The sequence below is a fragment of the Nonomuraea wenchangensis genome, assembly GCF_900111685.1.
In the GTDB taxonomy this organism is placed as follows: Bacteria; Actinomycetota; Actinomycetes; order Streptosporangiales; family Streptosporangiaceae; genus Nonomuraea; species Nonomuraea wenchangensis.
In genome coordinates, this window is record NZ_FOHX01000004.1 from 221,586 (window position 1) to 276,662 (window position 55,077).

At 68.1% G+C, this 55,077-nt stretch carries 59 protein-coding genes and 2 tRNA genes (2 of these 61 running past the window's edge); 35 read left to right on the top strand and 26 right to left on the bottom strand.

Annotated features, from left to right (window positions below; all coding sequences use genetic code 11):
* Positions 1-136, top strand: partial view of a recombinase zinc ribbon domain-containing protein gene (locus tag BMW85_RS52535; protein ID WP_425434330.1) — the end only. 287 nt of this gene lie to the left of the window's left edge; the window shows 136 of its 423 coding nt (coding positions 288-423); the start codon falls outside the window, past its left edge; its stop codon occupies positions 134-136.
* Positions 137-243: 107 nt separating this feature from the next.
* On the opposite strand, the gene BMW85_RS13470 is transcribed toward BMW85_RS52535, so the two are convergent.
* A tRNA-Leu gene (locus BMW85_RS13470) sits at positions 244-329 on the bottom strand.
* A gap of 451 nt (positions 330-780) precedes the next feature.
* Between BMW85_RS13470 and BMW85_RS13475 the strand changes: the two genes are divergently transcribed.
* Together BMW85_RS13475 and BMW85_RS13480 are read left to right on the top strand one after the other, a co-directional pair.
* Positions 781-1,299, top strand: a complete 519-nt coding sequence (locus tag BMW85_RS13475) for a hypothetical protein (RefSeq protein ID WP_091081885.1) — start codon at positions 781-783, stop codon at positions 1,297-1,299.
* Positions 1,300-1,544: 245 nt separating this feature from the next.
* On the top strand, positions 1,545-3,854 hold the full coding sequence (locus BMW85_RS13480; RefSeq protein ID WP_091081211.1) for a chaplin family protein: 2,310 nt from the start codon (positions 1,545-1,547) through the stop codon (positions 3,852-3,854).
* Between the two features lie 155 nt (positions 3,855-4,009).
* Here the strand turns inward: BMW85_RS13480 and BMW85_RS13485 are convergent, their stop codons facing one another.
* The gene (locus BMW85_RS13485; protein WP_020540893.1) at positions 4,010-4,195 is read right to left on the bottom strand and encodes a DUF5703 family protein; all 186 of its coding nucleotides are present in this window, start codon (positions 4,193-4,195) and stop codon (positions 4,010-4,012) included.
* Positions 4,196-4,384: 189 nt separating this feature from the next.
* Here BMW85_RS13485 and topA point away from each other — a divergent pair, with 189 nt between their 5' ends.
* The 10 genes from topA (at position 4,385) to BMW85_RS13535 (ending at position 16,070) form a co-directional block, all read left to right on the top strand.
* Positions 4,385-7,180 carry a type I DNA topoisomerase gene (gene topA, locus BMW85_RS13490; RefSeq protein ID WP_091081213.1) on the top strand — a complete coding sequence of 932 codons (2,796 nt, stop codon included), beginning with the start codon at positions 4,385-4,387 and terminating at the stop codon, positions 7,178-7,180.
* A 14-nt stretch (positions 7,181-7,194) separates the two neighbouring features.
* Positions 7,195-8,436, top strand: coding sequence for a metallophosphoesterase (locus tag BMW85_RS13495; RefSeq protein WP_177240662.1), 1,242 nt, complete (start codon positions 7,195-7,197; stop codon positions 8,434-8,436).
* Between the two features lie 73 nt (positions 8,437-8,509).
* A complete protein-coding gene (locus BMW85_RS13500; RefSeq protein WP_245774812.1) occupies positions 8,510-9,067 on the top strand; it encodes a helix-turn-helix transcriptional regulator in 558 nt (185 codons plus the stop codon).
* A 138-nt stretch (positions 9,068-9,205) separates the two neighbouring features.
* The gene (gene tmk / locus BMW85_RS13505) at positions 9,206-11,242 is read left to right on the top strand and encodes a dTMP kinase (RefSeq protein WP_091081218.1); all 2,037 of its coding nucleotides are present in this window, start codon (positions 9,206-9,208) and stop codon (positions 11,240-11,242) included.
* A 9-nt stretch (positions 11,243-11,251) separates the two neighbouring features.
* Positions 11,252-12,421, top strand: coding sequence for a DNA polymerase III subunit delta' (locus tag BMW85_RS13510; RefSeq protein WP_020540888.1), 1,170 nt, complete (start codon positions 11,252-11,254; stop codon positions 12,419-12,421).
* Positions 12,422-12,453: 32 nt separating this feature from the next.
* Positions 12,454-13,356, top strand: coding sequence for a permease-like cell division protein FtsX (locus BMW85_RS13515; RefSeq protein WP_091081220.1), 903 nt, complete (start codon positions 12,454-12,456; stop codon positions 13,354-13,356).
* A 95-nt stretch (positions 13,357-13,451) separates the two neighbouring features.
* Positions 13,452-13,925: a sigma-70 family RNA polymerase sigma factor gene (locus BMW85_RS13520; RefSeq protein ID WP_245774777.1), complete on the top strand. Its 474-nt coding sequence runs from the start codon at positions 13,452-13,454 to the stop codon at positions 13,923-13,925.
* Positions 13,922-14,974 (top strand): permease-like cell division protein FtsX, encoded by a 1,053-nt coding sequence (locus BMW85_RS13525; RefSeq protein WP_143082262.1) that lies wholly within the window; start codon positions 13,922-13,924, stop codon positions 14,972-14,974. The genes BMW85_RS13520 and BMW85_RS13525 overlap by 4 nt, the downstream gene beginning before the upstream one ends.
* A gap of 93 nt (positions 14,975-15,067) precedes the next feature.
* Positions 15,068-15,907 (top strand): PSP1 domain-containing protein, encoded by an 840-nt coding sequence (locus tag BMW85_RS13530; RefSeq protein ID WP_425434331.1) that lies wholly within the window; start codon positions 15,068-15,070, stop codon positions 15,905-15,907.
* An 89-nt stretch (positions 15,908-15,996) separates the two neighbouring features.
* Positions 15,997-16,070, top strand: a tRNA-Thr gene (locus tag BMW85_RS13535).
* 78 nt (positions 16,071-16,148) lie between these two features.
* On the opposite strand, the gene BMW85_RS48380 is transcribed toward BMW85_RS13535, so the two are convergent.
* The 9 genes from BMW85_RS48380 to BMW85_RS13575 form a co-directional block, all read right to left on the bottom strand.
* On the bottom strand, positions 16,149-16,697 hold the full coding sequence (locus BMW85_RS48380) for a hypothetical protein (protein ID WP_143082263.1): 549 nt from the start codon (positions 16,695-16,697) through the stop codon (positions 16,149-16,151).
* A gap of 543 nt (positions 16,698-17,240) precedes the next feature.
* A complete protein-coding gene (locus BMW85_RS13545) occupies positions 17,241-18,452 on the bottom strand; it encodes a site-specific integrase (protein WP_245774778.1) in 1,212 nt (403 codons plus the stop codon).
* A complete protein-coding gene (locus tag BMW85_RS13550) occupies positions 18,449-18,634 on the bottom strand; it encodes a helix-turn-helix domain-containing protein (RefSeq protein ID WP_091081229.1) in 186 nt (61 codons plus the stop codon). The genes BMW85_RS13545 and BMW85_RS13550 overlap by 4 nt, the downstream gene beginning before the upstream one ends.
* Positions 18,631-19,983 (bottom strand): replication initiator, encoded by a 1,353-nt coding sequence (locus tag BMW85_RS13555; protein ID WP_091081890.1) that lies wholly within the window; start codon positions 19,981-19,983, stop codon positions 18,631-18,633. Before BMW85_RS13555 ends, BMW85_RS13550 begins: the two co-directional genes overlap by 4 nt.
* A 248-nt stretch (positions 19,984-20,231) precedes the next feature.
* Positions 20,232-20,393, bottom strand: a complete 162-nt coding sequence (locus BMW85_RS49535) for a hypothetical protein (RefSeq protein WP_177240663.1) — start codon at positions 20,391-20,393, stop codon at positions 20,232-20,234.
* A 15-nt stretch (positions 20,394-20,408) separates the two neighbouring features.
* On the bottom strand, positions 20,409-20,750 hold the full coding sequence (locus tag BMW85_RS13560; protein WP_091081231.1) for a hypothetical protein: 342 nt from the start codon (positions 20,748-20,750) through the stop codon (positions 20,409-20,411).
* Positions 20,751-20,765: 15 nt separating this feature from the next.
* Positions 20,766-21,371 carry a DUF2637 domain-containing protein gene (locus tag BMW85_RS13565; RefSeq protein WP_091081233.1) on the bottom strand — a complete coding sequence of 202 codons (606 nt, stop codon included), beginning with the start codon at positions 21,369-21,371 and terminating at the stop codon, positions 20,766-20,768.
* Positions 21,372-21,386: 15 nt separating this feature from the next.
* Complete coding sequence (locus tag BMW85_RS13570; protein ID WP_091081234.1) at positions 21,387-22,706, bottom strand: FtsK/SpoIIIE domain-containing protein; 1,320 nt, start codon at positions 22,704-22,706, stop codon at positions 21,387-21,389.
* Positions 22,699-23,028 carry an SCO3933 family regulatory protein gene (locus BMW85_RS13575; RefSeq protein ID WP_043627586.1) on the bottom strand — a complete coding sequence of 110 codons (330 nt, stop codon included), beginning with the start codon at positions 23,026-23,028 and terminating at the stop codon, positions 22,699-22,701. Before BMW85_RS13575 ends, BMW85_RS13570 begins: the two co-directional genes overlap by 8 nt.
* 110 nt (positions 23,029-23,138) lie before the next feature.
* On the opposite strand from BMW85_RS13575, the gene BMW85_RS13580 reads away from it, so the two are divergent.
* Positions 23,139-23,498 carry a winged helix-turn-helix domain-containing protein gene (locus BMW85_RS13580; protein ID WP_091081236.1) on the top strand — a complete coding sequence of 120 codons (360 nt, stop codon included), beginning with the start codon at positions 23,139-23,141 and terminating at the stop codon, positions 23,496-23,498.
* On the opposite strand, the gene BMW85_RS13585 is transcribed toward BMW85_RS13580, so the two are convergent.
* Positions 23,458-23,649, bottom strand: coding sequence for a hypothetical protein (locus BMW85_RS13585; RefSeq protein ID WP_091081238.1), 192 nt, complete (start codon positions 23,647-23,649; stop codon positions 23,458-23,460). The two genes, BMW85_RS13580 and BMW85_RS13585, sit on opposite strands and share 41 nt — an antisense overlap.
* A complete protein-coding gene (locus BMW85_RS13590; RefSeq protein WP_091081239.1) occupies positions 23,646-23,849 on the bottom strand; it encodes a hypothetical protein in 204 nt (67 codons plus the stop codon). The genes BMW85_RS13585 and BMW85_RS13590 overlap by 4 nt, the downstream gene beginning before the upstream one ends.
* 153 nt (positions 23,850-24,002) lie before the next feature.
* On the opposite strand from BMW85_RS13590, the gene BMW85_RS13595 reads away from it, so the two are divergent.
* Together BMW85_RS13595 and BMW85_RS13600 are read left to right on the top strand one after the other, a co-directional pair.
* Positions 24,003-24,743: a DUF5919 domain-containing protein gene (locus tag BMW85_RS13595; RefSeq protein WP_091081241.1), complete on the top strand. Its 741-nt coding sequence runs from the start codon at positions 24,003-24,005 to the stop codon at positions 24,741-24,743.
* A 2-nt stretch (positions 24,744-24,745) separates the two neighbouring features.
* Positions 24,746-25,222 carry an NUDIX hydrolase gene (locus tag BMW85_RS13600; RefSeq protein WP_091081242.1) on the top strand — a complete coding sequence of 159 codons (477 nt, stop codon included), beginning with the start codon at positions 24,746-24,748 and terminating at the stop codon, positions 25,220-25,222.
* Here BMW85_RS13600 and BMW85_RS13605 read toward each other — a convergent pair.
* The 3 genes from BMW85_RS13605 to BMW85_RS13615 are packed head-to-tail and all read right to left on the bottom strand — an operon-like array spanning position 25,190 to position 26,641.
* A complete protein-coding gene (locus tag BMW85_RS13605; protein WP_245774779.1) occupies positions 25,190-25,756 on the bottom strand; it encodes an HD domain-containing protein in 567 nt (188 codons plus the stop codon). The genes BMW85_RS13600 and BMW85_RS13605 overlap by 33 nt on opposite strands.
* Before the next feature lie 47 nt (positions 25,757-25,803).
* Complete coding sequence (locus BMW85_RS13610) at positions 25,804-26,304, bottom strand: GntR family transcriptional regulator (protein ID WP_342743405.1); 501 nt, start codon at positions 26,302-26,304, stop codon at positions 25,804-25,806.
* Entirely contained in the window at positions 26,288-26,641 is a 354-nt protein-coding gene (locus BMW85_RS13615) for a hypothetical protein (RefSeq protein ID WP_091081244.1), read from the bottom strand. Before BMW85_RS13615 ends, BMW85_RS13610 begins: the two co-directional genes overlap by 17 nt.
* Positions 26,642-26,789: 148 nt before the next feature.
* On the opposite strand from BMW85_RS13615, the gene BMW85_RS48385 reads away from it, so the two are divergent.
* From BMW85_RS48385 to BMW85_RS13630, 3 genes are all read left to right on the top strand, one after another.
* Positions 26,790-27,518: an XRE family transcriptional regulator gene (locus BMW85_RS48385; protein WP_143082264.1), complete on the top strand. Its 729-nt coding sequence runs from the start codon at positions 26,790-26,792 to the stop codon at positions 27,516-27,518.
* Positions 27,519-27,959: 441 nt separating this feature from the next.
* Positions 27,960-30,362, top strand: a complete 2,403-nt coding sequence (locus BMW85_RS48390; protein WP_143082265.1) for a hypothetical protein — start codon at positions 27,960-27,962, stop codon at positions 30,360-30,362.
* 970 nt (positions 30,363-31,332) lie between these two features.
* Positions 31,333-31,896: a hypothetical protein gene (locus BMW85_RS13630; RefSeq protein WP_143082266.1), complete on the top strand. Its 564-nt coding sequence runs from the start codon at positions 31,333-31,335 to the stop codon at positions 31,894-31,896.
* 479 nt (positions 31,897-32,375) lie between these two features.
* On the opposite strand, the gene BMW85_RS49540 is transcribed toward BMW85_RS13630, so the two are convergent.
* Complete coding sequence (locus BMW85_RS49540; RefSeq protein WP_177240664.1) at positions 32,376-32,540, bottom strand: hypothetical protein; 165 nt, start codon at positions 32,538-32,540, stop codon at positions 32,376-32,378.
* A gap of 139 nt (positions 32,541-32,679) precedes the next feature.
* Here BMW85_RS49540 and BMW85_RS48395 point away from each other — a divergent pair, with 139 nt between their 5' ends.
* Positions 32,680-32,880, top strand: coding sequence for a hypothetical protein (locus tag BMW85_RS48395; protein WP_143082267.1), 201 nt, complete (start codon positions 32,680-32,682; stop codon positions 32,878-32,880).
* 105 nt (positions 32,881-32,985) lie between these two features.
* Here BMW85_RS48395 and BMW85_RS13635 read toward each other — a convergent pair whose 3' ends face one another.
* Complete coding sequence (locus BMW85_RS13635) at positions 32,986-33,174, bottom strand: hypothetical protein (RefSeq protein WP_091081250.1); 189 nt, start codon at positions 33,172-33,174, stop codon at positions 32,986-32,988.
* A gap of 573 nt (positions 33,175-33,747) precedes the next feature.
* Here BMW85_RS13635 and BMW85_RS13640 point away from each other — a divergent pair.
* Positions 33,748-35,817, top strand: coding sequence for a CHAT domain-containing protein (locus BMW85_RS13640; RefSeq protein WP_177240665.1), 2,070 nt, complete (start codon positions 33,748-33,750; stop codon positions 35,815-35,817).
* Positions 35,814-36,512, top strand: a complete 699-nt coding sequence (locus BMW85_RS48400; RefSeq protein ID WP_143082269.1) for a hypothetical protein — start codon at positions 35,814-35,816, stop codon at positions 36,510-36,512. Before BMW85_RS13640 ends, BMW85_RS48400 begins: the two co-directional genes overlap by 4 nt.
* 834 nt (positions 36,513-37,346) lie before the next feature.
* Here the strand turns inward: BMW85_RS48400 and BMW85_RS13645 are convergent.
* Both BMW85_RS13645 and BMW85_RS13650 read right to left on the bottom strand, forming a co-directional pair.
* Complete coding sequence (locus BMW85_RS13645) at positions 37,347-37,589, bottom strand: hypothetical protein (protein ID WP_091081253.1); 243 nt, start codon at positions 37,587-37,589, stop codon at positions 37,347-37,349.
* 155 nt (positions 37,590-37,744) lie between these two features.
* Positions 37,745-38,527: a GntR family transcriptional regulator gene (locus BMW85_RS13650; RefSeq protein ID WP_091081255.1), complete on the bottom strand. Its 783-nt coding sequence runs from the start codon at positions 38,525-38,527 to the stop codon at positions 37,745-37,747.
* A 75-nt stretch (positions 38,528-38,602) separates the two neighbouring features.
* On the opposite strand from BMW85_RS13650, the gene BMW85_RS13655 reads away from it, so the two are divergent.
* The gene (locus BMW85_RS13655; protein ID WP_091081257.1) at positions 38,603-39,043 is read left to right on the top strand and encodes an NUDIX domain-containing protein; all 441 of its coding nucleotides are present in this window, start codon (positions 38,603-38,605) and stop codon (positions 39,041-39,043) included.
* 85 nt (positions 39,044-39,128) lie between these two features.
* Here BMW85_RS13655 and BMW85_RS48405 read toward each other — a convergent pair whose 3' ends face one another.
* Entirely contained in the window at positions 39,129-39,353 is a 225-nt protein-coding gene (locus BMW85_RS48405) for a hypothetical protein (protein WP_143082270.1), read from the bottom strand.
* 179 nt (positions 39,354-39,532) lie between these two features.
* Here BMW85_RS48405 and BMW85_RS13660 point away from each other — a divergent pair, with 179 nt between their 5' ends.
* Positions 39,533-39,919 carry a PepSY domain-containing protein gene (locus BMW85_RS13660; protein ID WP_177240666.1) on the top strand — a complete coding sequence of 129 codons (387 nt, stop codon included), beginning with the start codon at positions 39,533-39,535 and terminating at the stop codon, positions 39,917-39,919.
* Here the strand turns inward: BMW85_RS13660 and BMW85_RS13665 are convergent.
* Positions 39,916-40,965, bottom strand: a complete 1,050-nt coding sequence (locus BMW85_RS13665; protein WP_091081261.1) for a helix-turn-helix transcriptional regulator — start codon at positions 40,963-40,965, stop codon at positions 39,916-39,918. The genes BMW85_RS13660 and BMW85_RS13665 overlap by 4 nt on opposite strands.
* A gap of 63 nt (positions 40,966-41,028) precedes the next feature.
* On the opposite strand from BMW85_RS13665, the gene BMW85_RS13670 reads away from it, so the two are divergent.
* From BMW85_RS13670 to BMW85_RS13680, 3 genes are all read left to right on the top strand, one after another.
* The gene (locus BMW85_RS13670; protein WP_218155770.1) at positions 41,029-41,622 is read left to right on the top strand and encodes a DinB family protein; all 594 of its coding nucleotides are present in this window, start codon (positions 41,029-41,031) and stop codon (positions 41,620-41,622) included.
* The gene (locus tag BMW85_RS13675; protein WP_091081262.1) at positions 41,612-42,049 is read left to right on the top strand and encodes a VOC family protein; all 438 of its coding nucleotides are present in this window, start codon (positions 41,612-41,614) and stop codon (positions 42,047-42,049) included. The genes BMW85_RS13670 and BMW85_RS13675 overlap by 11 nt, the downstream gene beginning before the upstream one ends.
* Positions 42,050-42,135: 86 nt before the next feature.
* Complete coding sequence (locus tag BMW85_RS13680; protein WP_091081264.1) at positions 42,136-42,498, top strand: hypothetical protein; 363 nt, start codon at positions 42,136-42,138, stop codon at positions 42,496-42,498.
* On the opposite strand, the gene BMW85_RS13685 is transcribed toward BMW85_RS13680, so the two are convergent.
* Positions 42,495-43,385, bottom strand: coding sequence for an LLM class flavin-dependent oxidoreductase (locus BMW85_RS13685; protein ID WP_091081265.1), 891 nt, complete (start codon positions 43,383-43,385; stop codon positions 42,495-42,497). The two genes, BMW85_RS13680 and BMW85_RS13685, sit on opposite strands and share 4 nt — an antisense overlap.
* A gap of 110 nt (positions 43,386-43,495) precedes the next feature.
* Between BMW85_RS13685 and BMW85_RS13690 the strand changes: the two genes are divergently transcribed.
* The 8 genes from BMW85_RS13690 to BMW85_RS13725 all read left to right on the top strand — a co-directional run bounded on the left by BMW85_RS13690 (position 43,496) and on the right by BMW85_RS13725 (position 53,332).
* Entirely contained in the window at positions 43,496-44,035 is a 540-nt protein-coding gene (locus BMW85_RS13690; RefSeq protein ID WP_177240667.1) for a DUF305 domain-containing protein, read from the top strand.
* A gap of 83 nt (positions 44,036-44,118) precedes the next feature.
* Positions 44,119-44,835, top strand: coding sequence for a FadR/GntR family transcriptional regulator (locus tag BMW85_RS13695; RefSeq protein ID WP_091081268.1), 717 nt, complete (start codon positions 44,119-44,121; stop codon positions 44,833-44,835).
* Between the two features lie 29 nt (positions 44,836-44,864).
* Positions 44,865-46,115 (top strand): ABC transporter substrate-binding protein, encoded by a 1,251-nt coding sequence (locus tag BMW85_RS13700; RefSeq protein WP_091081270.1) that lies wholly within the window; start codon positions 44,865-44,867, stop codon positions 46,113-46,115.
* Positions 46,112-46,954 carry a carbohydrate ABC transporter permease gene (locus BMW85_RS13705; RefSeq protein WP_245774782.1) on the top strand — a complete coding sequence of 281 codons (843 nt, stop codon included), beginning with the start codon at positions 46,112-46,114 and terminating at the stop codon, positions 46,952-46,954. The genes BMW85_RS13700 and BMW85_RS13705 overlap by 4 nt, the downstream gene beginning before the upstream one ends.
* Positions 46,951-47,763, top strand: coding sequence for a carbohydrate ABC transporter permease (locus BMW85_RS13710; RefSeq protein ID WP_091081271.1), 813 nt, complete (start codon positions 46,951-46,953; stop codon positions 47,761-47,763). The genes BMW85_RS13705 and BMW85_RS13710 overlap by 4 nt, the downstream gene beginning before the upstream one ends.
* Positions 47,760-50,666 (top strand): glycoside hydrolase family 38 N-terminal domain-containing protein, encoded by a 2,907-nt coding sequence (locus BMW85_RS13715; RefSeq protein WP_091081273.1) that lies wholly within the window; start codon positions 47,760-47,762, stop codon positions 50,664-50,666. Before BMW85_RS13710 ends, BMW85_RS13715 begins: the two co-directional genes overlap by 4 nt.
* The gene (locus BMW85_RS13720; protein WP_091081275.1) at positions 50,663-51,886 is read left to right on the top strand and encodes an enolase C-terminal domain-like protein; all 1,224 of its coding nucleotides are present in this window, start codon (positions 50,663-50,665) and stop codon (positions 51,884-51,886) included. The genes BMW85_RS13715 and BMW85_RS13720 overlap by 4 nt, the downstream gene beginning before the upstream one ends.
* 9 nt (positions 51,887-51,895) lie before the next feature.
* Positions 51,896-53,332, top strand: a complete 1,437-nt coding sequence (locus BMW85_RS13725; protein WP_091081276.1) for a S10 family peptidase — start codon at positions 51,896-51,898, stop codon at positions 53,330-53,332.
* On the opposite strand, the gene BMW85_RS13730 is transcribed toward BMW85_RS13725, so the two are convergent.
* The 3 genes from BMW85_RS13730 to BMW85_RS13740 form a co-directional block, all read right to left on the bottom strand.
* Positions 53,291-54,178 carry a hypothetical protein gene (locus tag BMW85_RS13730; RefSeq protein ID WP_143082272.1) on the bottom strand — a complete coding sequence of 296 codons (888 nt, stop codon included), beginning with the start codon at positions 54,176-54,178 and terminating at the stop codon, positions 53,291-53,293. The two genes, BMW85_RS13725 and BMW85_RS13730, sit on opposite strands and share 42 nt — an antisense overlap.
* 2 nt (positions 54,179-54,180) lie before the next feature.
* Positions 54,181-54,603 carry a peptidase inhibitor family I36 protein gene (locus BMW85_RS13735; protein WP_177240668.1) on the bottom strand — a complete coding sequence of 141 codons (423 nt, stop codon included), beginning with the start codon at positions 54,601-54,603 and terminating at the stop codon, positions 54,181-54,183.
* A 105-nt stretch (positions 54,604-54,708) separates the two neighbouring features.
* On the bottom strand, positions 54,709-55,077 hold the 3' portion of the coding sequence (locus tag BMW85_RS13740; RefSeq protein ID WP_091081281.1) for an SDR family NAD(P)-dependent oxidoreductase. It continues 402 nt past the right edge of the window; only the last 369 of its 771 coding nucleotides appear in the window; its start codon lies beyond the right edge, outside the window; it ends in the stop codon at positions 54,709-54,711.

Consider the following 55,077-nt stretch of genomic DNA (forward strand, 5'->3'; position numbering starts at 1 on the left):
CTGCACCAGCGCCAGACCTCGCGAGGCGTCCGGCCCGGAGTTCCTGTACATACGTGAGGACCGGCTGCTGGCAGAGCTGTTAGCGCATGTCGGCGGCAGAGGGCGGGAAGGGCCGATGGAGATCGTCTCTGCATGACGAGCCAATGGCCTGGCCATCGTCTACCGCGCGGCGACCCGTGTCGTAACTGAGCTCCATGCAGAAGAGCCCGCCCCTCAGGGCAGGCTCTTCGTGGGGTAATCCTGTGTCCGAGGGGGGACTTGAACCCCCATGCCCATCACTGGGCACTAGCACCTCAAGCTAGCGCGTCTGCCTATTCCGCCACCCGGACTTGGTGCCTGCACGTGGGACCGTCATCCCGCGTCGGCTCCGTAAGGTTAGCAAACTCTGAGGAGTGCGTCATACCAAGTATCGGGCCAGTCTTCCGAGACCCTCCGTATGGGGCCAGGGATGGGGTGGGCTGGAACTCCTGATGGGGGTCTCGTGACGCGGGGGTGGCGGGATTGGGAGGATCCGTCGGAGTACGTCCGGTGGCGGGCTTGGCCGATTCCTGGGTTCCCGTGGAAAAGTGCTTGCGGCGACTTTGCGTGCTGCTACGGTTACGGATCGTTGAGGGGTGAGTCCACGACCGGCCTCACGATCTGTGGGGCCGGTTCTGGAGTTCGGGAGGTCTTGTGGCAGGCACGGCGGCTGAGCGGTCGAGGGAGATGTCCCTCGCTGCGTGCCGTGCGCGCGTGTCCGCTTCCCCCGGGCAGAACACGGACGTCGACCGGAGTCGCCGGATGGCGCGGTTCGCGGCCGGTGCCCGTCGGCTCGTCGTGCGAGCGGCCTCGATCGGCGTCCTGGTGGCCGCCGGCTGGCTGCTCGCTGTTCTGTTCGGCATGCTCACCGCCGCTCCGGCGGCCGCGGATTCCGCCGCGGCGACAGGGGCGAAGGCGGCGACAAGGACCTCCGCCGTGGCGGAGGCCGAGGCAGGGTCCACCCAGCTTCCCGCTTTCGTGAGCTCCGGCGGCTTCACGGCGTCTGACAACGCCGAGGCCATGGCCGGGCGCACCGTGGCCGGGCTCAACAGCCAGCAGGATCCTGGCCTGCCCTCACCGTCCACCGCCGGTTCGATCCTCGACGGCACCAACGGCTTGGTGCCCAACGGCGGTGGCAGCGGCCCTTACGGGCCCGTTGCCGGGGATGTCGCGCGGTCGCCTCTCGACCCGCGGCTGCAGGCGCGGCGCGTTCCCATCGCGTACGTGCTGCCCCCCGTCGTCCGCACAGCGGCGGACGACCCTTCCTTCTCTCCTGACTGATCCCCGCCCGGACCCCGGTCGGCAGATTCAGCGGCGCGACCGCGCCCGGCCGGTCCTGTCCGGCACCCATCACCGGTACGTCATGGCGGAGCGTGGCCTGATCCCCTCCGCCGGCGGGTGACACGTCAGTTCTTCCGGTTCGCGAATCCCGAGGTCCCGCTGTGCGTGACCTTCGTCACCACGGCCTCAGGACGCCCGCGACCCGTTCAGGTATCCCCCCGGAAAAACCACTAGGAGCATTCATCATGCGTACGTGGGCCAAGGCAACGACACCTGCCGCCCTTCTGGCCGTGGCGGTCATGTCGTTCGCCGGCAGCGGCACCGCCCTCGCCGACACCTCCGGCGACGCCTCCGTTCTCGGCGGCAACCAGGTCGATCTGCCCATCTCCGTGCCGATCGACATCAGCGGCAACTCGGTCGCGGCGATCGGCGCCGCCGAGGCGGCCTCGCAGGGCGGCGCGACCGCCGTCACCGGCCGCGGTAACGGCATCCCCAACCGCACCTCCGGCAACGCCTCGGTGGGCGGCGGCAACCAGATCAACGTGCCGATCACCGCCCCGATCAACGCCTGCGGCAACGCGATCTCGCTGATCGGCGTGTCCGACGCCGGCTGCAAGGGCGGCGCGACCGCCCGTACGCAGGGGCGTGGCGGCGCGGGCGGCAACCGCACCTCCGGCGACGCCTCCGTGCTCGGCGGCAACCAGATCACCGCGCCCATCTCCGCCCCGCTCAACGTCTGCGGCAACGCGATCGCGATCTTCGGCGCCGCCACGGCGGGCTGCAAGGGCGGTGCCGAGGTGCACAACACCGGCCGAGGCGCGGGCGGCAACCGCACCTCAGGCAACGCCTCGGTGCTCGGCGGCAACCAGGTCGTGGCGCCGATCTCCGTTCCGATCGACGTCTGCGGCAACGCGGTCGCCGCGGTCGGCCGGGCGTTCGCCGGCTGCCGGGGCGGCTCCTCGGTGCACAACGGCGGCGGGGGTGGCGGATCGGCCTACCAGACCTCCGGTCACGTGCCCGCGCCCGGTTCGTCGGGCAACGACACCGACGGGCGGTTCGGCGTCGGCAGCGGCAACCAGGTGGTCGCGCCGATCACCGCGCCGGTCGACGTCTGCGGCAACGCCGTCGGCAACGCGACCGCGGGCTGCGTCGGCGGGACGACGGTCCGCGGGGGCGGCAGCGGCGCGGGCGGCAACCGCACCTCCGGGCGGGCCGGTGTGCTGGCCGGCAACCAGGTCGTGGCGCCCATCGCGGCGCCGGTCAACGTCTGCGGCAACGCGGTGGCGGTGCTCGGGCACGCGTTCGCCGGCTGCAAGGGCGGGGCGACGGTCCACAAGGGCGGTCGTGGCGCGGGCGGCAACCGTACGTCCGGGCAGGCGGGTGTCGGCAGCGGCAACCAGGTGGTCGCGCCGATCGCGGCTCCGGTCAATGTCTGCGGCAACGCTGCCGCGCTGCTCGGCGCGGCTGCGGCGGCGTGCAAGGGCGGCGCGAGCGTCTCTCCGCAGCACGGCGCGGGTGGCAACGTCACCTCCGGCCGGGCCGGTGTGCTGGCCGGCAACCAGGTCGTGGCGCCGATCGCCGCCCCGGTCAACGTCTGCGGCAACGCCGTCGCCGTGCTGGGCGACGCCGCGGCCGGCTGCCTCGGCGGCGCCCACGTCGGCCGCGGGCCCTACCGGATGGCCGGGAGCTTCGACCGGTTCGGGCGGGCCACCGACAAGTTCAGGACGGCCAACGGCGCGCTGCCGGGGGTCAAGGGGGCTTCGGTCCCAGGTGGCACGGGTGGTCTGCCGGTGCTGGGCGGGCTGCAGGGCGTGCCCGCGCTGAGCGGGCTGGGCGGGCTGCAGGGCATCCCGGCTCTGGGCGCCCTCCAGGAGGCCGCGGGCGGCGCGGGCGGGCTCGCCGGTCCGGGTGCGCAGACCGGTCCGGGCGTGCACGCCGGCCCGGGTGCGCAGGCCGTTCCCAGCGCGCACAAGGCGCGGGGCAGCGCGGTCGACGGGCTGAGCGTCGCGCAACCGGTGCAGGACCTCGCGACCGGTCAGGCCGCCCCCGCGCTCGCCGGCGAGGTCCAGAGGGGCGCCGATGTCGCCACCTCGCTCCCGGTGGTCGAGGACGCCTCCCGTACGTTCGGCCTGCCGCAGCTCCCCGAGCTGCCCGGCCTGCCCGCCGAGGCGCAGACCCCGGCCGTGCCGGTCGCGGTCACCCCTGCCAAGCACGGCAAGCCGGCCAAGTCCGCGATGTCGGGCAACGGTGACCGCCGCGGCCGTGGCGCCACCGGCGTTCCCGGCAACGGCCGCGTCGCGACCAGCCCGGCCCGCCCGTCCGCGCCGCTGAGCCCCGCGACCGACCTGGTCGGCTCCACCCCGATCGGCGGCGCTGTGGGCTCGGTCACCCGTGGCCTGCCCGTCGGCGACATCGGTCTGATGAGCGCCGCGCAGCCCGCCGGCGTCACCGGGATGAACTCCAGCTCGTTGCTGGCCCTGGCGCTCGGCGCCATGTTCGCCGCTTCGGCGACGATGTTCGCCACGGCTCGTCGGTTCCGGTTCGGCCGCAAGTAAGGAATCGAGTCAGGCCGTAAGTAACGCATTCGCAGGGATCTTCGGCAGGATGGCCCTCGCTCACGATCCGTGAGCGAACGGCAGAAGACGCTTTGCCCGTTCCGGGGATGTGGCCCGGAGCGGGCAAAGCCATGCCCGCGATCGGGCGGGCGTGGTCAGAGCGTGCTGCGTACTCGGATGATCTTACGGCGGAGCCGTACGTGGCGGCTGCCGTCGGGGTGGACGCGGACGCGCGCGAGCTCCCACTGACCGTACTCTGCGTGTTCGGTCAGCAGCTGACGTGCTGCTTCGCGAGTGAGGTCGCGCGGAATGAAGATATCCATGTAGGAGTAGTCGAGCACAACGATTAGTCTCCAGGGTGAGTCAGGGCGCCATGCCGCTCGATGGGCCTTATTCTGCGTGCTTGCGGGTGGACCCGGAAGCTAGTGGGTAGCCCGGGGGAAGGAAATTTCCGCGAGTCGGGTTACCTTTCAGTCTGTGCCGACTCCCGGCAGGGGGATTTGCAAGCGAACAGTGAGGTAGGAAGCAGCGTGCCAGCCAACAACGGCAGCACCGGCGGAACACGCCTGGTGATCGTCGAGTCGCCCGCCAAGGCGAAGACGATCAAGGATTACCTCGGTGCTGGCTACATGGTCGAGTCCAGCATCGGACACATCCGCGATCTGCCGGAGAAGGCCGATGACATCCCCGAGAAGTTCAAAGGCGCGCCGTGGGCGCGGCTGGGGGTCAACGTCGAGCACGACTTCGAGCCTCTCTATGTAGTCAATCCTGACAAGAAGGCGCAGGTCAACAAGCTACGTCAGCTTCTGAAGGACGCCGACGAGCTCTACCTCGCCACTGACGAGGACCGCGAGGGCGAGGCCATCGCCTGGCACCTGCGCGAGGTGCTGAAGCCCAAGGTCCCCGTGCACCGCATGGTCTTCCACGAGATCACCCCGCAGGCCATCCGCGACGCCGTGGCCAACCCCCGCGACCTCAACCTGCGCCTGGTCGACGCCCAGGAGACCCGCCGCATCCTCGACCGGCTCTACGGCTACGAGGTCAGCCCCGTGCTGTGGAAGAAGGTCAAGCCGCGGCTGTCCGCCGGCCGGGTGCAGTCGGTCGCGACGCGGCTGGTGGTCGAGCGCGAGCGCGAGCGCATGGCGTTCACCTCCGCCCACTACTGGGACCTGCAGGCGCTGTTCGACACCGGCAAGGCCGAGGAGCGGCCGCGTGACTTCACCGCCACGCTGACCGGCGTCGACGGCCGGCGGGTGGCGCAGGGCCGCGACTTCGCCAGCACCGGTCGGCTCAAGACGGCCGACGTGCTGCACCTGTCGGAGCAGGCCGCGGGCGAGCTGGCCGGACGGCTGCGCGGGTCGTCGTTCGCGGTCAGGTCCGTCGAGCGCAAGCCGTACACCCGCAAGCCGTACGCGCCGTTCCGGACCACCACGCTGCAGCAGGAGGCCAGCAGGAAGCTGGGCTTCTCCGCCAAGTACACGATGCAGGTGGCGCAGCGGCTCTACGAGAACGGCTTCATCACCTACATGCGCACCGACAGCATCACGCTGTCGGAGACGGCGGTCGCGGCGGCGCGCGCGCAGGCCATCCGCCTGTACGGCGCCCAATACGTCCCGGACAAGCCCCGCGTCTACAGCAGCAAGGTCAAGAACGCGCAGGAGGCCCACGAGGCCATCCGCCCGTCCGGCGAGGAGTTCCGCACGCCGGGCGAGACGGGGCTGAGCGGCGACATGTTCCGCCTGTACGAGCTGATCTGGCAGCGTACGGTCTCGTCGCAGATGAAGGACGCGGTCGGCGAGTCGATCAGCGTCAAGGTGGGCGGCACGTCGGCGAGCGGCGAGGACGTCGAGTTCAGCGCCTCCGGCCGGACGATCACCTTCTACGGCTTCCTCAAAGCCTACGTCGAGGGCCACGACGACCCGTCGAGCGACCGCGACGACGCCGAGAAGCGCCTGCCCAACCTGGCCGAGGGCGACGCGGTCAGCGTGAGCAGGCTCGACGTGGCCGGCCACTCGACCAAGCCGCCGGCCCGCTACACCGAGGCGTCGCTGGTCAAAGAGCTGGAGGACCGCGAGATCGGGCGGCCTTCGACGTACGCCTCGATCATCGGCACCATCCTCGACCGCGGCTACGTGTTCAAGAAGGGGACGGCGCTGGTGCCGTCGTTCCTGGCGTTCGCCGTGGTCAACCTGCTGGAGCAGCATTTCGGCAACCTCGTCGACTACGACTTCACCGCCGAGATGGAGAAGGTCCTCGACGACATCGCCAACGACCGGGCCGAGCGGGTGCCGGAGCTGCAGCGCTTCTACTACGGGGCCGACGGCGACGAGGGACTGAAGGAGATGGTCTCCGACCTCGGCGAGATCGACGCCAAGGAGATCAGCTCCTTCCCGATCAAGGGCACGGACATCGTCCTGCGGGTCGGCCGTTACGGCCCCTACCTCGACCGGGACGGCGCCCGGGTCAACGTCCCCGAGGACATGACGCCCGACGAGCTGACCGCCGAGAAGGCCGAGGAGCTGTTCTCGCGGCCCACGGGTGATCGCGAGCTGGGGCGCGACCCGGTGACCGGGCACGTCGTCGTGGCCAAGGACGGGCGTTACGGGCCTTATGTGACCGAGATCCTGCCGGAGCCGGCCGAGGACGAGACGCCGAAGAGGCGTACGAAGAAGGCCGACGCCCCGAAGCCGCGCACAAGCTCGCTGTTCAAGAGCATGTCGCTGGACACCATCACGCTCGACGACGCGCTCAGGCTCCTGTCCATCCCCCGGGTGGTCGGCGAGCTGGAGGGCGAGGAGGTCGTGGCGCACAACGGCAAGTTCGGCCCCTATCTGAAGAAGGGCGCCGACTCGCGTTCGCTGACGGCCGAGGAGGACCTGCTCACCGTCACGATCGACCAGGCCAAGGAGCTGTTCGCACAGCCCAAGCAGCGCGGGCGGCGGGCCGCGGCGGCGGCGCCGCTGCGCGAGCTGGGCGACGACCCCACCTCGAAGAAGCCGGTGGTGGTCAAGGAAGGGCGGTTCGGGCCGTACGTGACCGACGGCGAGACCAACGCCTCCCTGCGCAAGGGCGACACGGTCGAGGACATCACGATCGAGCGGGCCGCCGAGCTGCTGGCCGAGCGGCGTGAGCGGGCGCCCGCGCCGAAGAAGACCACGCGGAAGGCGCCGGCGAAGAAGGCCACGACGACGAAGTCGGCCACCACGAAGTCCACGACGGCGAAGTCCACGACGGCCAAGTCGACCACCGCGAAGTCGACCACGGCGAAGGCGGCGACGACGAAGAAGGCGCCGGCGGCGGCGAAGAAGTCCGCCTCCAAATCGTAAGTAGCATCACTTATGTGATTGTCCTGATCTTCGTCGGCCTGATCCTGCTGGCGCACTATTACCTGTGGCACCGGCTGGTGCGCTCGACGACGGCCCCGGGGCGGCTGCGCAAGGCGCTGACCTGGGGTGTCGTGGCGCTGATGCTGCTGGTCGTGGCGACGTTCGCCGGGACGCGGGCGGACTTCGGGACGTGGCTGGCCTGGCCGGGCTATCTGTGGCTGGCCCTGCTGTTCTATCTGTTCGTGTTCCTCGCGGTGCTGGAGATCCCGCGGGCGGTGGCGGCGGTGCTGCTGCGCCGGGCCGAGCGGCGGCGCGCGCCGGTGCCTGAGCCGGTCGCGGTGCTCGCGGGCACCCCGGCGCCGGACGACGTGGCGGCGGGGCTGCCCGACGTGACCCCTGACCCTGTGGAGCCGCCCGCCGGCTTGAGCAGGCGACTGTTCCTGGGGCGCGCCACCGCGGCCGTCGCCGGGGTGGGCGCGGCGGCGACGGTGGGCTATGGCGTGTCGAGCGCGCTCGGCGACCCCGTCATCGAGCCGGTACGGGTCACGCTGCCGAAGCTGGACCCGCGGCTGAGCGGGCTGCGCTTCGCCGTGGTGAGCGACATCCACCTCGGGCCGCTCACCGGCCGGTCCCACACCGAGCGCATCGTCCGCATGATCAATGGGCTGGAGGCCGACGTCGTCGCGATCGTCGGCGACCTGGTGGACGGCTCGGTCGCCCGGCTCGGCCCGCTGGCCAGGCCGCTGAAGGACCTGGAGTCGCGGTACGGGGCCTATTTCGTGACGGGCAACCACGAGTATTTCTCCCCCGGCGGCTACATCGAGTGGCTGGACGAGCTCGGCGAGCTGGGCGTGCGCCCGCTGCGCAACGAGCGGGTGGAGATCGCCCACCAGGGGGCGGTGCTCGACCTCGCGGGGGTCAACGACCTCGGCGGCGCCTCGCAGGGCGACGGCCCGGACTTCGCCAAGGCCCTCGGCGGCCGGACCTCGGGCAGGTCGACCGTGCTGCTGGCCCATCAGCCCGTGCAGGTGACCGAGGCCGCCAGGCACGGCGTGGACCTGCAGCTCTCCGGGCACACGCACGGCGGGCAGATCGTGCCGTTCAACCTCGTGGTGGGCCTGCAGCAGCCGGTGGTGTCGGGTCTGGCCACGGTGGACGGGGTGCAGGTCTACACGACCAGGGGCGCAGGCTTCTGGGGGCCGCCGGTGCGGGTCGGCGCGCCGCCGGAGATCACGATCCTGGAGCTCCGCTCCTGACGTAAGGTAATCGAGTGGTCACGAGAGGCCATCATGCCGTAGTATCCGTCCGGATACAAGAAGTGGGGTGAGCATGGTGTCCTCGGCGATGGAGGCGGCGCTGGCCGCCGGTGTCGCGGCCTGGGCCGAGCGCGGCGGGCTGCTGTTCCGGCAGGCCAGGCAGGCGGCGAGCATGAACCAGTCGGCGCTCGCCGGCCTGAGCGGCACGTCCAGGACCACGTTGTCGGCCTACGAGCACGGCAGGAAGTCGCCGACGCTGGAGACCGCGGGTCGCATCCTCGACGCGGCGGGGTTCCGGCTGGTGCTGGAGCCGAAGGTGGAGTTCGCCGCGAGGGAGACGGGCGACGGGCGCAGCTTCCACGTGCCCAGCAGGCTGGGGCGGCTGCCGGTCGCGGCGGCGCTCGGCGTGGCCCGGCTGCGCGGGCGCGACTACGACCTGGCCGACCGGGGGGAGCGGCGGGCCGCCTACGCGCTGCTGCTGCGCGAGGGCACCGCGCAGGAGGTGCGCGACCACGTCGACGGCGTGCTGCTGGCCGAGCTGTGGAACGAATTGGATCTACCATCCGATATCCACGCGGAGTGGTTGCCAGTGGTGGAGGAAGCTCGACATGGGGCCGGAGTCGTCCAGTGACGTCGTTCTCGCAGACCTGTTCGCGACGGGTGACCTGCGCGCCGGGGCGCCGACGTAATACTCTCGGCGAGCCGCCGGTCGCAGCCGGCCCGTCGCTTGACCATCCGCCCCTGGCCCACACCTGGATACGCTGAGAAGATGACTGCCCCTGGCCGACGCCCCCGCGCTCACGTGCTGGCCAACGTGCCGTTCCGACGGCTCTGGACGGCCATGTCGGTGTGCAGTCTGGGTGACTGGCTCAACATCCTCGCGCTGACCGCCCTGGCCGCCAACCTCACCCGCGGCTCCGACTACCGCGTGCAGTCGCTGGCCGTCGGCGGTGTCTTCGTCGCCAAGATGCTGCCGGCCGTGCTGCTCGGGCCGCTGGCCGGCGTGTTCGCCGACCGGTTCGACCGGCGGCTGACCATGGTCGCGGCCGACCTCGCCCGCTTCGCTGTGGTGCTGTCGATCCCGCTGGTCGGCACCTACCAGTGGATCATCGTCGCGGCCGTCCTCGTCGAGTGCATCAACCTCTTCTGGGTGCCGGCCAAGGACGCCACCGTGCCCAACCTGGTGCCGAAGACGGAGCTGGAGGCGGCCAACCGGCTCAACCTGCTGGTCACCTACGGCACCGCGCCGATCGCGGCCATGCTGTTCGCGGCGCTGTCGGTGGCGGGCGACCTGATCGCCGGGCTCGCGCCCGCGCTGACCGGGCCCTACCTCGCGCTGATCGTCAACGCCTGTGCCTATCTGGTGTCGGCGTCCCTGATCTTCACGCTGCGCGACATCCCCAAGCGTGACAGCGGGGTCTCCACGCCCTCCGTGCTCAAGCAGGTCGTGGAGGGCTGGCGCTTCGTCGGCCGCGACCGCCTGGTCCGCGGGCTGATCATCGGCATGCTGGGGGCGTTCGCCGCCGGTGGGGCCGTGGTGGGCGTGGCCAAGATCTACGTCGGCACGCTCGGCGGCGGCGACGCGGCCTACGGTGTGGTGTTCGCGGCGGTCTTCGTCGGCATGGCGCTCGGCATGTTCTTCGGGCTGCGGCTGCTGCGCGAGCTGTCGCGGCGGCGGCTGTTCGGGCTCGCCATCACGGTCGCCGGGCTGGTGCTGGTGGCGATCGCGCTGGTGCACAACCTCGTCATCGTGGTCATGCTGACCGTGCTGCTCGGCGGGTGCGCGGGCATCGCCTGGATCATCGGCTACACGCTCATCGGGCTGGAGGTCGAGGACGGGCTGCGCGGCAGGACGTTCGCGTTCCTGCAGTCCACGGCGCGGGTGACGCTGCTGCTCGTGGTGGCCGTGGCTAGCCCGCTCGCGGCGCTGTTCGGCGAGTACAACGTGGCGTTCGGCGCGCTCGGCTACCGCTTCGACGGCACCAACCTCGTGCTGGTGGTCGGCGGCGTGCTCGCCATGACCGTCGGCCTGCTCGCGCTGCGCCACATGGACGACCGCAAGGGTGTCCCGCTGGCGGCCGACCTGATCGCCGCCGTGCGGGGCGACCGGTTCCCTGCCGAGGGGTCCGAGCAGGTGCCGGGGCTCTTCGTGGCCTTCGAGGGCGGCGAGGGCTCGGGCAAGACCACCCAGTCCCGTACGATCGCGATCTGGCTGCGCGACCAGGGTTACGACGTTGTGCAGACGCGCGAGCCCGGCTCCACCAAGGTCGGCATGCGGCTGCGCGCCATCCTGCTCGACGCGGCCGAGAAGGGGCTGTCGGCGCGGGCGGAGGCGCTGCTCTACGCTGCCGACCGGGCCGAGCACGTGGAGAAGGTGATCCGCCCGGCGCTTCACCGGGGCTCGCTGGTGATCACCGATCGCTACGTCGACTCGTCCCTGGCCTACCAGGGGGCGGGGCGCGCCCTCGCTCCCGACGACGTCTCCAAGATCAACGCCTGGGCCACCGGCGGCCTGGTGCCGCACCTGACCGTGCTCATCGACACCCCGCCCGAGGTGGGGCTGACCCGGCTGGGCGGCGCGGTCGACCGCATCGAGGCCGAGCCGCTGGAGTTCCACGAGCGGGTGCGCAAGGAGTTCCGCGCGCTGGCCGCCGCCGCGCCCGAGCGCTACCTCGTGGTCGACGGCACGCTGCCCATGGACGAGATCACCCGTCAGATCCAGGACCGCATCCACGAGCTCCTGCCCGACCCGGTGCCCCGGGAGTCCGAGGACATCACCGGCACGATGCCCGCCATCCGCGACTAACCTTGCCTCGTGACCGTCTTCGATGACCTCGTAGGCCAGGACCAGGCCGTCGCGGTGCTGTCGCGCGCCGCGACGGCGGCCGGGGAGGTCGTCGCGGGCGGGCGCGGCGCGGGCATGACGCACGCCTGGCTGTTCACCGGCCCGCCCGGCGCCGGACGCGAGGACGCCGCCCGCGCCTTCGCCGCCGCGCTGCTCTGCCCCGACGCCGGCTGCGGCCACTGCGACCAGTGCCACCAGGTGCTCATCGGCTCCCACCCCGACCTGGAGGCCGTACGTCCCGAGGGGCTGTCCTACAGCGTCAAGCAGACCCGCGAGCTCATCCTGCGCGCGGCCGGGGCGCCGACGCAGGGCCGGTGGCGGGTCATCCTGTTCGAGGACGCCGACCGGGCCACGGAGTCGGCCGCGAACGCGCTGCTCAAGGCCATCGAGGAGCCGCCGCCCCGTACGGTGTGGCTGCTCTGCTCGCCCGCCCCCGACGACCTGATGATCACCATCCGGTCCCGCTGCCGCCTGGTGACGCTCACGACGCCCGGCACGGAGGCGGTCGCCCGGGTGCTCTCCACCCGTGACGGGGTGCCGTGGGAGACGGCGGCGTTCGCCGCCCGCGCCGCTCAGGGGCACATCAGCCGGGCGCGGGCGCTCGCCCTGGACGACGCCGCCCGGCAGCGCCGTGAGGCCGTGCTGGGCATCCCACGCTCGCTCACGGGGGTGGGTGAGTGCGTCTCGGCGGCCGAGCGCCTGGTGAAGACCGCCGAGGAGGAGGCCGCCGCCGCGACGGCCGCGCTCAACGACAACGAGACCGCCGAGCTGCGCAGGATCTACGGCGAGGGCTCCACGGGCAAGGGCCTCAACCGCGGCCTGGTGCGGGGCGGCGCCGGCGCGCTGAAGGAGCTGGAGGACCGGCAGAAGTCGCGGGCGACCCGGATCAAGCGCGACTCGCTGGACGCCGCGCTGCTGGAGCTGGTGTCGTTCTACCGCGACGTGCTCGCCGTGCAGTTCGGAGCGGGCGTCGAGCTGGCCAACGACGACCTGCGCTTCGATCTCGACCAGCTCGCGAAGAAGTCCACGCCCGAGGAGACATTGCGCCGGATTGATGCGATCATGCAATGCCGTGAGCGGCTGGCGGCGAACGTCAACCCGCAGATCGCGGTCGAGGCGATGATGCTGGCGCTGCGCTGATCGCGTACATCCTTCTGGAGGGCTCAAAGCTCATGCGTGCGGTGTTACGAGGGTTGCTGGGCGTCGCTCTGGTGGCGTCGGCGGTTGTGGCGGTGAGCTCGCCGGCTGGCGCCGTCGGCGACGCCGAGTGGGAGATTCGGGTCTTCATGTGCTCCTCCCCGTCCCTGATCGGCTGCGAGAAGCGCACGGCCACGGGGGCTCAGAAGCGGGCGGTTCGTACGCTGCTGGAGGGCCTGCCGGAGGTGGAGGAGGTGCGTTTCTTCGACCGGGCCGGCATGTATGCGAGCTTCCGGCGCGATTTCGCCACGAACAAGCCTTTGCTCCGGGAGATCACGGCGAAGGACTTTTCCGAGGCGTTCGTCCTGCGGGTGAAGGAGGGCGCCGACCGGGAAAGCTTGGTCCGGACCGTCAATGCCCGACCCGGCGTGGCCTGGGTCAGCGACGCGGCCGCGGGTCAGCGGGATCATCTGTCCTGGACGAGCGAGTGGGACGGGAGCATCTTCCTGTGCACCGCCGGTTCAGCCGCGAAACCGTGCGTCAAGGGCCGGGGTGAGGCGAACAAGAAGGCGGCGACGGCCCGGGAGCGGGCGGCCATGGTGGCGGCGCTTGCCAAGGATCCCGCGGTCCTGTCGTACGTGTTCGAGGATCAGCGTACGGCGTACGAGAACTTCAAGGACGACTTCGCCGGCAACGAGGCCCTGCTGTCCATCAGCGAGATGAGGGACATGCCGGAGTCGTACCGGTTGACTCTGCGGTCAGGGGCCGACTGGAACACCGTGACCAACCGGATGGCGCGAATGCCGGGGGTCAGCTGGGCGACCAACGCCAGGTGCTTCGAGACGGTCGCCAAGTTGGCGAGGGAGTACGGCATCGATTCCGCCAGCCCTCTCGTCGGGGACGGTTCTCCCGACGCCTGCGTGTCCGGAACCGGCTGACCGCCCGAGCAGCAGACGGGCTCGCCGGGCGTCTCTGATACGTGGAAGTCGAACTACTCACCCAACAAGAGGCCCTGGCACGGCAGAGGGTCGACGTGGCGTCGATCTTCGCCGAGCACCACGTGGGTCTCGTCCGGCTGGCCCTCATCATGGTGGGCGACCGGGCGACGGCCGAGGACGTCGTCCAGGAGGCGTTCACCCGCACCCATGCCGGCCGGGGGCGGCTGCGCGACGCCGACAAGGCGCTGGCGTACGTCCGGTCGGCGGTGCTCAACGGATGCCGGTCGGTGCTGCGGCGGCGGGCGACCGTGTTCCGGCGGGCGTTGCCGTACGAGCCGCCGGTCTGGTCGGCGGAGAGCGCCGCGCTGCTGGGTGAGGAGCGCCGCGAGGTGCTGCTCGCCCTGCGCGAGCTCCCCCGCAGGCAGCGTGAGGCGCTGACCCTGCGCTACTACTTCGACCTCGCCGACCAGGAGATCGCCGACACCATGGGGGTCGGCGCGAGCACGGTGAGGTCCACGATCGCGCGGGGGTTGGCCGCCCTCGCCAGGGCACTTGGGGAGGACGCATGAACAGCCCGGTGGAAGAGCGACTGCGGGCGGCCCTGGCGGAGGCGGGCGCGACCATCGACCCTGAGACGCTCCGGCCCCTGCCCGCGCCCGCCCGGCGGCGCACGTGGATGGACGCCCGGCTGCTGGTGGTGGGCGCTGCCGCGACGGCCGGCGTCGCGGCCACGGCCGTGGGACTGTCCCTGGGCTCGGGGGACGATCAGATCGCGGTCGCAGAGCAGGCGCGGATCGAGCCCGGTAAGGCCGATATGACCATCATCATGTGCTCGACCAGCGCTCTCGTGGTCAAGGAGCCTCGGTGCGGAGGCCGCGACGCCACCGCCGCGCAGGTGTCCGCGGTTGAGCGGGCTGTGCGAGGGCTGTCGCAGGTCGAGGCGGCGTACACAGTGGATCAGCAGCGCGCCTACGACGACTTCCGCGCTGATTTCGCGCACAACCTGCCGATGCTGGATGCGGTCAAGGCCGCCGACCTGCCGGTGTCGATCCGGTTGACCCTGAAGCAGGGGGCGAACCATCGCGAGGTGGAGACATCCCTTCGCGCGCTGCCCGGGATCGGTGGGGTCACCGAAAACACTGCGACCGAGGAGGTGCTGGAGTCGCGTTCGGAGATGCTGGTCAACGTGTTCCTGTGCGGCAAGGGGTCACCGCTGCCGTCCTGCGGCGGGGAGCGCAAACCGGACGGGTCCATGGTCGTAAAGGAGGGCAAGGCGGCGACGAGCGCCCAGAAGAACGCCCTCAAGAAGCTGATCGACGGCATGCCCGAGGTGAAGTCGTACACGTTCGAGGACCAACAGGCGGCGTATGACAACTTCAAGCGCGCGTTCGTCTCGAACAAGACTTTGATGAAGAGCACCAAGGTGTCGGACATGCCGGAATCTTTCAGGGTGGTCCTCAAGCAGGGGAGCGACTGGGCCGCGCCGGTCGCCACGCTGAGACGCCAGCCCGGCGTGGCCAGCGTCTTCTACGTCCCCTGCCAGAAGGACACCATGCTCGCCCTCAGCCGTTACGGGGTGCACTCGCCGGAGGACAAGGTGTGCTCGCCCGGCAGCTGATCACTCCCGCCCCCTGACTTTCGGCGCACCTGCCCACGTAATGTGGGCAGGAAGGCCGGAACGACCTAGGCGTCAGGAGGCGAGCGCGAGCCCATGGGAATGATCATGGCCGTGAGCTTCACCCGCTACGGGAGGCTCTACTACCTCGACCCCGGAGGGCACAGCCCCAAAGTGGGCGACAAGGTGCTCGTACCTACCGATTCTGGCCCTGAGGTGGCGGAGTGCGTCTGGGCGCCCCAATACACCAGCGAGGACATCGACGGCCTGCCGGTCTGCGCCGGCCTGGCCGGCGAGGAGCACCTGACCCGCGACGAGACCAACAAGCGCCGCAGGGCCGAGGCGAGAAGCGTGTCCAAGCGCCTGATCAAGCGGCACACCCTGCCGATGAAAGTGGTCGGCATCGACTACCTCGACCAGGACAACGTCTACACCGTCTACTTCTCGGCCCCGCACCGCGTGGACTTCCGCGCGCTGGTCCGCGACCTGGCCCGCAACCTGCGCGCCCGGGTCGAGCTCCGCCAGATCGGCCCCAGAGACGAGGCCCGCCTCCAGGGCGGCATCGGCCCCTGCGGCCGCGACCTGTGCTGCGCCACGTTCCTGAAGGACTTCGAGCCGGTCTCCGTACGCATGGCCAAGGACCAGGACCTCCCGGTCAACCCGCTCCGCATCGCCGGCGCCTGTGGCCGTCTGATGTGCTGCCTCAAGTACGAGCACCCGCTCTACCAGGAGTTCCGCGCCTCCGCCCCGCGCGTCGGAACGAACGTGGAAACCCCGGAAGGCGCCGGCACGGTGGTGGGCCACAACGTGCCGTCCGACTCGGTGGTCGTCCGGCTGGCGGATGGAGGCCGGCGATGCTCCTGCTCGAAGGCCAGCGTCTGCTCGCCGCGCAAGCAGCACGACGCGATGTACGGCGACGGGCCCGCGTCCTCGTAGGGGGCGCGTGTTCTGTCCGGAGGCGCGTGGTTGTGGGGGGAGCGAGGACTGTCCGGGCTCCTGTAGACTTTTCACGCTGCATGGCACCCGCCGCCTTAGCTCAGTCGGCCAGAGCACTTCACTCGTAATGAAGGGGTCTGGGGTTCGAATCCCCAAGGCGGCTCCCAGCTCAAAGGCCCCTCGCGATGATCGCGAGGGGCCTTTTGCTAACACTCTTGCTAACAGCAAGTGGCGAGGACTTCTACGTGACTTCAAGTGAGCTGGGCTGATTAGCTCTGGCGGCTCGTTCGGGGGCGAGATCGCGGAGGGCTTGATCGAAATCTTCCCTGACGTCATCAAGCCTTCGGGCGTCCAGGCTGACGGTCTCTGTGTATCCCGCGTACGGCATGGCCGAAGGGTGAACGCCGTAGGGCAGCCCAAGTGCCGACCAGTTGCTTAAGACATGGCGCTCCACGGCACGGGCCTGCCGACCTGACATGAAGATCGTAGTGAGCAAGGTCCAGCCTGTGCTCTCGTGCAAGGCGATGCGTCTGCTGCCGACCTTGGCTATGCCAATCTTCGCAGCAGCCAGGGTCGGGTGAACCATGAGGTAAACCAGGGCGTCATCGTCTGCCTTGATCCCGAAAGCCCCACAGTTCAGACACGCGCCGGTACCGGCGTGCTTGATGTTGTCTAATGTCGGCTTGATCTCCGCCCGGCAGTTCTCGTTGAGACACCGTGCTCGCCATGGAGTTTTGACCTTCGAATACGGGACAAGGGGCTCAGCTCCTGCGAGCCTGAGCAGGTCCACAGCTTGTTCTGGTCCGATCGGGCCGTTCCGCCTGCAAGTGTCGCAACACTTGGGCTGGCCCTGCTTGATCGCCTTTCGAACACTGCTCAACGTGGGGGACGTCGTACCGCCGCAGTTACCGCAGGTCGATTCCCAAGGGACGCGGTTGCCTGGGTACGGCACCTTGGGCGTCAGCCCGCGTATTGCCATGACCGCCCGGGCTTCCTCCTCCGTCTTCTTCTCTGAGCCGCTACAGGGGCGGCAAGGACCCTGCTTGGACCCGGGCGAGCAGACATTCCCGTACTTCGGCTTACCGGGCTTCTTGCATGTGGCGCAGTAACCAGGCCAGGGCTTGTCGGCTCCGGGGAACGGGACGGTGGGGATCCAACCCTTGGCGCGTATCCGCGCCTCAGCAACCTTCGGGTCCAGTGGTGCTGGCATCGCAATGTCTCCGACGATCGTAGGGGAGTAGAGAATCGCATGAAGGACTGACACTTCGCGATCAATGCGCCTAGCCGTATGGCGTGATCACGCCATACGGCTAGTCAGGAATGGTCACCCCGGCTACTCAATGGTCTTGGCGAAAATGTCAGCGGCGGCGGTCTCCGCTGACCGGATCACGTGGGCATAGACGCGCAGGGTGATCGCCGGGTCGGCGTGGCCGAGGCGGGCGGCGACGACGTGGACGGGGACGCCGGCCAGGAGCAGCAAGGTCGCGTGGACGTGGCGTAGGTCGTGCAGGCGGATCACCGGTAGTGGGTCGGTGGCGGTCTTGTTGCGGGCCTCGATGAGCTTGCGGGGCAGGCCGGTGACGGTGGTGGGGTAGATGGGGCCGCCCCACGCCGTCGTGAACACGGTGTCGTCGGTGCCCTTCCAGGACTCGCCGGCGCGGGCCTTCTCGGCTTCCTGCGCCTTCTGGTGTTCGCTGAGGACGGTCACTGTGGTGTCATCGATGCTCACCACGCGTGTCCTGCCGCTCTTCGTGGTGCCCTCGACGCGCTGGCCCTCGACCACGCCCACGGAACCCTTGATGGTGATGCGCTTGCCGTCGAGGTCGATGTCCCGCCAGCGGAGGTTGAGCAGTTCACCGCGACGGGCACCGGTGTACGAGGCCAGGTGGAAGAAGGCGTGGAGCCGGTGTGTACGGGCCAGGGTGAGGAACGTGCGGAGTTGGGCGGCGGTCCAAATCGTGCCGGGGCCGTCGAGGTCCGCTCTTGGACGCTTGGCCTTCTCTACCGGGGAACTGCTGATGAATTCGTGGACGAGTACGGCGTCGCGGAAGGCGCGGCGGAGGATCGCATGGGTGTGGGTGACTGTTGAGACCTTGAGCGGCTTGCCGTCCTTGCTGCCCTTGGCCAGAAGGTCGCGGTAGAGCTTGGTGATCGTGGACGGGCGTACCGCTTGCAGACGCATCTTGCCGATGTACGGCTTGACGTAGAGGCGGAGGCCGGTGCGGTAGTCCTCCAGGGTGCCGGGCTTGATCTCCATCGCGTGATCTTCTATCCACATGTCGAGGTAGTCCGAGACGGTGATCTCGTTGCGGTCTACGTACTCACCACGGCGGGCGTTGACACGAGCTTCGTCGCGGGCGGCCTTGGCGTCATCCTCGCTGGCGAAGCCGCCAACCCACTTGGGCTTGCTCTCCCCGGTTTCTGGGTCACGGACCCTGATCACGTACGACCAGGTGGTGCCGCGCTTCATGACGCCGTCGCGCAGCTTGGGCGCCTTCTTCTTACGCGGCTGCTCGTCCGGAGTGCCGACGAGGGTCTTGGTCATACAGCGACCTCCTTCCTGGTCAGGTGGGTGATGTAGTCGGTGAGGGCAGCAACAGGGATGCGGCGGGAGCCGTCGATGCGGATGGAGGAGACCGCGCCCGTGGCGAGCAGTTGGTAGAGCTTGCTGCGGGAGATGGCTAGGGCTTCGGCGGCTTCTGGGACGGTGAGGAGGAGCCGGGTCATGGGCGGCTCCCTGCGGAGTGCTGTGGCGTCGGCGATGGAGTGCCGGTGATGGCGGCTGCGAGGAGGGCGTCTCCGGCGGAGTGGCCTTTGCCGGCGTACTGCCATTCGCTGATGACGAGGACGGCGTCTTCGTCGAACAGGGGCAGGCGGCCGGTGGTGATGTCTTCGGCTCGTGCGTGGTGTTCGCGGTCGGCTCGGATGTCGCCGAGGGTGGTGGAGTAGTGGCGGGAGCGGGTGGAGAAGTGGCCGCGGAAGCCGAGCATGTGGGCCCAGTCGGCGAGGCGGAGGTCCGCTAGGTCTGGCTCTTTGCCGAGGTTTAGGCAGGTGGTGATGAGGCGGCGGGCGTGGGTGCGGAGGTTGTATGCCTCCAGGTTGTCCAGTGGGTTGATGCGGCGGTCGAGGGTGCCGACGCATTCGGCGGCTTTGGTGGCGTACTTGGCGATGTAGCCGGCTACGGCTTGGTCGGTGAGGTCGCCGTTCATGGTGATGGGGCGGGTGTCGAGTTGGTCGCCCCAGCGCAGGATGCGTTCGGGCTGGTCGGCGTGGGCCGGGGCTTTGGCCGTTACTGCTCTTGCTGCGTGTTGGATGGCTTGGGTGAGTGCGTCGGCGGTCGCCCAGGGCGGGGGTGGGGCTTCGGGGCCGCTGGGGCCGTCGAGGCGGATGACGGCGTGGAAGTGAACGACGCCGCGCCGTTGGTATTCGGCGACTTTGGCGAAGGAGAGGGTGAGGTGGTGGCGGAAGTCTTTGAGGAGGAGGCCGCCTTGTTTGGCGAGGTGGCGGCGTACGGAGTCGGCGAAGCGTTTCCATAGGAGTGGGGCCAGGGCGTTGAACAGGACGGTGCCGGTGTAGTCGTAGCAGTCGGGGCAGAGTGGTTCGCCGAGGCGGGGGTCGTCTTTGCTGTGGCGGGTTGTGCAGGACATGGTGCGGCCGTGTGGGCAGGTGGGTGCGTTGCGGCGGGGGTGGCAGGGCTGGGTCTTGCCGTTCTTCTTGTGGCGGGTGTGGACGGCTCCGAAGCTAGGTGCGGTGAGGGTGATGAACAGGGTCGGGTGGCTTGTGACGGTTTCGGGGACGCCTTTGCCGCCGACGAGGCCGGCGCGGATGAGGTGGTAGGTGTCGGCGCGGTAGGTCTCGGCGCAGGTGGGGCAGCGGGAGGCGCGGCGGGTCTTGCATGGGACGCGTAGGACGCCGTCGGGTTCGTGTTTGGTGGTGTAGCGGTGCAGGAGTTGGCCGGTCGCTTTGTCGTAGTGGTCGATCTTGCCGCGTAGGTGGATGGGCTGGCGGCAGTCGCCTGTGGCGCGGATTTGGGTTGCCCAGCGGTCGTAGTCGGGGTGGTTGAGGCGGGCGATCATGCCTGCTTTGGCGTGCGCGGTGGTGTGGGTTGTGGGCAAGATGGTGTTCTCCTTTCGCTCGTTCGGGTGAGGGGATGGCCCTCGACCTGGCAGTCGTCTTGGCGGATGTGCGGCCAGGCCGGGGGCGCTGCGCTTTTAGGCGCCGTGGTTGTCGATGCCGGTGCCGTCGCAGTCGTGGCAGCGGGCGTTGTCGGGGTCGATTCCGGTGCCGTGGCAGGTGCAGCAGCGGTAGTGGATTACCTCCTCGGTCATGTGGGTGGCTTTCTGCTGGTGGTGAGGTAGATGCGCCAGTGGTGGGGGCGGGCGCGGTCCGGGTAGGCGCGGGAGACGCCTATGACGGTGAAGTGCAGGCGTAGGCGGAACAGGGCGTCGATGATCTCGGCTCGGGTGCCGTCGATGCGGATGCGCATGAGCGGTGCTCCTGGTCAGGCGGTGGGTACGGGGTCGGGCTGGATGCAGCCGTGGTAGCTGCTTTCGGCTTCGTGGCGGGCGCGGGCGGCGGCCAGTACGGCAACGGCGCGGTACTCGATCGGGCCGAACATGCGTGAGGTGGCGTAGTGGCCGCGCGAGGCGCTCTCCTGGTTGATGTCCGAGCCGAGGACGGGGGCGATCTGGTCGATCTCGGCGCTCTGGGCGGCGTCGCTGTCTTGGTTGGGGAAGTAGTAGACGGTGATGTAGGGCGGGACGGGCAGGTCGGGGTGGGCTTCGAGGAAGGCGGCCAGGTCGAGCAGGCCGTTGATGACGGCGGTGCGGTCGTCGTACTTCATGGGTGGGTTCTCCTCTCAGGCGGTGCGCAGGGTGCGCATTAGGTCGGTGGCGAGTTGACTTGAGACGCCCAGGTGAGCGCGTAGGGCGTCATCGGTGATGGGCTTGCCGTGCTTGGCTTCGTGGTCGTCGGCTACGCGGCGGGCGTAGTCCACGAGTGCGGGCGCGAGGGCCTTGGTTGGCTCGTCCTCGGCTTGGGTTTGTTGCGGGACGAGTTCCGGGGTCTCTGCGGTGGGAGTGGGGTTGGCCGCGCGGCGTTCCAGCATGGAGATGGCGATGAGGAAGGCGGCGGCTGGGGTGGCGGCGGTGATCCAGCCCCAGATGGTTGGGTCGGCTTGGGCGAGGTTGGCGGCGAGCGATAGGGCGATGCCGCCGGTCAGGACGAGGACGGGCCAGGTGATCGGGCCGCGCCGGGTTCGGCTGGTCTTCTTGTCGCGTTGGCGTTCGCGGGCGGCCATGACGCAGGTCAGGTCGATGCAGACGGCGACGGCCCAGGACATCCAGCCGGTTTGGCCGTGCTGGCTGGCGGTGTCGCGGATGTGGGTGAACGATCCGGCACCTGCGATGACGGCCAGGACCATAACCGGGCCGGTGTCGAGCAGTCGGCAGGCGTAGCGTCGCATCGTTCCTCCCTTCGTTCAGGCGTTGACGGGCTGAGGTAGGTGAGTGGTGATCTCGTCCCAGGACGGGGTGAGGTGGGCGTGGGTACGGGCGGCGCGTTCGGCCGTTTGCTCGGTGACGTAGAAGGAGCGGGCGCGGTACCACTGGCCGTCCTGGCCTGCGACGATGGCGACGCCGGGTGTCTCGGCGGCGATGGAGCGGGCCGAGACCAGGGCGGCCGGGTCGAGGTCGCCGAGGGTCATGGTGGCGGTCTCTGGGTCGTTGACGCGGTGGCAGATGCGGCCCGAGCACTGGGCGCGCAGGGCGGTGACGCCGGGGCCGAGGTCGGAGCCGATCCTTTGGCCGCAGCAGAACAGGTAGATGCCGAAGGCGCGGCCGAGCTGGGCGACCCGCAGCAGGGCGGTGGAGGTTTTGGCGATCTCGTCTTTCTCGGACTTGTCGGCCATCAGGTACAGCTCGGCCAGCTCGTCCACCAGGACCACGATCGGGACGGGGCGCAGAGCGGGCGGGAGTTGCCAGATGTTGCGGGCGCCGGCCTGGCGGCACAGGCCCATGCGGTCGATCATCAGGCCGACGAGTTCGGTGAGCAGGCCGACCGATTCGGCGCGTGAGGTGGCCAGGGCTGACAGGCGGGGTGCGTACGGGGTGAACTCGACTCCGCCTTTGAGGTCGAAGCCGACCAGGGCGACGGGTTGTGGTGCGAGGCCGACGATCAGGGCGTTGGCGAGGTTGGACTTGCCGGACTGGGTCGCTCCCGCGTTGATCCAGTGCGGCACGGTGCGGAAGTCGATGGTCCACGGTTTGCCGGTCTCCAGTCGTCCCACGACCACCTTGAGCAGTTCGGGTGAGGGCGGGAGGTCGTCCACTTTGACCAGTGGGTCGCGCATGGTGGCCATGAGGATGACGCGGCCGGGCCGGGGTGAGGAGACGCGGATGGCGTGGACGCCCCAGGAGTGGGCGAGGCGTTCGGCGGCGTCGGCGTAGTCGCCGGGTGTCTGGCCTTCGAGGGTGTGGAGGGTGACGCGCCAGCCGTGCCGGGTGGGCAGTGGTAGCCACATGAACGGTTTGGTGTCCACGGCGACGCGTTGCCACCTGCGGCGTACGCGGACGATGCCGGTGGAGGCGATCGCGCCGGGCACGGTGGTGAACCACCAGCGCTGCCGCTTCTTGGTCAGGCCGCAGCCGAGGGCCACGCGCCGCCATGAGGCTCGGACGGTCAGGGCGACCAGCGGGAAGCCGCACACGAGCCAGAAGGATGGGCGGTGGTAGCGGCGCCAGGCCCACAGCCCGGCCGCGACGGCGGCCAGGACTGCGAGCACGTACAGCGCGTCACGCATCGGCGGCCTCCCGTACGGGGAGCAGGGCGTTCGCGCGGTAGGCGATGCCCCATCGGCCAGCAATCTCCCAGACGTAGCCGAGCAGGCCGATGGCGTTGACCTGGTCGCCGACGCTGATGGGCGGTTCGCCGGTGATGCCGATCTTGACGAGTTCGATCCGGCCGAACTCGTCCTCGACCGAGACGGTGACCTCGTAGACGGTGTTGCCGTTCTTGTCGGTCTTGATCTCGCCGGTGTCCTTGTTGAGCACCCGGGGACGCGGGGCTTTGACGCAGGTGATGGCGAGCTTGCTGACATCCACAGGGATCGGGACGGAACGCATGGGCTGTGACCTCCTCTTTCGTTGCGAGCAACATAGTTAACCTAGTTGTCTCGGTTGTCAATGTTCCCTCGGTTGGCCAGGTCGAACATTCGTGGTGAGATAGATGGGCGATGGTCAGACACACCGGGCAGCCCGCCTACCTCCAGATCGCCGACGACCTGCGCGCGCAGATCCGCGGCGGGTCCCTTGCGCCCGGCACTCCGCTGCCGTCCACGGCCAAGCTGGCCGAGCAGTACGACGCGTCCCTATCGGTGGTGAAGCTCGCCGTCGGCGTCCTGCGCACCGAAGGGCTGGTGATCGGGCAGCAGGGCAAGGGCGTGTTCGTCCGCGATGCCGAGGAGCCGCCGGCCCGTAGTGACGAGCTGGCCGAGCTGCGCGCCACCGTCGAGGACCTGTCGCGGCGGCTGGCGAAGGTCGAGGAGCAGTTGGCTACGTCCACGACACGCCGTTCCGGACGTAGCAGCCGGTGACCTTGCGCGCCAGCGACGCCGAGGCCCCGGCCGGCGCCTGACGCAGGCTGAGCCGCTTGTCCTCGCGGCGGATGCCGACCAGGACGGTGACGTACCCGGCCAGGAGCGCGACGCCGAGCAGTCCGGCGATGATCAGCGGGATCGTGGTCATGCCCACACCACCCCCGCCTGAGCCGGGCCGCGCGGGGGACGGCGGGTCTCCGAGCGGCGGTTGCGGCGGCTCCTGGCCCGCTCCTTGCGCGCCCAGCGAGCCCGCGCCAGGCACTTGCGGCAGCGGGTCTGCCCGTCGGTGAGGGCGTTGCCGCACTCGCAGGCGGGCGTCTCGCCCGGGATGGTGATCTCAGTGTTCATAGGTGCATCTCCTCCTTCGGTCGGTGCCGTTGTGGCGTTGTGCAACCGAGGATGCGACGCAGCGTTAGGACGAGATCACTACACGACGGGACATGTTCAAGACGTCCGGCCTACGATGGCCAGGTCCCGGGACGTCCCCTTGGAGCAGGTGAGATGGCGAACGAACGGCTACGCGCGGCGCTGTTGCAGAAGGGCGTGAGCGTCGCGGATCTGGCCGAGGCGATCGAGGTCGATCCCAAGACCGTCGAGCGGTGGATCACCAAGGGCCGCGAGCCGTACCGTAAGCATCGGTTTGCCACAGCTTCGTACCTGGGTGTGGACGAGACGTACCTGTGGCCGCAAGCCCTGTCCCGCGAACAGGTCGTGGCCGCGTCCGAGAGCGAAGTCCTCGCCGTTTATCCGCACCGATGGGCCGTGCCCCGGGACGCGTGGGGACGTCTGTTCAGCGGAGCGTCCGAAGAAATCGGCGTGCTCGTCTACAGCGGGTTGTTCCTCGCCGACGACGCCGCCATGGTGCGCCAACTCGGCGACAAGGCGCGAGCCGGCGTACGGGTGCGCATCCTGCTCGGCGACCCCGACTGCGCTGAGGTCGCCCAGCGGGGAGCGGACGAAGGCGTGGGGGACGGGCTGGCGGCGCAGATCCGTACCGCGCTGGTGCTGTATCGGCCGCTGTTCAGGCTGAGCAACTTCGAGCTACGGCTGCACCGGACGATCCTGTACAACTCGATCTACCGCGCCGACGGCGACTTCCTGATCAACATGCACGTGTACGGCAACCGCGCCGCCAACGCTCCCGTCCTGCATCTGCGCAGGGTCGCCGGTGGGGAGATGGCTACCACGTACGGCGAGAGCTTCGAGAAGGTCTGGGACGGGGCCGTCCCCGTAGAGTCCTGATCATGGCCAAGCGCATCGACTACTACGACGACCCCGACGCACCCGAGCCCAACAGCCTCGTGCCGTCCGTCAACGTCATCGTCACCAACGCCGCCGGCGACCTGCTGATGATCCACCGCACGGACAACGACAACTGGGCCGTACCCGGCGGCGCGATCGATCTGGGCGAGTCCATCCCTGCGGCGGCCGTGCGCGAGACGGTCGAGGAGACCGGCATCACGTGTGAGATCACCGGCCTGGTCGGCACCTACAGTGACCCCCGCCATGTGATCCTCTACACCAGCAACGGCGAGGCCCGCCAAGAGTTCTCCATCGTCCTGACCGGCCGCGTTGTGGCAGGCGAGCCGACTCCGAGCGACGAGTCCCGTGAAGTCCGGTGGGTACCCCGTGACGGGGTCCTGTCGTTGCCGATGGACCGATCGATGCGGATGCGGATCGAGCACTACCTAGCCGGCGTCGGCCTGCCGTACATCGGCTAGCGCCGCCTCCACCGACCGCACCGACGACACGATGCACGGCGTGGCATCCGTGATCGACCGGCTCACCACATGCTCCGGCCCGTACCGCGAGTGGATCTCGGCCAGCCGATCGAGCACGTCCAGGTGCCGGCCATCCGGCCCGGTCGTCATGTCGCAGTACGTCAACGCCCGCGACAGATCCACCCGCTCCTGCTCGAACTCCTTCACCAGCACATCCAGCAGATCCCGCTGCCGAGCCTCGTTGTCCGCACACGAGTGATACGCCACCAACCGGCACAGCTGCTCATCCGCCTTGGCCACGTCCCGCAGGTAGCGGGCCCCGTCGAGCTGATGCATGCCGGTGTTGACAAGGTCCGGGGCGTAGCCGATGTCATGCAGCAGACACGCCGCGATCAACGTATCGGTCTCCGCCCCGAGAACCCCGGCCAGCGACTCGGCCTGCTCCGCAACGCCTTGGGTGTGCGCCCACCGCCGAGGCAGCGTCGTCTCCAACAGGTCCTTGGCCAGGCCGTATGCCCATTCGCTATGTCCCACGCGGCCCACGATAGGCACCAAATACGGCCCGAATCACCGCGAGAAGGCTAGACGTCCTGAGACGTCTCCCTGTCCCATATCAGGACGAACCGCCCCCGCCCATGCGCCGCCGCCACCAGCCCTTCCCGCTCCAGCACGGCAAGAGCCTGACGCACCGTGGTCCGCGACGCCGTGAACCGCCGCCGCAACACGGCCTCACTCGGTACCTGAGCACCCGGAGGAAGGTCACCGGCCTTGATCGCCTCCCGCAACCACGCCGCGATCACCTCATACCGATACGAGGTCGGCGTGCCCTCCGCAGCCACCCTGCGTCCCTTGGACGGAACGGTAACCAGCAACCCCTCCTCCTCCAGGACCGCCAGCCCCCGCCGCACAGTGTTCCGCGCCACCCCAAACTCCCGGCACAGCTCCGCCTCAGAGGGCAGCGCCTGACCAGGGGCGAACTCACCCGACCGGATCCGCTCACGCACCCGATCAGCGATCTGAACGTAAACCCGCCCCCCGGTCAGCCACCCCCTCGAAGCCATCGGCTCAGCCGCGGTAAGCATCGAGCAGCTTGTGCAGCTCAACGCGCAGGTCCCCCTGCTCACCCTCCGCCCACCCTGCCTGAGCGGCCTCCTCGATCCGATCCACCGCAGTGGCCATCTGCAGGAACGACACCCGCTCGTCCTGCTGATCCCCCCAGTAGAACCAGCAGAACGGCAGATGCACGAACACCCGCCGCATCCGCCCCCGGCAGTCGGTCACATCCAGTGCCGGCCGCCCCTCCTGCGTGACGACGAACACCCGCGTGACGCCCCGCTCGCCGAGCTGCTCGCTCAGCGCGAGCAACAGCCTCTCCGCGTACGCCCGCTGCTGCTCCTCGATGCTCTGACTCTTGCGCACCCTTGCCCTCCCTGATGTCCGGTGCGGTTCCGTGGGTCGAGCTTGGCTCCGCGCCCCAGGGCAGGAACACCGCAACTAGGGGACGTTTAGGGACGTCTGATGCTAACGTCGCAGCACAGGGTCGTACTGCGAGAGGAGCAGGCCGGTCATGAACAACAACCTCCGCTACGCACTGGCCACAGCCCGCCTCACCACCACCGACGTAGCCGCAGCCCTGGCCGTAGACCCCAAAACCGTCAGCAGATGGCTCAACGGCCGCACCCCGTATCCCCGCCACCGCTGGGCCATCGCCGACCTCCTCAACATCGAAGAGGCCGACCTATGGCCAGAAGCCACCCCAAGGTGTCAACTACTCGCCAACGGCATCCACACCATCTACCCCCACCGCTGGGCCATCCCCCAGACCGTCTGGCGCACCCACTTCAACAGCGCCACCGAAGAAATCGGCATCCTCGCCTACAGCGCCCTCTTCCTCGCCGAAGACCCCGCCATCCACCGCATCATCACCAAGAAGGCGAAGGCCGGCGTCCGAATCCGCCTCCTTCTCGGCGACCCTGAAGGCTCGGAGGTTGCCTCAAGGGGAGAAGACGAAGGCATCGGCGCCGAGGTGATGGCAGCCCGCGTGAAGAACACCTTGGCGCTGTACCGCCCCCTACTCGACGTGAGAGGAGTCGAACTCCGACTCCACCGCACCGTCCTCTACAACTCCCTCTACCGCGCAGACAGCCAACTCCTGATCAACACCCACGCCTACGGCACCCCAGCAGCCAACGCCCCCGTCATGCACCTCACCAGTACTGAGGATCAGGGACCGGCGAACACTTACCTCACCAGCTTCAACCGCATCTGGACCACCGCCCAGCGACACAAGCGGTAGCTCTAACCCCAGCAGCCACAACTACGGCCAGACCAGAAAGCAACTTCTCTCCACGTCATCAAGGCCGGCCCGCCTTCGGCGGCCCGGCATGCGTTGGGGCGGTCGCTGGCCGCGCTGCGGCTCTTCGGCCGGTCGCGGCCAGCGCCGCCAACGCGCTTGACCACCATGATGGGAAGGTACATCTCAAGCGACACGAGGATCAGCATGTCGGCGCTCGACAGGCTGATTATTACGAGCTAGACATAGGTACACGTTTTTCGTCATCTGCGAGTGGCCTGCGCCATAAGCTGGCGTATGCAACGCACCTCCGACTGCAGCGCCTTCTCGTGACTGAGACAAATAACCAGGACAAGCATGAATAGGACCCTCGGTGAAATCCTGCCATTAATAGCCGGACCTAAAAGCTTTATTCTGGCCGCCCCGCTCCAGAGAGGGCGGTAAATGGGCGGCGGCCGGTGGCGGGAAAGCAGAGTTCTTGTAGTCGCCATAGCATTGACTGTAATTGCCGCAGTTCCCGCCGTGCTTACAGCAACCAAGGTAACCAACCCATGGATTCTAGGCGGAGCCGCAGCCGGCGCGGCGATAGTTCTTGTACTTGCAGGAATTTGGCAGGACCGCTACAAAAAGATCGTCTCCTCAAGAGACGATGGATTTCAAAAACTTAGAGACGAATGTCTCACTCTTCGGAATGGCGCCCCTCCCAAGGTGCGGAAAATCAATGACCCCATTGCACTTGGAATTCATCCCTCCATTCCGCTAGCCGATCACGGACAGGGCAAAGCGCACGTACCTCCTTACATTATGAGGGATGTCGATACGGAGCTGCGCTCGAAACTCGAAGCAGGTGGCTTCGTGTTGATCGTGGGGGACTCCACCGCCGGCAAGTCGCGTGCTGCATTTGAGGCCATGCGCCACACGCTTCGCAGTCACACATTGATTGCACCACGTGGGGTAGATGGACTCCGTGTCGCCATCGCTCACGCTTCGCGTTGTCGAAAGGCGGTTCTGTGGTTGAATGACCTCGAATTCTACCTGCGGCCGGGTGGGCTGTCGAAAGCAGATATTGCCCGACTGATTATTGGAAACGGTTCTGCTAAAATAATCCTGGCGACAATTCGTTCGGCTGAGCAAGCACGCCTTTTGCGGGGAGACGCTGATCCTGATGGCCCGGGTCGGCAAACAGAACGCGATGTACGAGAAGTTTTTGAACAAGCGCATCAGATTCGCATGTGGAGGAAGTTTTCCCATAATGAGCTTGACCGCGCCCGCGCGCTGACTGAGGATCCACGCATTGCGATGGCACTTCGGCATAGCGACACGTTCGGCGTAACCGAATACTTGGCCGCAGGCCCGGCTCTTCAATGCGACTATGAAAATGCGTGGGATATTGGGGTCAATCCAAGAGGTGCCGCACTCGTATCGGCCGCTATTGATTGCAGAAGAGCGGGCTTTCTCGGATCTATTCCGCGTGCACTATTGAATCGGCTACATGAGATCTATCTAAACGAGGCGGGTGGTAATCGCCTGATGCCAGAGTCGATTGAGCATGCTTGGGAGTGGGCAACACGCCCTCGATACGGAACCACAGCTTTGCTCGTGGGAGAAGAGGCGGTAGATGTATTTGACTACTTGGTGGACCTAAAACAGCACCAAGAGGATGAGTGGTATGCATCCGAAGAATTCGTCAAGCATGCCCTGGCATACGCGGGGGCTCCTGATTCCCTGGCCATCGGGGAGCATGCCTATTGGGGTGGAGCACTTTCTGCTGGGAAGATCGCGTTTCGTCGAGCTCTGATGCTTTGCGAAAAAGCTAAGGATGCGCAAGGGCAGGCTAATGCACTCAAAGGGCTCGGTGATATTACTTATGCTGAAGGAGACTATGCGGATGCTGCTGGACTATTTCAACGCGCTTGGGCACTGTACGACTCGATCAAAGACTCAGACGGCAAAGCATTGGTGTCCCGAAGTCTTGGCGCTGTAGCTGCTGATAGCGATAAATGGGTCGATGCCGCGCACATGTATATCGAGATTGATAGTCTCTTCCGCTCTGTGAGAGACGGATGGGGTTGCGCACATGTATCAAATGGCCTAGCGGACTTGCTCTATCACAAAAACGACTATGGTCCTCACACTGATCTATATCAGACGGCGGAACGTGTGCGCTATGCAGAAATCCCATGGGCACTCGAAGTTGCCATGAACGATCACAAGCGGCAAGAAGGTGATCTGCCCAACGATGTCAATATTGACCAACTTACAGGCGTGTATACACGAATCTCGAAGCTGTATGGGGAGATGGGGGATTGGGCAGGACAGGGCCATGCCGTAAAGGTTCTCGGCGCCATAGCGGAATGGGTGTCGGATTGGGATACTGCCGTCGGCCACTACGAGAAAGCATGGGGTCTTTACAGGAAGTCCTTGGACGGAATTGCATTTCGTGACAGAGGTGGCTCTGGAAGATCGGCGATCTCCCGTTACTGTGATATGCATGAGCATATAGCCTCTAGTCACTGCAAGAATAAGGAGTTGGACCTTTCGCCGTTTTGGGGAAAGTCTGAAGAGCATCTAGAGATGGTGCGCGATCTCCATCGAGCGGCACGGAATGTTGAACGCACTCGCCATAATTTACAAAATGTCATTAGGCGGATCGAATTGATGTTAGTTGGCGAAGACATTCGAGCACTGGAAGCTAGTGTCAAATCTCTAGGATTGCGTCTGAACGCACAGCCTACTGAGATTGCACTGTCTGGGCGATTGTCTTTGATCGTGCATGAAATATCAAACTGTTCACCCCTGAAGATCTCGCTAGAGTCTTCCACCGCTGAGACTGATATTAGTGGTTGACGGTCATGCGGTTGGTCGACCTGGGGAGAATACCGCGTTGCTGCCGTAACAATCGCCGACTCCGGTGCCTCTTCGTACGGGTGTGGGCCATCGCTCCCGCGACCCTCCTTCGTCGGGTGTTCCCACCGGCCTGGGTGGTGCTGTTTACGACAACGTCGGCTTCGGTCTGCCCATCGTGGTAGCCGTACACCACTGTCTGACCTTGGACTGACCAGACCGATCAGGGTGGTTGCTGCGCCTGAGCGATAGGTCAGGCTGCCGCGCCGCTTCCGGTGCTCGGGCCTGGCGGCCCTGCGCTCCGGGTCGGCTTGCCACCGGACAGGCGGGTTGCTGTGGTCTGCTGTACAGCAGGGAAGTACAGCAACGCCGCCTCACTCAGCCTGATCGTCCCGTACGCCGTCACACGGTTGAGCAGCAGCGCCGGCTCTCGATCACTGCCCTCCGCTTGACTACGGATTAAATGGTTGCGTAGTGGCCGAGGCCGTTACGATCGCGTACTTCGGTGCGCGCCGTTCGTGGCCGGGGCGATCGACGCCAAGCCCTTCCTACGTCGGGATTCGGCACTGGGTGGCCATGGCTGTGGCAGTGCGGGAGCTGACGACAATGGTGACGACAACGTCGACCACCACAAGCACACGACGGCAGCCTCACACCACCGGTGACTTTGGACGGCACCACGGATACCAGGGCAGTCGGTCCGCCTGAAAAGCGGAAGGTCGGGCTGCCGCACCGCTTTCGGCGCTCGCGCCTAGCGGGCCTGCTCTCCGGGCCGGCTTGGCACTGGATACGCCGATTGCTGTGATCTGCTGTCCAGCAGGGAGGTACGGCAGGGCAGAGCGGAGAAGGGGCAACCGGCGCGGAATGGCATTGAACGGCACTAGCCTAATCCCCTATGAACGGTGCGAATGCTCTCACGGAGGCGACGGTCCTCGCTGCGGTGAACCGATGGGTGGGGGTTGTTGTCGCTCTCGTGGGCGCCATCGTCGCCGCTCCTGATGGTGCTCGGATGATCTACAACTCGGTGAGAGGTTGGATCGTCACAAGCTACAACAGGCTAACCAAGCGCGCGCAAGTCATCCAAGTGAGTGGAATCGGGGACATTGGAAGCGCATCCGAGGCCGTCACGGTTACGAAGGCCGGTTGGGCGTTGGATGAGGAGGCATCCGTGGCGGAACAAGTCAAAGCGCTGCGGGCTTACATCGAGAACATCGAGATCCGCCTGAACGAGATGGTCAACGCCTTATCTGACGAGGGGAGAGCACGGAAGGCGGCCATCACCGAGCTGTCCCAAACTCTGGAGCAGAGGCTTGACCAGCTCCGAGCGCTCATCGACCAGAAAGATCAGCGAGCTGCCCGCGTTGACGCCCGCGGTCTTCCCTTGATCGGCGGTGGCATCTTTCTCAACGGGGTTCCCGAGGAGCTGGCCGGACTACCTTGGCACCTCGGGTGGCTACTGCCGTTCTTTGCCTTCGGTGCCATGGTGGCAGTTCTGACCAGCATCGCGCAGTCTCGGCGTGCGAGCCAAACTCCATGATCGACAGGAAGTAGGCATTCACGCGGATCTACAAAGACCGCCTCCATGCCTGCCCTTGTTCCGTCGCTGTTCCGTGGGAGCACCGGAACCGGCGAGAAGTGATGTGAGACGCCAGCAAGCGTAACCGCTGGTCATCGACAGGATCGGGCCGTATCCGCAGGTGAATGAATCGCAGGTCGGAGATCACCCAGATCTACGAGGGCACTAACCAGATCCAGAGAATGGTGATGTCGATCGCGGCAACCCGCTCCACCAACTCCACTGGCTCGTTGGCGCCCTGTACCTGTCTCCACATCTCCCGCGTGCTGGCCAGAAAGCGATTGCCCGGAGAGCGGGTAGGGGAAGAAGCCAAGAGGCGGGCTCTCGTGCTCGAAACGACAATCCAGGGCCCTAGAGATGGCTGCCAGCAGTCAGACTGAAAGCAGGCACCAGGCGACGTCGGCGACCCGCCCCCCGAGCGGGACCGTGCGCCACCTAGGTCAGTCCCAGATCCACGTGGCCACACGCGCAAGGCCGCGCGACGTGTTCACCTCCTCCTTGGTCACCAGGTACTTCTGGAACCCGATCGTGACTGCTCCGTCGATGTCCAACTCGTAGTCGCCAACATGACCGTCTGCGTCGCCGTACTGGCATTTGATAAGCACGAGACGGAGGCTAGAGCCTTCGACGGGCTTACGTCCTGGGGTACTGAACCTGCCCATTCCCGGGGGTGGGCAGACCAGCACGCGACACGCCGTACGCGGTCCTGTGGGTTAAGGGTCGCGACGCCCTAGGTTTCCGGACATGAGCGAATATGAAAATCGATATCGAGCGGCACGGGACAAGTGGGCCGCCGCCGACAGTGAACTTCGCGACCTTGTCATGGGCCCCAAGCCTCTGATCTGTCCAGACGACGCTGAGAAAGTTGACGCGGCCCGCAAGGCGGAAGCCGAAGCGTGGAACGATTGGGCAGCGGTGAGAGCTGAAGCCCTGACGTCGTCGTAGGCATCACGTAAAGCCCCGGGCGGGACGGTATGACTACAAGCCCCGCCACCCGCCCGGCCCACGCGGCGTTGCCGGACCCCGAGTGGGGCCGCGCGTATCAACGCCTTATTGCTTGCTTACGTAGTGCTCGAGCATCTCCTTGAAGCTATCGATCTTGTTCTTGACCGCTTCAAGCCCAGCCTTGAGCACCTGCGCCTGATGCAGGGTCGCATACACCTGCGCCTTGTCGACCTCGCCCTTCTGCAGCGCCTTCCGAGCGTCGGTCTCGTAGTCGGTCTTCCCGAACGGCTCCATTGGCTCCTCCTCGCCGCTGACGTACCGCCAGTGTCCCTAGGAGGACCAACCCACGCCAGACGCCGGGGCGGGCGGTGCAACTGCACGCCCACTGCCCGGCAGGCTCACCCGTAAGCCGCACCCGACTTCGGTGCCCGCCAAACGGGTTGGGGCGATCGCCGGCAAGGCCCTCCTCCGTCGAGCCCTGCCACCGGGGTAACCATGGCTGAGGTGACAGCAGTGCTGACAGCAACGTCCTCACACGCCCACGTATTCGCGCCACCGTCCACATGCGCCTGACCGCGGTCTCGATCAACCGAGCAGGGCGATCGGTCCGCCTGAAAAGCGGAAGGTCAGGCTGCCGTGCCGCTTCCGGATGTCTCGGACCTGGCGGCCCTGCGCTCCCGGTCGGCTTGCCATCGGATGAGGTGATGACCGCAATCAGGTCACATGTGAGACATACGTGGGACGATCTTGGTGGTATATCCGCAGCTCGCCACTGTCCCGAGCAGCAACGCAACCAGAGACATCGCTGACAAGGTGTCGCGTGGTAGGAAGGTGCCGCTGTTGATGGCGCCTAGGGAAGAGACCTACATGAGCGAGGAACTTCGCCTGCGCTGGACCAATCAAGTCCACTACCTGCCCGGGAATCGGTTCCGTTGCCCTCCGAGAGAAGTTCCCACGCGCACCTCGGAGGCGCAGCTCCGCTCCCTGATGCAGACCGAGAAGTGGACTCCGGAGGAGCGTGCGGCAACGCTCGTCCACTTGGCCGCGCACTCAATGAAAGACGGTGAGCAGGAGTTCGGTCGGGCACTGATAGTCGAAGCGTTGCAAACGGGCCCAGCGGAGTGGGGCAATCGATACGTCGAGGCCGTCGCCTATCTCCTCGCTTGCCTGGTTCACGATATGGCGACGCGTGCCGAAGGTGCCAAGGCTTGGGAAGCTGCCGCTGAACACTTCGCGGTGGCCGCTGCCCAGTTCGTCCTATGCGAGCAAGACGATCTAGCCCTCAGTTGTCTTCACAATGGGTTGAAATGTGTGCAGAAGTATGAAGGCGTAGCTGCGAGCCGAGCAGCCTCAGCATTGATCCAGGGTTCGATAGCTCTGAGGGCGAGCACGGACGAGACGATCGGCTGGCAGCTCCACGGCCTGTATCAGCGCCTCGGGTATACTATGTGCGGTTCAACAGTGGACCTCAACGCGATGATTCTCCTGCACCAAGCGGCCAAGGGCATGGACTTCACTCTGGCCATAGAATCTCCCGGCCCGCTCATACCTTCCTCGCGGCTCCACCAACAACTGGACAAGGCCGAGACTCGTGCGTCTCTCCCTCCTGATCCAGAGTTTCCTTTCGGTGTCGAGAGTGCCATGCTCTACTACGTGGGTTCCGGCGAAGCCGAACCGGAGAGTGACCCCGATGCATGGCAACGCAATCTGCAGCGTGTAACTGATCGCTGGATCAGTCGTGAGCTCCATATGACCCGGAATCTAGTGCGGAACCGCCTAGTTGGGCTTGACGAAGTGCAGGCAGTGTTGCCCGAGGACACCGTACTGATCTCCCTGTTTCTTGCAGAGATGCGCGACGGCACCACTGGCACACCGCAAGCAAGCACCCAGGGCCTAGCCGTGACCCGCGAGGGATTTGATCACCGCGCCATGGTTGTAAAAGACATCCACGGTGGGCTGATGCAGTTCACTCGCGCAGGGCATACGCTCTTCGCCCATCCTTCGGCCGGCCCTATCGCGGCGCTGCGGCAAGCCATAGTCGCCGACCCACTGCACCGCCCGGTGAGCCGTGATGCCCAGCTGCAGCTGTCCGAGGCAAGCCACCACTACCTCGCTGGTCTCGCAGCTTGCCTGCCCCGTTGGCGCGCGCAGGGGAAACGTCACCTGTGTATCTGGCCGAACGGGCCATTGCACTATGTGCCCTTCAACCTCCTTCCTGTGGCAGGCAAACCTGTGGCCGATGACTGGGTCGTCACGCAAATACCGAGCCTGTCCTTCCTGCGTCCCACCATTCACACCTCATCCCCCGAAAAACGAGGTTTGGTCACGTTCGCATCAGCCGACGGTGGAGCCCGGCACGGCTTAGACTCCCAGGCATCCTTGGAACAGCACGCGTCAATGGTGGCGAACGCTATGGGCGGCACTGCGGTGCTAGGAAACGCTGCTACGCCCCGCCGCTTCCTCGCCGACCTCGCCAACGCTCGCTATGTCCATGTGGCGGCCCACGGAGCACACAACGAGTGGGCTTCGTGGTACCAGTGCTTGTTCCTGTCGCCGGCTGCAGATACCGACGGCCGCGTCTTTGCCCACGACATCCTTCGGACCGATTTGCGCGGCGTCGAACTTGTCACCATGAGTTCGTGTGAGTCGGCGCTGGGCCGGTTCGACCCCAACGACAACCTTCGCGGCCTGCCTGCCGCTCTCCTGGCAGCCGGAGCCTCGGCCGTCATCGGATGCCTCTGGCCAGTGCACCCGCAGGTGGCTACGGTTTTCTTCACCGCACTGTACGAGCAGCTCTCCACGAACCCCGACCGGAGGTCCGCCTTCCGAGCTGCGCAGACCCACACGCGCCACCTTCATCCGGCCTACCGTGATTGGGGCGCTTTCTGTTTCATCGGTGACTGGCGCGCTACAAACTCGACTCAAGGAGCACTTTGATCCACCACCTGGACCTAGACACGGCTGCGCCTGCTCTCCATGACATTGAGCTAGTGGCCGAGCCACGGCTGAACGCACCCGCGTCACCGCCCCGTCTGAAGGAGAGGGTGTCTCTCGGCGCGGTCGTGCGAGCGCTAACGGTAGAGGAGGCTGCAGCGGGCGAAGAGGAGTGGAGCGATTTCCTTAAAACAGAGTCACCCCACAGCGATTACTTCATGCTGAGCTTGGTGTGCGCGTTCCGGCCTACCAGGAACGGCGATCCCTTCGTCGACGCGGCCGTCGGCATACAGCTGGAGTCTCCTGGTAAGGCGGACGATCAGCAACCGATCGCATGGTCGATCTCACCTAAGAAACGCTTGGTTCCAGCAAGACGAGCGGCACGAATCGCACTGACCGCTAAACTTGCCATTGTCGAGTCCAGCGTGGAGTTCTCCCCGGAAGGGGAACACGAGGAGCTCTTCGTAGTGGGGATGGGCGAGCGGGACAGCGATCCTGAATGGAGATTTCGTAAGACCAGCAGTACGCCATTGATCGGTGATGAGACGCTCACCGTCATCGTCAAAACTTCCGCCGGGGCGCCCACGCAGGCTCGGATTTCTGTGGCGGCCACCGTCAGGCACCGACACCTAGGTGTTATCCCTTACCGGGCCGAACTGCCTCCTGTACTTCGAATAATCGATCTCCGGTCTCAGTAAAGACGACTATCGCAGCCAGAAAACGCGACCTGGTGATCTCGGACAATGTAAAGCTGTGATGATATTCCACAGACCAGCTTCACCGTACCGAGACCAGACAGCACTCAGCCCCGGCATAACACCGGGGCTGTGTCTTCGATCATGATGGCCGGGTTCTTCATGACCGCTTGCTGGGGCGCCGCAGTGGTGCGCGACCGAGTGAGGAACGCTCAGCCTCAGACCTGACTCGACATCATCTGTGTGATCTTGCTAACGCGGATGCTAACCACAGGTCTGGACGGCCTTTGACGACCATGGACTGATATGCCTCACGAAGCCTGTCCGATCAGGCCCGGAAGACGGCTGTGGACAGCCCTGGACGATCAAGTTCTCACTCGTAATGAAGGGGTCTGGGGTTCGAATCCCCAAGGCGGCTCCACAGGTCAAAGCCCGTTCCACCTCACCCGGTGGGCGGGCTTTCTCCATTTTGGGAGATTCTGGAAGTGCAGAGGTGTCACAACCCGGCTGCCCGGAGTCTGCAGCACGTCGTTCAGGGGACGGCGAGCGTTAATGTGCGGTTACTGGGCCTGGCCGGTCAAGATGCGTGTCCACAGGTCTTGGGCGGCGCGGGCCGACTGCCAAGGGCTCTCGGTGGTGACGGTCGGGTTTCCCTTGGTGAAACGCCGAACGAACCAGAGTCCGCCTGCTGTGCACAGTTCGAAGTGGGGCGATACGCAGGAACAGGTGTATGCGCGGACTCGTACTCGATTCATGCGGGAATGGCTTCGCTCCCACTCGATCGCCTTCGCCCCTGGGACCGGTGGTCTCGCATGCTGGTTGTTGCATGGCTCTGAATCAGGCGGTCGCGCGGCCACAACTCCACCCCCTCACGTGCTGTTCGTGCAACAGCGCCACAAAGGTGGCCTCGTCGTCGGCGCTCACGGTCTGCTGGAGGCCCGCATCGATCTCGACGTCGTTGAGTTGGACGCCGCGTCGGGTCGCGTAGAAGGCGCCCGTGTCGCTGCGGAAGAAGGCCCAGCCGGGGAACGATGCACGGAGGGCGCTGAGCTCGTAGCCCGGAGTCTGCTGTGGATTCACTGGTTGCGGGGCCTTCCTAGTTCTACTTGGAGGACTTTGGGGGTCGTGGCTTGGAGGACGAGGGCTGTGCCGGGGCTTGAGTGTAGCTCACCTAGGCGTCTACTCGACTAGAGGAGTTACACATGTATCTCAAACTCGTATAGAGGAGGCAAGGGCTATTGCGCTGGGAGTTGGTAGGAGAGCACGTAGGCGTCACTCGACATCACCGTGTCACAGACCTCCACGGCCCTGCCGTCCTCGGCGTACGCAGTGCGAACGAGATGGAAGACGGGAGTGCCGGGTGCCAGCTTCAGCGCCTTGACCTCTTCGCGCATAGGCATTCGGGACCTGACCTCCTCATCAAAGTGGTCGAGCGGGTGTCCCATCTCCTCCAGTCGGGCGTAGATGCCGCCCGGTCCCGTGTCAGGTTCGGCAATCCGTGTCCCTCTCGCGATCGAGGCGGGAAGGTAGGAAACCGCTGTCTCCACCGGGTGGCCGTTGATCAGATAACGACGTGAGCGGACGAGCACCTTGTCTCGCTCGCCGAGGCCCAGTCGCTGCGCCACATCGGCCGGCGGTTCTGTCTCACTGATCTGGATGGAATCAACTGTCGGCTTGCCGCCGACGCCCTCTGTTTCCGCGATGAATGCGGCCTTGCCTTGCTCGCGGTGCCGTCGAGCGAACCGGTCGGACGCGAGGCGACGTACTTGGGGTCTCGAACGGACGAACACGCCACGCCCATGCTCTGCTACGGTCAGCCCTTCTGTCTGGAGGATTTGGAGCGCGTTCCTGATCGTCATTCGAGCAACGCCGTAGTGTGCCATGAGCTTGGCTTCGGACGGTACCTTCTCTCCGGGTTCCAGCCTGCTCTGTTCGATGGCATCACGAAGGTGATCGGCGATCTGCTTGAACACCGGGCGGTCGGTGACGGGATCCAGGCCCGGCAACGCCAAGGTCATTCAGGCTCACTCCTCTACTCGTACATACATGTACTAGCTTGGGAGTCTAGCCACCTTCGGGCAATGAGGATCTCAATGCATCACGACTCACGTCACTCGGTCAGTGTTGCGGGCGTCATAGTGGACGACCAGCAGCGGGCACTGCTCATCCAGCGGCGGGACAACGGTCATTGGGAAGCACCCGGTGGCGTGCTTGAGCTGGAGGAGGACCTGGTCAGCGGGCTCAGGCGGGAGGTCCGGGAGGAGACGGGCCTCGAAGTCGAGCCGGAGTTGCTCACCGGCGTCTACAAGAACATGGAACGCGGGATCGTCGCACTCGTGTTCAGGTGCCGAGCTGTGGGCGGGGCTTTGACGGAAACGGACGAGACGCGCGCTTTTCGGTGGGTTACAGCGGAGGAGATCAAAGGGCTCTCCGTCGAGGCCTTTGCCGTCCGAGTCTTGGACGCGATGCAAGGCGACGGAAGGCCGGTCATACGGCAGCACGACGGCGTCCACGTCATCGGTTCCGGTCTGTGAGTGTCCCTGCTGCGTGTTTGGTGGCCACGGGGCACTGCTGGTCATTCCACCTTCTGGGCGGCTAACTAGGCGACGGGCTACTTGCTCATCGAGGCCAACGTTCGGCGATCAGCACGACGATGGCGGTCAGGAAGCATGCCAGCCCGACGGACATGATGACGATCACTCCAGGGACGCCCTCGCTCCCCACGTCGCTGACAGCGATCCCGCACCCGCCCAGGACGACGATGACCCAGCCGAGGATCAGAGGGACCAAGTAACCGTTACGGTTGTGGTTCACGCGGCTGCCTTTCGCGGTCGGTCGGGCCACACGATGATGACGTATCGATCAGCATCATCAACACCATTTTCCTGGGCTCGGCTCTGGTCGCGGCTGCGGGCTGCGGGAGCGTCCGCACCCAGGCCGACCCCCATGCCGTGGCGGGTCTCATGACGCCGTCGGAGCCGCCGGGTGGCACTGCGGGGGGCGAGAGGGCGAGTGCCGCGGCCATGGACGCCGTCAAGGGCTCCAAGGTTCTCTCGGTTCAGTCGAACAACGGCGGTCGGCTCTGGGAGGTGCAGCTTGCCGGGCCCGACGGTACCGAGCGGCTGCTGGAGGTGGACGACTTGGGGAGGGTCTCGGGGGTCAGGGTCAAGGACACTGGGCAGGGCGAGAAGGCCAGGGTGCTGGGGATCAGCAAGGACGCCCGGCTCAGCTTTGACGATGCGGCGGCGAAGGTGTCCTCCGTGGTGCCGGAAGGCAGGATCACCCACATGAGTCTGGACCGGTACGGCGACGATGCCCTCGTGTGGGATGCCGACGTTCTCACCTCGGAAGGCGTCTGGCGTGGGGTCAAGGTTGATGCGAGGAGCGGCGCCGTGACCAAGAACGGTTAGGAAGGGGGCGGATCGGCCCATCCGTCGGCGGGCGTCCGCTCACCGTCGTCGGCCTCCGGGGTGGACATGGCGGTCAGGTTGTGGGCGAGGCGGGCGGCGGCCTCGCGGAGTCCAGGGGGGTCGAGGATCTGGGTCTCGAAGCCGAGGGCGGCGATGTGTACGGCGAGCCAGTTCAGGTCGTCGCCTCCGGCCGTGAGCAGGCACCAGCCGTCCCTCTCGGGGTCGGGCTCGACGCGGCCCACCTGCGGGGGGATCCGGTCGCGGACCTGGTCGGGGTGGGCGCGCAGGCGTACGCGGGCGTGGTGGCGGTAGGGGGACTCGGTCACGGAGCGCTGGACGTAGGCGGCCGGGTCGGGGTGGTCCCGGGGGCGGAAACGCCAGGTCGTGGCGGTCACGTCGCGCATGCGGTCGAGGCGGAAGGTGCGCCAGTCGTCGCGGTCGATGTCCCAGGCCATGAGGTACCAGCGGCGGGCGGTGGCGACCAGGCGTACCGGCTCGACCGTTCGTTCCTGCGGCGGCCGGTCGTCGCGGGGCTCGCCGTCGCGGGCCGGGTAGCGGGCGGTGTAGTGGAAGCGGACGCGGACCGCGTCGCGGCAGGCGCGGGCGAGCGTCACCAGCAGCTCAGGGTCGATCTCGATCCCGGGGCCGACCAGGGTGTCCATGGCGCCGTGCACGGCCCGGACCTCGGCGCGCAGCCGGGGCGGCATCACCTGGTCGAGCTTGGCGAGGGCGCGCAGGGCCGCCTCGCCCGCGCCTGCGATCGTGCCGCCGGACGCCAGCCGCAGGGACACCGCGGTCGCGATCGCCTCCTCGTCGTCGAGGAGTAGCGGCGGCAGCCGGGTGCCCGCGCCGAGCTGGTAGCCGCCGCCGACGCCTGCCGTGGCGTGCACCGGGTAGCCGAGGGCGCGCAGGCGTTCGACGTCACGGCGGATGGAGCGGTCGGTGACGCGCAGCTCGGCGGCCAGCTCGGTGGCGGTCCAGGACGGGCGGCGCTGGAGCAGGGCGAGCAGGCGGAGGACGCGTTCGGTGGTTCCCTCGACGGTCACGTACGTCAGGGTTTCATGGATCGCGGACCGTAGCTGTCCGGGAAGGGAGGAAGGGTGAGGGCTGTGACGAGAGAAATCAGCTGGAACCCGCTGGTGCGGGATCAGATCGAGTGGCACTGGACCAAGCAGCTACGGCCGCGGCTCGACGGGCTCAGTGACGAGGAGTACTTCTGGGAGCCGGCACCCGGGTCCTGGAACGTGCGGCCCCGGGGGACCGGGACCGCGCCGATCCAGGGCGGCACAGGGGCGGTGACGATCGACTTCGCGTTCCCGCCGCCCGAGCCGCCGCCGTTCACCACGATCGCCTGGCGGCTCGGGCACGTGATCGTCGGCGTGCTCGCGGTGCGCAACGCCGGGCACTTCGGCCGCGCGGCCACCGACTACCACTCGTACGCGTACGCCGGCAGCGCGGGGGAGGCGCTGGCGCAGCTCGACGAGGAGTACGCGAGGTGGACGGCCGGCGTCGAGGCGCTCGGCGAGACCGGCCTCGCCCGTCCCTGCGGCGAGGCGGAGGGCGAGTGGGCCGCCCATCCCATGGCGGCGCTGGTGCTGCACATCAACAGGGAGCTGATCCACCACCTGTCCGAGGTGTGCCTGCTCCGTGACCTCTACCTGCACACGACCGGACGAAAGGAGACAAACGACCATGGCGCTTGAGGTGCAGATCACGTTCGACTGCGCGGATCCGGCGAAGCTGTCGGCGTTCTGGGCGGAGGTGCTCGGCTACCGGCTGCAGGACCCGCCGCCCGGCTTCGCGTCCTGGGAGGAGGCGTTGGAGGCGATGGGGGTGCCGCCCGAGCGGCGCAACGACGCCTCCGCCATCCTCGATCCGGAGGGGGCCGGGCCGCGGCTGTTCTTCCAGCGGGTGCCGGAGGGCAAGCAGGTCAAGAACCGGCTGCACCTCGACGTACGGGCCGCGCCGGGCCTCGCGGGTGAGGAGCGCATGGCGGCGCTGGAGGCGGAGGCCGAGCGGCTGGTGGGGCATGGCGCGACGCGGCTGGAGCGGCACGAGCCGGCCCCTCCGCTGGCCGGCGGGCACATCATCATGGCCGACCCGGAGGGGAACGAGTTCTGCCTCGACTGACCTTCGGTTCGCAGGCTGGTGCTCGCTGGAGCAGGAGTGCCATGCTGATGTGCTGGTGACCAAGAGTTGTTGAGAGGGCGAGGCGGATGGCGGCGGCGCGGGTGCTGGTGGTCGGGCTCGATCCGGCCACGTTGAAGGACTGGGATCCTGAGCCGGTGCAGGCGGCCATCGCCCGCGGCCGGGCCAGGTTCGCCGAGCATGGCGTCGAGGCCGACTATTGTCTGGTCGACCTCGCCGCGGACCCCGAGGGGGCGCTGGTGGAGGCGCTGAGCCGGGGCGGCCATGAGTGCGTGGTGATCGGCGGCGGCATCCGCGGGCATGAGCCGGCACTGCAGATCTTCGAGCGCATGATCAACCTGGTGCGGCAGCACGCGCCGGACGCGGCCATCGCCTTCAACACCAGCCCGGAGGACTGCCTCGACGCGGCCCTTCGCTGGCTACGGCCCTAGAACAGCAGGGCGCGGGCCTGGGCCAGGAAATCCACCTGGGTCCGCCAGTCGTCGCCCGACACCCCGACGACCGCGTGGCTCGCCCCGGCCTCCCGGTACGCGGCCAGCCTCTCTGCCGCCTGCTCGGGCGTTCCGGTGAGCGGGATGTCCATGACGTCGGCCACGGGCCGGTCGTAGGCGGAGGCGATGCCGGCGGCCAGTTCGGCCCGGGAGGGCGCGCCGGGTCCGAGGGCCGCGCTGCAGCCGATGGCGATGACGGGCGCGGGGCGGCCGTGCCCGGCGGCCAGGTCGTTCAGCCGCGCGCGCCCGTCGGCCACCGCACGCGGGGAGATCAGGGACGGGAACCAGCCGTCGCCGAGACGGGCGGCCCGGCGCAGGGCGGCGGGGGAGGCGTTCCCCACAAATAACGGAGGCATCGGCACGGACAGGGACAGTTCGGCGGCCGAGCCGTCCGGCAGCGGCGTCCGCTTGCCGGACAGGAGACTGGGGAGCAGCGTGAGTGCCGTGTCGGTACGGGCCCCGCGCTCGGCGTACGGCACCCCGGCGGCGGCCCACTGCGCCGGCCCGCCGCCGGAGCCGACGCCGAGGACGAGGCGTCCGCCGGAGACGTGCTGGAGGGTCGCGATCTGCTTGGCGGCCCAGGCGAGGGGGCGGAGGGCGGGGACGAGCACGCTGGTGCCGATGGTGACGCGGCCGGTGGCGGCCGCGGCGGTGGCGAGGGCGACGGGCGCGTCGAGGGTGGGGGCGCCGACGGCGAGGTGGTCGCCGTGCCAGACGCCGTCGAGGCCGGCCTGTTCGGCGTGCCGGGCGGCGGCGGGCAGGTCGAGGCCGTCGCGGCGCTGCACCGGGATCCCGGGCAGGATGACGCCGATCGTGAAGGGGTCCATGGGGATCCACCATGCAAGCTCAAGTTCGGTTGATGTCAACGGAGTGCTTGCGTCCGCGCGAGAAATCGTCAACTCTTAGGAAAGTTTCCTGTAAAAAAGGGGTGACGCGTGTGCGCGGGATTCCGGTCGTCGTCCTCGCGTTCGTGCTGGCCGTCGCCGGCTGCGGCGCCCCGCCCGCCGAGCCCCCGCTGAACGCCGACGACGTGATGTTCGTCCAGATGATGGTCCAGCACCACCGCCAGGGCATCGAGATCGCGAGACTGGGCGCCGAGCGCGCCGAGTCGCTCGAGGTCAGGACGCTCACCGCCGCCATCGAGACGACTCAGCAGGACGAGGTCGAGATGATGCTGCGCTGGCTGCACGACTGGGAGCAGCCGTTGCAGGCGGGCGAGGGGGCGCATGACCACCACGGCGGCATGCCGGAGACCGACGTGAGACAGATCCGGGCGCTGCGGAAGTCCGGGGACTTCGAGCGGGACGTGCTCGACCTCCTCATCGCGCACCAGGACGACGCGGTTCGGATGGCGAAGGCGGAGGTCGCGAGTGGGGTCAACCCGGAGGCCAGGACGTGGGCCGGGCAGGTGGAGAGCTCGCGGCGCGGCCAGGTGGAGCTGATGACCCAGCTGGTGACGAAGCTGATCAAAGGCTGAAAAAGCTGGTCAAAGGCTAAAAAACGAGGAAACAGCCAACTCCTCATAGACGCCGCCCGCGAGAAGTGATTAGATCACTTGATATGTCCGAGGTGACGCGGCCGACACTGTCCGACGCTCTGACCGAGCGCATGCTGGAGCTCATCCGTACGGGCGGGCACCGGCCGGGCGACCGGCTGCCGTCCACGAGGGAGCTGTCGCAGCGTTTCGCCGTCACCACGCCGACGCTGCGCGAGGCGCTCCGCAGGCTGGAGGCGACCGGCGCGATCGAGCTGCGCCACGGCTCCGGCATCTACGTCGGCGCCGACATCGAGCGCCTGGTCCTGCCCAACCCCAACATGCGCGAGATCCGCGCCGCCCGGCTGCTGGAGCTGCTGGAGGCCCGCCTCGTCATCGAGCCCCCGCTGGCCGCCCTGGCCGCCGAGCGGGCCGGCGACGAGGAGCTGGCCGCGTTCCGGCAGGTGCTCGACGAGGCGGGGCGGCACCTGCGCGGCGAGGACGCCGAGCTGCACGACGCCAACATGGCCTTCCACCGGGCCACCGCCCGTACGGCGGGCAACGGCGTCCTGCACGAGGTGGTCGACTCGCTGCTCACCGTCCACGGCCCCGAGCAACGAGAGATCCTGCAGATCTTCGACGACCGGCGGCGCGACTACGACGAGCACCTGGAGATCCTCGCGGCCATCGAAGCGCGTGACGCGGCGGCGGCCGAGGCCCGCATGCGGGCTCACCTGGCCGACGTGAAGACGGTCGTCGAGCGTCGGCTCCAGTCTCCTCAGGGAGACGCATCCCCCCGATAGAAACACGAAAGAACCAAGGAGGCCGGCCCATGTACCGGTCACGTTTGGCCACGCTGGGCGTGGCGGCGCTCGTCCTCGCCGCGTGTGGCGGCAACGGCGCCACCACGCAGGAGAAGAAGACCGAGCTGACGCTCTACAACGACAAGGGCGCGTGGACGAAGTTCTTCGACGAGATGGGCGTCCTGTCGAAGCAGCGGATCGGCCTGGGCATGAAGCCGACGGGATACACGGACTCGGCGCAGTACCAGGCGTTCATCAAGGCGTCGTTCCGCACGAACGTCAAGCCCGACCTGTTCACCTGGCAGACCGGGGGGATGCTGGAGGAGATCGTCAAGCAGAAGCAGGTGGCCGACACCACGGCCGTCTGGCAGGAGGCGATCAAGGCGGGCGACCTGTCGCAGGACCTCGCGACCTACTACACGATCGGCGGCAAGCAGTATTGCGTGCCGATGAACGTCGCCTACTGGGGGATGTTCTACAACAAGAAGCTCTTCGACCAGCATGACCTCGCCCCGCCGCAGACCTGGGACGAGCTGATCAAGGTCGCCGACACCCTCAAGCAGAACGGCGTCAAGGCGTTCTACCACACGAGCGTGCTGTTCTCGTTCGTCTGGTTCGAGCAGCTCCTGGCCGGCACCGACCCCGACCTGTACGACCGCCTGTCCACCGGCAAGGCGAAGTACACCGACCCGGGCGTGGTCCAGGTGATGGAGCGCTGGAAGTCGATGATCGACGCCGGCTACTTCATCAACCCGGGCGACAAGACCGACCCCGGTGACGTGCTGAAGAACGGCAAGGCGGCGATGGTGTCGTTCGGCACCTGGTTCAACACCAGCATGACCCAGCGGGACATGAAGGCCGGGACCGACTACGGCTTCTTCGTCATCCCCAACGTCAACGCGGCCCTCCCCAAGACGTCGATGATCTTCGAGAGCGGGCCGCTCTGCTCGCTGGACAAGGCCGCCGACCCCGAGGCCAGCATGAAGTACCTCAAGTGGTGGACCAGCGCCGAGGCGCAGGAGAAGTGGGCGACCAGCCGCGGCGACGTGAGCGCCAACCCCAAGGTCGCCATCCAGGACGAGGCGCTCGGCGCGGTCACCAAGGACGCGGGCAGCGGCAAGTACCGCCTGGTCAACCGCTACTTCGAGGCGACGCCGCCGCCGGTGCTGACCGCCGCGCTTGACGGGTTCGGGAAGTTCGTCACCGAGCCGGACAGCTACAAGGAGGTGCTGGAGACCATCCAGAAGGCCGCCGACGAGTACTGGAGCACGCATCAGTGACCCGTTCACCGGTGCTCGGGAGGTTCCGGCACGGGTACGTGGCGCCCGCGGCCATCCTGGTCGCGGTGCTGCTCTACGCGCCGTTCGTGTGGACCGCCTACCTGAGCCTCACCCGGTACGACGGGCTGGAGCCCCCGGCATGGGTCGGCCTGGACAACTTCGTCAAGCTCCTGGGCGACCCGGCCCTGCTCACCTCGGTCCGCAACACGCTGATCTGGGTGGCCGGCACGATGGTGCTGCCGGTCGGGCTCGGCCTGCTGGTGGCGGTCCTGTCGTACGACCTCAAGGGCGGCGTCTGGTACCGCGTGCCGTTCATGCTGCCGTACGCGCTGAGCGGCGCGGGCCTCGCCATGGTGTGGAGCCCGGTCCTGTCCCATGACGGGATCGCGAACCTGCTGCTCGGCGTGGACACCGCGTTCCTCCAGGAGGCGCCGCAGAACACCCTCGCCATGCTGCTGGTCTGGACCTGGCAGCAGCTCGGCGTGAACACGCTGCTGTTCGTCGTCGGCCTGCAGTCCATCCCGAAGGAGCCGATCGAGGCGGCCAGGCTGGACGGCGCGTCGGGGTGGCGGCTGTTCCGGCACGTGATCTGGCCGCTGATGCGCCCGCTGACGGCGGTCGTGGTGGGTCTCGCGCTGGTGGCGAGCCTGAAGACGTTCGACATCGTGTGGGTGCTGACGCAGGGCGGTCCGGGGCGCAACTCCGAGACGCTGGCGGTGACGATGTACAAGGAGACGTTCGTGGCGAGCAAGTATGGCTACGGCTCGGCCGTGGCGGTGCTGCTCACGGTGGTGACCGGCCTCGCGTCCTACCTCTATCTCAGGAGGCAGGTGCGATGATCCGCAGGGCCGTGCTCATCGTGCTCGGGCTGGTCTGGCTCGGGCCCACCTACCTGTTACTGGTCAACGCCGCGCGCCCGGCCGAGTCGTACGACCCGTCGCGGGCGTGGGCGCCCGCCGGCGACTTCGCGCTGCTCGACAACGTGGCCCGGGCCGTCGAGGGCGCGGACCTCGGCGGCAGCCTGGCCAGCACCGCGCTCTACGCCGTGGTCTCGCCGCTGCTGGGCGTGCTGATCGGGGCGCTGGCCGGGTACACGATCGTGGTGCTGCGGCTGCGGCACGGCTTCTGGTGGTTCCTGCTGATCTTCGGCGGCACCGTGTTCCCGTCCCAGATGCTGCTGGTGCCGCTGTTCGTCAGCTACAGCGACGCCGGTCTGTACGACACCCGCCTCGGCCTCATCCTCGTCTACACCGCGATCAACGTGCCGCTCGGCGCGTTCGTGCTGCGCAACTTCTACCAGGGCGTCGCCTTCTCCATCTTCGAGGCGGCCCGCATGGACGGCGCGTCCACCTGGCGCATCTTCTGGCGGATCTACCTGCCGATGTCGGCCAGCGCGCTAACCGCCGTGTTCATCCTGGAGTTCACCTTCATCTGGAACGACCTCGTCTTCGGCCTGACCCTCAGCCAGACCGCGGACGTACGGCCGGTCATGACCGCCATCGCCGGGCTCATGACCGACGTCTACGCCGGCACCCCGGTGCCGGTCGGCCTCGCGGCGGGGCTGGTGGTCTCGCTGCCGACGGTCGTGCTGTTCCTCGCCACCCAGCGCCTCTTCGCCCGAGGCCTTTCCCTAGGGAGTGTGCAATGACCAGCCGGTTGCTCCAGCGGAGCCTCGGGAGCCCCGACTACGACGGGATCAGGCAGGCGCTGCGGGACGACACCTCGACGCCCGTGATCAGCGAGCGCGGGCTGGAGGTGCGGGTGGCGGTGGTGCCGCTGTTCACCCACGACGGGCGTCAGGCGGTCAGGGTGTCGAGCACCGTGCCGCTGACGCACGTGCTGGTGGGCGTGGACAGCGCGACGGGCACGGACGTGACGCTGCTGGTGCCCGAGGTGGACGCGCCGCGCGCGCTGACGCTGGAGTGCCGCGACGAGAGCGGCGTGGTCGGCACCGCCAGGGTGACGGTGACGCCGCAGCGCAAGTGGAGCGTGTTCGTCGTGCACCACTCGCATCTCGACATCGGCTACACCGACCCGCAGGGCACGGTGCTCCGCCACCACCTCGACTACCTCGACGCGGCGGTGCGGCTGGCGGAGGAGACCGCGTCCTGGCCGGACGACGCGAAGTTCCGCTGGACGGTCGAGTCGTCGTGGCCGGCGCAGAAGTGGCTGGCCGCGCGCCCCGCCGAGGCGGTGGAGTCCTTCCGCCGCTTCGCGCGGGAGGGCGTGATCGAGGTGACGGCGCTGCCGTTCCAGCTCCACACCGAGGCGTGCTCGACGGAGGAGCTGCACCGGCAGCTCCGCTTCGCCCGCGAGTCGGGGCTGCCGGTCACCTCCGCCATGCACACCGACGTGCCCGGCGCGGTCGTCGGGCTGGTGGACGCGCTCAGCGCGGCCGGCGTCCGCTATCTCGCGGCGGCGCACAACTGGGCCGGGCGGTCGGTGCCCTACCTGCACGGCGGCGACAAGCTCACCCGGCCGTTCCGCTGGCGGGCGCCGAGCGGGAACGAGATCCTCGTGTGGTTCACGGACACGCCGCACGGGATGGCGTACATGGAGGGCAACACGGTCGGGCTGACCGACTCCTACGAGCTGGCCGACGACCTGCTGCCGCGTTACCTGGCGGCGCTGGCCTCGCGCGGTTATCCGTACGGGCCGGGGACGTTCGGGTGGCAGGGGCCGGACGCGCCCCGGGAGCCGTACGAGCTGGACGTGCTGCATCTGCGGGTGCAGGGCGCGCACGCCGACAACGCGGGCCCGTCGATCGTGCCGGCCTCGATCGCCCGCCGCTGGAACGAGCAGTGGGCCTGGCCGCGGCTGCGCTCGGCGGTCAACAGCGACTTCTTCGCGCACGTCGAGGAGCACCACCTGGACCGGCTGGCGGTGCACGAGGGCGACTGGACCGACTGGTGGGCCGACGGGCTCGGCTCGGGCGCGCGCCCGCTCGGCTACGTACGCCGGGCGCAGTCGGCGCTCCGCGTGGCCGAGACGCTGCACACGCTGGCCGGCGTGGACGTCACCGCGCAGGTGGACGCCGCCTACGACGGGGTCGCACTGTTCAACGAGCACACGTGGGGCGCGGCCAACCCGTGGGAGGACGCCGAGGAGGCCGGCGACTCCGGCGGCCTGCAGTGGACGCGCAAGTCCTCCGGCGCCTACCAGGCCCAGGACGACGCGGCGGACCTGCTGCACGCGGGCGTGCGCCGCTTCGCCGCCGCGCTGGCCGAAGGGGAGGGGCGGCCCGCGTTCGCGGTGTTCAACCCGGCCACCCGGGCGCGGACGGACGTCGTGCGCGCGTTCCTGCCGCGCGACGTGGTGCCGGTGGACGTGCCGATCGCGCTGGTGGACGCGCGGACCGGGGAGACGGTGCCGCACCACGAGGAGTTCGTGGACCCCGACGACTGGCCGACCCGGCCGATCGGGCGGCACGTGCACGCGGTGGTCCGTGACGTGCCGGGCTTCGGGCACGTCCGGCTCGACGTGGTGAGGGCGCAGGCGCAGCCACCAGAGCCCGCCGAGCCGTCCCGCGACGCGGTCATCGAGAACGAGTTCTACCGGGTGGCGTACGACGTGCGCGAGGGCCACATCAGCTCGGTCTTCGACAAGCGGGCCGGGCGCGAGCTGGTCAACGGCGAGGCCGCGGCCGGCTTCGGCCAGTACGTCTACGACCAGTACGCCACCGCCCCCCACTTCAACCACCTGTCCGGCCACGTCGGCGCGCACGACCGCACGCTGCTCGGCGACCGGGCGATCGGCCGGCACGCCACGGTCACCGAGTGCCGGCGCACGGCGGTCGGCGAGCGGCTGGTGGTCGAGCTGCGCGGCAAGGGCGTCGACTGGATCCGCACCACGATCGAGCTGCACTACGGCGTGCCCCGGCTGGACCTGACCTACCAGCTCGCCAAGCAGGGCACCCCGGCCAAGGAGGCGGTGTTCCTGGCCTTCCCGTTCGCCGCGGGGCCGCCCTCGGCGTGGGAGCTGACCGGGGGCGTCGGCGGGCCTGACGTGCCGCAGGTGCCGGGGTCGGCGGCGTACATGCTGCCCATCCGGCACTGGATCGCCTTCGAGGACCCCGAGCTGACCGTCGCCTGGGCCACGCTGGAGGCGCCGCTGGTGCAGCTCGGCACCATCCACATGCCGTACGCGCCGTTCCCGCCCACGCTCGACCAGGAGGACGGCACGGTCTACTCCTGGGCGCTCAACAACATCTGGGACACCAACTTCCCGGCCCAGCAGCAGGGCGAGACCACGTTCCGGTACGCGGTCGCCTCCGAGCCGGGCGTCCCCGCCCGCCGGCTGGGCGCGGCGGCGGCGGCCGGGCTCACCGAGCCGTTCGTCGGCGCGCTGGTCACCGACGCCGCGCCGGCCGTCACGACGTACGCCTCGGTGGACCATCCCGACGTGCTCATCACCTCGATCGGGCAGAACGGGGTCAGGCTCCAGTCGCTGGCCGCCGAGCCGGTCGAGGCGACGGTCGGCCTGGGGAACGAGACCACTACGGTACGGCTGCCCGCCTGCGGGGTCGCCGTCGCGGAGGGAACGCGCCTGTGAAGATCGTCGACGTCCGGGCCACCACGGTGGCCGTGCCGCTGGAGGCGCCGCTGCGGCACAGCAACGGCGCGCACTGGGGGCGCTTCGTCCGTACGATCGTCGAGGTCGAGGCCGACAACGGGCTCGTCGGCCTGGGCGAGATGGGCGGCGGCGGCGAGAGCGCGGAGTCGGCCTTCCGCGCGCTGCTGCCTTACCTGAAGGGCCACGACCCCTTCCGGCTCGAAGCCCTGCGGTTCAAGATCGCCAATCCGACGGCCTCGCTCTACAACAACCGCACCCAGCTCCTCGCCGCGATCGAGTTCGCCTGCCTCGACCTCATCGGGCGGCACCTCGGGGTGGCGGTGTGCGACCTGCTCGGCGGGCGGGTGCGGGAGGAGGTGCCGTTCGCGTCCTACCTGTTCTTCCGCTACGCGGGCGACGGGTACGCCGAGGTCCGCACCCCCGACCAGCTCGTGGAGCACACCCGGCGGCTGAAGGAGGCGCACGGCTTCACCGTCCACAAGCTGAAGGGCGGCGTCTTCCCGCCGGACTACGAGCTGGAGTGCTACCGGGCGCTCGCCGAGGCGTTCCCCGGCGACCGGCTCAGGTACGACCCCAACGCCGTGCTGTCCGTCGCCGAGGGGCTGCGCTTCGGCAAGGCCATCGAAGGGCTGAACAACGACTACCTGGAGGACCCGGTCTGGGGCCTGGAGGGGCTGCGCGCGGTGCGCGAGCAGGTGCGGGTGCCGCTCGCGACCAACACCGTCGTCGTCAACTTCGAGCAGCTCGCCTCCAACGTGCTGCGCAGGGCCGCCGACGTCGTGCTGCTGGACACCACGTTCTGGGGCGGGGTCCGGCCGTGCGTGAAGGCGGCGGGGGTGTGCGAGACGTTCCAGCTCGGGGTGGCCGTGCACTCGTCGGGGGAGCTGGGCGTCCAGCTCGCGACCATGCTGCACCTCGGCGCGGTGCTGCCCAACCTCACCTATTCCGCCGACGCCCATTACCACCAGCTGCGCGACGACGTCATCGTGGGCGGCAAGCTCGCCTACGCGGGCGGGGCCATCGCGGTGCCGTCCGGGCCAGGGCTCGGCGTGGACCTGGACCGCGAGCGGGTGGAGCGCTACGCCGAGCTGTACCGGGAGCTCGGCGGCTACCCGTACGACCGCGATCCCGGCCGGCCCGGCTGGTACGCCACCGTCCCGAACGAGCGTTTCGCGGACCCCGACGTCGCCACTCCATAATGGGGCGCTATGTCGGAAACATCACAGCCTGCCCCTCCCGCTGACAACCTGGTGACCACCTCCCACTCCCTCCCCTCCGGCCAGACCTACACCGCCGTGACCGGCACGATGGTGCTGCGCGAGGAGGTGTTCACCGAAGGCAGGTTCGACGGGCTCCGGCCCAAGGCCGAGGTGTTCGTCACGGCGTACACGCTGGACGGCGCCGACGCCGCGAGCCGGCCCGTGACCTTCGCCTTCAACGGCGGGCCCGGCTCGTCCAGCGTGTGGCTGCACCTCGGCGTGCTGGGGCCGCGCCGGGTGGTGATGGGCGACGCGGGAGCGCTGCTGCCGCCCCCGTACGGGCTGGCGGACAACGAGGAGACCCTGCTCGCGGTGAGCGACCTCGTCTTCATCGATCCGGTCTCCACCGGCTACTCGCGGGCCGCCGAAGGGGAGAAGGCGGAGCCGTACCACGGCTTCACCGGCGACCTGGAGTCGGTCGGCGAGATCATCCGGCTCTGGACCACCAGGAACGGGCGCTGGATGTCGCCGAAGTTCCTGGCCGGCGAGTCGTACGGCACCGTCAGGGCGGCCGGCCTCGCCGACCACCTGCAGTCGCGCTACGGCATGTATCTCAACGGCGTCATGCTGATCTCCTCGGTGCTCGACTTCATCACCGGCGACTTCAACCAGGGCAACGACCTCGCCTACGCCCTCTACCTGCCGACCTACGCCGCCATCGCCCACCACCACGGGCTGCACGGCGACCGGCCGCTCGCCGACGTGCTGCGCGAGGCCGAGGAGTACGCGGCGCGCGACTACCCGTGGGCGCTGGCCCGCGGCGCCCGCCTCACCCCCGAGGAGCGCGCCGCCGCCGTCGCGAAGATCGCCGCGCTGACCGGGCTGAGCGAGGACTACGTCGACCGGGTGGACCTGCGCGTCGAGCACATCAGGTTCTTCACCGAGCTGCTGCGCTCGCGCCGCCAGGTCGTGGGGCGGCTCGACGGCCGCTTCGTCGGCTGGGACCCCGACGCCGGGCGCGAGCACTTCACGGCCGACCCCAGCATGAACGCGATCATGGGCCCGTACAGCGCCGCGCTCAACCACTACCTGCGGACCGAGCTGGACTACGCGAACGACCTGCCGTACGAGCTGCTCACCTCGCGGGTGCACCCATGGTCGTACAAGGAGTTCGAGGGCGCGCACGTGCAGGTCGTCGACAAGCTGGCGGCGGCCATGCGGGCCAACCCGCACCTGCGGGTGCATGTGGCCTGCGGCTACCACGACGGCGCGACGCCGTACTTCGCCGCCGAGCACAGCTTCGCGCACCTGCCGGTGCCGCCCGAGCTGGCGGCCAACGTCGAGTTCGCCTACTACGAGGCCGGGCACATGATGTACGTCCACGAGCCCAGCAGGCTGCGCCAGTCAGCCGACCTGGCCGCCTTCGTGCGCGGCGAGAACGGCTGAGGCCCGCCGCAGCCGGTACGCCAGATCGGCGCGGAGCACGGCGAAGCGGGCGGCGTTGTCGCGGACGAGCGCCCGCTGCAGCTCCGCGTCGGCCGCGTGCCAGGCGGCGACCAGGCCCGAGGACCACTTGCACCGCGTGTCGGCGACCGCGGTCCGCTTCTCGTCCTCGGTGACGGCCCGCTCGTCGAGGTTCCAGCGGCTGTCGGTGATGGCCGCCTCGGGCGACGGGTAGGCGTGGCCGGCGCCGGTCATGCAGGCCCGCCAGCGGCCGGCCGCCGCGACCACCTCGGGGGTCTTGGCCGACTGCTCGAGCGTGAGCGCGTCCTGGCGGGAGAGCCACGGCCAGTCCGCCTTGCGCGCGCCGCGCTCCAGGACGAGCGAGGCCCGGTCCAGGCAGCCGTGCCGCCCGCCCGTGCCGTACAGGTGGCCGCGGGTTGCGGCGGACAGCCCGGCCGCCCAGGCGGCGGTCGTGTCGGGGGACGGCGGGCGGGCGAGGTGGTAGCCGTAGCGGCCGGCCGCCTCGGTGTCGGCGACGCCGTAGCGGCGGGAGTTGCCCGGGTCGAGCGCGGCGATGAGCGCCGCGTCCTCGGCGGGCGGCTCGACGGCGACGCCCCGCTCGCGCATGCACCGCGCCACCAGGAGGTTGTGCGCGTCGCCCAGCGTGGCCCGCTGCTCGGGGGTGGTCTTGTACGCGTCGAAGGGCAGCGTCAGCGGCGTGGTGGTGCTCGGCGGCGCGGCTGGCTGCTCCGTCCCGCAGGCGGTCACGGCCAGCAGCGACGTGCCCGCGAGAAGAGCGCGACAGCCGGTTCCCAGCGGCCAGTTCCGGAAACCGGCGCCTGCGTTCACGGTCAGCGGCACCAGATGTCGAGCGAGCTGGCGCGGTCGTCGCCGACGGCGTTGTTCGCGAGGAACCCGTCGTTGGAGTTGTGGGTGAAGGTGCTGTGGGCGCCGGTGTAACCGGGGTGCTGCCAGAGGGTGGCGCTGCAACCGATGCGGTTGCGCACCGAACTGGTGTCGTTGTCCATGCTCTGCCAGGAATTGCTGAAGTCCCAGTTCAGCCAGTTGTTGTCGGCGAAGTTCGCGTCGTCGCCGACGAAGTCGCGCCAGTGGTCGACCTGCCCGCGGTTGTAGTCGAAGCCCGCGTACAGGCAGACGCGGCCGCCGTAGCAGGTCGAACGGGGGCTGGCCAGCGCGCTCGCGGCCGGGGCTGCCACGGTGAACAGGGCGGCGGCCGCCGCGACGAAGCCGGCGGCCTTTTTGGTGAGCCTCACGGGTCTCTCCTCTGTCGGGTGGGTTGTCGCGACCACCTAACGCGGGACCGACCTGCGAGTTCTCGGCGTTGACGCAATTCTTGCCATTCAGGAAAGGAAAAACGCCTATTCAGGGAGCGCGGCCGGGTTCTGCGCCAGCAGGCCGCCGTCCACGCGGTGCTCGGCCCCGGTGATGAACGACGAGCGCGGCCCGGCGAGGAAGGCGACCAGCTCCGCCACCTCCTCCGCCCGCCCCACCCGGCCGAGGGGGTGCGCCCGCCCCCACTGCCGGACCTGCTCCTCCTGCGACAGCTCGCCCCGCCACAGGTCGGCCGCCCAGCGCAGCATCGGCGTGTCCACCGACCCCGGGCACACCACGTTGACGCGGATGCCGTCGGCGGCGTGGTCGAGCGCCATGGCCCTGGTCAGGCCGTTGATCGCGGCCTTGCTCGCGGTGTAGGCGGCCACCTGGGCCTGCGAGGAGAACGCCTGCAC

Excerpts from the sequence above, each read along its gene's own strand:
- BMW85_RS13475 (WP_091081885.1), top strand. The coding sequence starts at position 781 with ATGGCGCGGTTCGCGGCCGGTGCCCGTCGGCTCGTCGTGCGAGCGGCC.
- BMW85_RS13480 (WP_091081211.1), top strand. The coding sequence starts at position 1,545 with ATGCGTACGTGGGCCAAGGCAACGACACCTGCCGCCCTTCTGGCCGTG.
- BMW85_RS13500 (WP_245774812.1), top strand. The coding sequence starts at position 8,510 with ATGGTGTCCTCGGCGATGGAGGCGGCGCTGGCCGCCGGTGTCGCGGCC.
- tmk (WP_091081218.1), top strand. The coding sequence starts at position 9,206 with ATGACTGCCCCTGGCCGACGCCCCCGCGCTCACGTGCTGGCCAACGTG.
- BMW85_RS13515 (WP_091081220.1), top strand. The coding sequence starts at position 12,454 with ATGCGTGCGGTGTTACGAGGGTTGCTGGGCGTCGCTCTGGTGGCGTCG.
- BMW85_RS13525 (WP_143082262.1), top strand. The coding sequence starts at position 13,922 with ATGAACAGCCCGGTGGAAGAGCGACTGCGGGCGGCCCTGGCGGAGGCG.
- BMW85_RS13530 (WP_425434331.1), top strand. The coding sequence starts at position 15,068 with ATGGGAATGATCATGGCCGTGAGCTTCACCCGCTACGGGAGGCTCTAC.
- BMW85_RS13545 (WP_245774778.1), bottom strand. The coding sequence starts at position 18,452 with ATGACCAAGACCCTCGTCGGCACTCCGGACGAGCAGCCGCGTAAGAAG.
- BMW85_RS13550 (WP_091081229.1), bottom strand. The coding sequence starts at position 18,634 with ATGACCCGGCTCCTCCTCACCGTCCCAGAAGCCGCCGAAGCCCTAGCC.
- BMW85_RS13555 (WP_091081890.1), bottom strand. The coding sequence starts at position 19,983 with ATGATCGCCCGCCTCAACCACCCCGACTACGACCGCTGGGCAACCCAA.
- BMW85_RS49535 (WP_177240663.1), bottom strand. The coding sequence starts at position 20,393 with ATGCGCATCCGCATCGACGGCACCCGAGCCGAGATCATCGACGCCCTG.
- BMW85_RS13560 (WP_091081231.1), bottom strand. The coding sequence starts at position 20,750 with ATGAAGTACGACGACCGCACCGCCGTCATCAACGGCCTGCTCGACCTG.
- BMW85_RS13565 (WP_091081233.1), bottom strand. The coding sequence starts at position 21,371 with ATGCGACGCTACGCCTGCCGACTGCTCGACACCGGCCCGGTTATGGTC.
- BMW85_RS13570 (WP_091081234.1), bottom strand. The coding sequence starts at position 22,706 with ATGCGTGACGCGCTGTACGTGCTCGCAGTCCTGGCCGCCGTCGCGGCC.
- BMW85_RS13575 (WP_043627586.1), bottom strand. The coding sequence starts at position 23,028 with ATGCGTTCCGTCCCGATCCCTGTGGATGTCAGCAAGCTCGCCATCACC.
- BMW85_RS13580 (WP_091081236.1), top strand. The coding sequence starts at position 23,139 with ATGGTCAGACACACCGGGCAGCCCGCCTACCTCCAGATCGCCGACGAC.
- BMW85_RS13585 (WP_091081238.1), bottom strand. The coding sequence starts at position 23,649 with ATGACCACGATCCCGCTGATCATCGCCGGACTGCTCGGCGTCGCGCTC.
- BMW85_RS13590 (WP_091081239.1), bottom strand. The coding sequence starts at position 23,849 with ATGAACACTGAGATCACCATCCCGGGCGAGACGCCCGCCTGCGAGTGC.
- BMW85_RS13595 (WP_091081241.1), top strand. The coding sequence starts at position 24,003 with ATGGCGAACGAACGGCTACGCGCGGCGCTGTTGCAGAAGGGCGTGAGC.
- BMW85_RS13600 (WP_091081242.1), top strand. The coding sequence starts at position 24,746 with ATGGCCAAGCGCATCGACTACTACGACGACCCCGACGCACCCGAGCCC.
- BMW85_RS13610 (WP_342743405.1), bottom strand. The coding sequence starts at position 26,304 with ATGCTTACCGCGGCTGAGCCGATGGCTTCGAGGGGGTGGCTGACCGGG.
- BMW85_RS48385 (WP_143082264.1), top strand. The coding sequence starts at position 26,790 with ATGAACAACAACCTCCGCTACGCACTGGCCACAGCCCGCCTCACCACC.
- BMW85_RS48390 (WP_143082265.1), top strand. The coding sequence starts at position 27,960 with ATGGGCGGCGGCCGGTGGCGGGAAAGCAGAGTTCTTGTAGTCGCCATA.
- BMW85_RS48395 (WP_143082267.1), top strand. The coding sequence starts at position 32,680 with ATGAGCGAATATGAAAATCGATATCGAGCGGCACGGGACAAGTGGGCC.
- BMW85_RS13635 (WP_091081250.1), bottom strand. The coding sequence starts at position 33,174 with ATGGAGCCGTTCGGGAAGACCGACTACGAGACCGACGCTCGGAAGGCG.
- BMW85_RS13640 (WP_177240665.1), top strand. The coding sequence starts at position 33,748 with ATGAGCGAGGAACTTCGCCTGCGCTGGACCAATCAAGTCCACTACCTG.
- BMW85_RS13650 (WP_091081255.1), bottom strand. The coding sequence starts at position 38,527 with ATGACCTTGGCGTTGCCGGGCCTGGATCCCGTCACCGACCGCCCGGTG.
- BMW85_RS13655 (WP_091081257.1), top strand. The coding sequence starts at position 38,603 with ATGCATCACGACTCACGTCACTCGGTCAGTGTTGCGGGCGTCATAGTG.
- BMW85_RS13660 (WP_177240666.1), top strand. The coding sequence starts at position 39,533 with ATGGACGCCGTCAAGGGCTCCAAGGTTCTCTCGGTTCAGTCGAACAAC.
- BMW85_RS13675 (WP_091081262.1), top strand. The coding sequence starts at position 41,612 with ATGGCGCTTGAGGTGCAGATCACGTTCGACTGCGCGGATCCGGCGAAG.
- BMW85_RS13680 (WP_091081264.1), top strand. The coding sequence starts at position 42,136 with ATGGCGGCGGCGCGGGTGCTGGTGGTCGGGCTCGATCCGGCCACGTTG.
- BMW85_RS13685 (WP_091081265.1), bottom strand. The coding sequence starts at position 43,385 with ATGGACCCCTTCACGATCGGCGTCATCCTGCCCGGGATCCCGGTGCAG.
- BMW85_RS13695 (WP_091081268.1), top strand. The coding sequence starts at position 44,119 with ATGTCCGAGGTGACGCGGCCGACACTGTCCGACGCTCTGACCGAGCGC.
- BMW85_RS13700 (WP_091081270.1), top strand. The coding sequence starts at position 44,865 with ATGTACCGGTCACGTTTGGCCACGCTGGGCGTGGCGGCGCTCGTCCTC.
- BMW85_RS13710 (WP_091081271.1), top strand. The coding sequence starts at position 46,951 with ATGATCCGCAGGGCCGTGCTCATCGTGCTCGGGCTGGTCTGGCTCGGG.
- BMW85_RS13715 (WP_091081273.1), top strand. The coding sequence starts at position 47,760 with ATGACCAGCCGGTTGCTCCAGCGGAGCCTCGGGAGCCCCGACTACGAC.
- BMW85_RS13725 (WP_091081276.1), top strand. The coding sequence starts at position 51,896 with ATGTCGGAAACATCACAGCCTGCCCCTCCCGCTGACAACCTGGTGACC.